The 56,817-nt window shown below is 64.6% G+C and carries 51 protein-coding genes and 1 riboswitch (2 of these 52 running past the window's edge); of the genes, 24 read left to right on the top strand and 27 right to left on the bottom strand.

Annotated features, from left to right (window positions below):
• A protein-coding gene (locus F3J17_RS25280; protein ID WP_167065500.1) for an APC family permease crosses the window boundary here: on the bottom strand, window positions 1-1,393 show its 5' portion. Its footprint begins 80 nt before the window's first position; the window shows 1,393 of its 1,473 coding nt (coding positions 1-1,393); the start codon lies at window positions 1,391-1,393; the stop codon falls past the left edge of the window.
• Between the two features lie 271 nt (window positions 1,394-1,664).
• On the opposite strand from F3J17_RS25280, the gene F3J17_RS25275 reads away from it, so the two are divergent.
• Window positions 1,665-2,903, top strand: coding sequence for an ROK family transcriptional regulator (locus F3J17_RS25275; protein WP_167065496.1), 1,239 nt, complete (start codon window positions 1,665-1,667; stop codon window positions 2,901-2,903).
• 30 nt (window positions 2,904-2,933) lie between these two features.
• Here F3J17_RS25275 and F3J17_RS25270 read toward each other — a convergent pair whose 3' ends face one another.
• A complete protein-coding gene (locus tag F3J17_RS25270; protein WP_167065494.1) occupies window positions 2,934-3,515 on the bottom strand; it encodes a cytochrome b/b6 domain-containing protein in 582 nt (193 codons plus the stop codon).
• A gap of 132 nt (window positions 3,516-3,647) precedes the next feature.
• Between F3J17_RS25270 and F3J17_RS25265 the strand changes: the two genes are divergently transcribed.
• From F3J17_RS25265 to F3J17_RS25255, 3 genes are all read left to right on the top strand, one after another.
• Window positions 3,648-3,992, top strand: a complete 345-nt coding sequence (locus F3J17_RS25265; protein ID WP_167065492.1) for a hypothetical protein — start codon at window positions 3,648-3,650, stop codon at window positions 3,990-3,992.
• A 144-nt stretch (window positions 3,993-4,136) separates the two neighbouring features.
• Window positions 4,137-5,159: an alcohol dehydrogenase gene (locus tag F3J17_RS25260; RefSeq protein WP_167065489.1), complete on the top strand. Its 1,023-nt coding sequence runs from the start codon at window positions 4,137-4,139 to the stop codon at window positions 5,157-5,159.
• A gap of 142 nt (window positions 5,160-5,301) precedes the next feature.
• Window positions 5,302-6,705, top strand: a complete 1,404-nt coding sequence (locus F3J17_RS25255) for a sensor domain-containing diguanylate cyclase (RefSeq protein ID WP_167065488.1) — start codon at window positions 5,302-5,304, stop codon at window positions 6,703-6,705.
• Between the two features lie 36 nt (window positions 6,706-6,741).
• Here F3J17_RS25255 and F3J17_RS25250 read toward each other — a convergent pair whose 3' ends face one another.
• Window positions 6,742-8,130: a uracil-xanthine permease family protein gene (locus F3J17_RS25250; RefSeq protein ID WP_167065486.1), complete on the bottom strand. Its 1,389-nt coding sequence runs from the start codon at window positions 8,128-8,130 to the stop codon at window positions 6,742-6,744.
• 119 nt (window positions 8,131-8,249) lie between these two features.
• Here F3J17_RS25250 and F3J17_RS25245 point away from each other — a divergent pair, with 119 nt between their 5' ends.
• Window positions 8,250-8,666 carry an SgcJ/EcaC family oxidoreductase gene (locus F3J17_RS25245; RefSeq protein ID WP_167065484.1) on the top strand — a complete coding sequence of 139 codons (417 nt, stop codon included), beginning with the start codon at window positions 8,250-8,252 and terminating at the stop codon, window positions 8,664-8,666.
• Between the two features lie 201 nt (window positions 8,667-8,867).
• Window positions 8,868-9,899, top strand: a complete 1,032-nt coding sequence (locus tag F3J17_RS25240) for a sensor domain-containing diguanylate cyclase (protein WP_345891248.1) — start codon at window positions 8,868-8,870, stop codon at window positions 9,897-9,899.
• 45 nt (window positions 9,900-9,944) lie between these two features.
• Here the strand turns inward: F3J17_RS25240 and F3J17_RS25235 are convergent, their stop codons facing one another.
• Window positions 9,945-11,729 carry an ABC transporter transmembrane domain-containing protein gene (locus F3J17_RS25235; RefSeq protein ID WP_167065482.1) on the bottom strand — a complete coding sequence of 595 codons (1,785 nt, stop codon included), beginning with the start codon at window positions 11,727-11,729 and terminating at the stop codon, window positions 9,945-9,947.
• A 172-nt stretch (window positions 11,730-11,901) separates the two neighbouring features.
• A riboswitch (glycine riboswitch) is annotated at window positions 11,902-11,990 on the top strand.
• 267 nt (window positions 11,991-12,257) lie between these two features.
• Between F3J17_RS25235 and F3J17_RS25230 the strand changes: the two genes are divergently transcribed.
• Window positions 12,258-12,899, top strand: a complete 642-nt coding sequence (locus F3J17_RS25230) for a trimeric intracellular cation channel family protein (protein WP_167065480.1) — start codon at window positions 12,258-12,260, stop codon at window positions 12,897-12,899.
• Window positions 12,892-13,302, top strand: a complete 411-nt coding sequence (locus tag F3J17_RS25225; RefSeq protein WP_167065478.1) for a surface-adhesin E family protein — start codon at window positions 12,892-12,894, stop codon at window positions 13,300-13,302. The genes F3J17_RS25230 and F3J17_RS25225 overlap by 8 nt, the downstream gene beginning before the upstream one ends.
• A 31-nt stretch (window positions 13,303-13,333) precedes the next feature.
• On the opposite strand, the gene F3J17_RS25220 is transcribed toward F3J17_RS25225, so the two are convergent.
• Both F3J17_RS25220 and F3J17_RS25215 read right to left on the bottom strand, forming a co-directional pair.
• Window positions 13,334-14,440: a TAXI family TRAP transporter solute-binding subunit gene (locus F3J17_RS25220; RefSeq protein WP_167065476.1), complete on the bottom strand. Its 1,107-nt coding sequence runs from the start codon at window positions 14,438-14,440 to the stop codon at window positions 13,334-13,336.
• A gap of 58 nt (window positions 14,441-14,498) precedes the next feature.
• Complete coding sequence (locus F3J17_RS25215; protein WP_167065474.1) at window positions 14,499-15,470, bottom strand: zinc ribbon domain-containing protein; 972 nt, start codon at window positions 15,468-15,470, stop codon at window positions 14,499-14,501.
• A 664-nt stretch (window positions 15,471-16,134) separates the two neighbouring features.
• Here F3J17_RS25215 and F3J17_RS25210 point away from each other — a divergent pair.
• The 14 genes from F3J17_RS25210 to F3J17_RS25145 all read left to right on the top strand — a co-directional run bounded on the left by F3J17_RS25210 (window position 16,135) and on the right by F3J17_RS25145 (window position 36,297).
• Window positions 16,135-16,593 carry a hypothetical protein gene (locus F3J17_RS25210; RefSeq protein ID WP_205194949.1) on the top strand — a complete coding sequence of 153 codons (459 nt, stop codon included), beginning with the start codon at window positions 16,135-16,137 and terminating at the stop codon, window positions 16,591-16,593.
• Between the two features lie 333 nt (window positions 16,594-16,926).
• Window positions 16,927-17,355, top strand: a complete 429-nt coding sequence (locus F3J17_RS25205) for a cellulose synthase (RefSeq protein ID WP_167065469.1) — start codon at window positions 16,927-16,929, stop codon at window positions 17,353-17,355.
• A 106-nt stretch (window positions 17,356-17,461) separates the two neighbouring features.
• The gene (gene bcsR / locus F3J17_RS25200) at window positions 17,462-18,001 is read left to right on the top strand and encodes a BcsR/BcsP family cellulose biosynthesis protein (protein ID WP_167065467.1); all 540 of its coding nucleotides are present in this window, start codon (window positions 17,462-17,464) and stop codon (window positions 17,999-18,001) included.
• Entirely contained in the window at window positions 17,998-18,966 is a 969-nt protein-coding gene (bcsQ, locus tag F3J17_RS25195) for a cellulose biosynthesis protein BcsQ (protein WP_167065465.1), read from the top strand. Before bcsR ends, bcsQ begins: the two co-directional genes overlap by 4 nt.
• Before the next feature lie 11 nt (window positions 18,967-18,977).
• Window positions 18,978-21,251, top strand: a complete 2,274-nt coding sequence (bcsA, locus tag F3J17_RS25190; RefSeq protein ID WP_240161158.1) for a UDP-forming cellulose synthase catalytic subunit — start codon at window positions 18,978-18,980, stop codon at window positions 21,249-21,251.
• Entirely contained in the window at window positions 21,248-23,611 is a 2,364-nt protein-coding gene (locus tag F3J17_RS25185) for a cellulose biosynthesis cyclic di-GMP-binding regulatory protein BcsB (protein ID WP_345891247.1), read from the top strand. Before bcsA ends, F3J17_RS25185 begins: the two co-directional genes overlap by 4 nt.
• Window positions 23,612-23,651: 40 nt before the next feature.
• Complete coding sequence (gene bcsB, locus F3J17_RS25180; RefSeq protein ID WP_167065462.1) at window positions 23,652-26,093, top strand: cellulose biosynthesis cyclic di-GMP-binding regulatory protein BcsB; 2,442 nt, start codon at window positions 23,652-23,654, stop codon at window positions 26,091-26,093.
• 20 nt (window positions 26,094-26,113) lie between these two features.
• Complete coding sequence (locus tag F3J17_RS25175) at window positions 26,114-30,163, top strand: cellulose biosynthesis protein BcsC (RefSeq protein ID WP_167065460.1); 4,050 nt, start codon at window positions 26,114-26,116, stop codon at window positions 30,161-30,163.
• 24 nt (window positions 30,164-30,187) lie between these two features.
• Entirely contained in the window at window positions 30,188-30,841 is a 654-nt protein-coding gene (locus F3J17_RS25170; protein ID WP_167065458.1) for an SGNH/GDSL hydrolase family protein, read from the top strand.
• 65 nt (window positions 30,842-30,906) lie between these two features.
• On the top strand, window positions 30,907-31,572 hold the full coding sequence (locus F3J17_RS25165; protein WP_167065455.1) for an SGNH/GDSL hydrolase family protein: 666 nt from the start codon (window positions 30,907-30,909) through the stop codon (window positions 31,570-31,572).
• Window positions 31,569-32,231: an alginate O-acetyltransferase AlgF gene (locus tag F3J17_RS25160; protein WP_167065452.1), complete on the top strand. Its 663-nt coding sequence runs from the start codon at window positions 31,569-31,571 to the stop codon at window positions 32,229-32,231. The genes F3J17_RS25165 and F3J17_RS25160 overlap by 4 nt, the downstream gene beginning before the upstream one ends.
• A gap of 129 nt (window positions 32,232-32,360) precedes the next feature.
• Complete coding sequence (locus F3J17_RS25155; protein ID WP_167065449.1) at window positions 32,361-33,770, top strand: MBOAT family protein; 1,410 nt, start codon at window positions 32,361-32,363, stop codon at window positions 33,768-33,770.
• 4 nt (window positions 33,771-33,774) lie between these two features.
• A complete protein-coding gene (locus F3J17_RS25150) occupies window positions 33,775-34,911 on the top strand; it encodes a cell division protein FtsQ (protein ID WP_167065446.1) in 1,137 nt (378 codons plus the stop codon).
• A gap of 126 nt (window positions 34,912-35,037) precedes the next feature.
• A complete protein-coding gene (locus F3J17_RS25145; protein ID WP_167065443.1) occupies window positions 35,038-36,297 on the top strand; it encodes a serine hydrolase in 1,260 nt (419 codons plus the stop codon).
• A 63-nt stretch (window positions 36,298-36,360) separates the two neighbouring features.
• Here the strand turns inward: F3J17_RS25145 and F3J17_RS25140 are convergent, their stop codons facing one another.
• The 4 genes from F3J17_RS25140 to F3J17_RS25125 all read right to left on the bottom strand — a co-directional run bounded on the left by F3J17_RS25140 (window position 36,361) and on the right by F3J17_RS25125 (window position 39,180).
• On the bottom strand, window positions 36,361-36,684 hold the full coding sequence (locus F3J17_RS25140; RefSeq protein WP_167065440.1) for a hypothetical protein: 324 nt from the start codon (window positions 36,682-36,684) through the stop codon (window positions 36,361-36,363).
• A 398-nt stretch (window positions 36,685-37,082) separates the two neighbouring features.
• A complete protein-coding gene (locus F3J17_RS25135; RefSeq protein WP_167065437.1) occupies window positions 37,083-37,577 on the bottom strand; it encodes a GNAT family N-acetyltransferase in 495 nt (164 codons plus the stop codon).
• Between the two features lie 44 nt (window positions 37,578-37,621).
• On the bottom strand, window positions 37,622-38,857 hold the full coding sequence (locus tag F3J17_RS25130; protein ID WP_240161157.1) for a hypothetical protein: 1,236 nt from the start codon (window positions 38,855-38,857) through the stop codon (window positions 37,622-37,624).
• Window positions 38,858-38,925: 68 nt separating this feature from the next.
• Window positions 38,926-39,180, bottom strand: coding sequence for a hypothetical protein (locus tag F3J17_RS25125; protein WP_167065434.1), 255 nt, complete (start codon window positions 39,178-39,180; stop codon window positions 38,926-38,928).
• Between F3J17_RS25125 and F3J17_RS25120 the strand changes: the two genes are divergently transcribed.
• Window positions 39,179-39,517, top strand: a complete 339-nt coding sequence (locus F3J17_RS25120; protein WP_167065431.1) for a hypothetical protein — start codon at window positions 39,179-39,181, stop codon at window positions 39,515-39,517. The genes F3J17_RS25125 and F3J17_RS25120 overlap by 2 nt on opposite strands.
• 58 nt (window positions 39,518-39,575) lie before the next feature.
• Here F3J17_RS25120 and F3J17_RS25115 read toward each other — a convergent pair whose 3' ends face one another.
• The 8 genes from F3J17_RS25115 to F3J17_RS25080 all read right to left on the bottom strand — a co-directional run bounded on the left by F3J17_RS25115 (window position 39,576) and on the right by F3J17_RS25080 (window position 47,156).
• A complete protein-coding gene (locus F3J17_RS25115; protein ID WP_167065428.1) occupies window positions 39,576-40,556 on the bottom strand; it encodes a fumarylacetoacetate hydrolase family protein in 981 nt (326 codons plus the stop codon).
• Window positions 40,553-41,356, bottom strand: a complete 804-nt coding sequence (locus F3J17_RS25110; protein ID WP_167065425.1) for a cyclase family protein — start codon at window positions 41,354-41,356, stop codon at window positions 40,553-40,555. The genes F3J17_RS25115 and F3J17_RS25110 overlap by 4 nt, the downstream gene beginning before the upstream one ends.
• Window positions 41,353-42,477: an MFS transporter gene (locus F3J17_RS25105; protein WP_167065633.1), complete on the bottom strand. Its 1,125-nt coding sequence runs from the start codon at window positions 42,475-42,477 to the stop codon at window positions 41,353-41,355. The genes F3J17_RS25110 and F3J17_RS25105 overlap by 4 nt, the downstream gene beginning before the upstream one ends.
• Window positions 42,478-42,571: 94 nt before the next feature.
• A complete protein-coding gene (locus F3J17_RS25100) occupies window positions 42,572-43,702 on the bottom strand; it encodes an FAD-dependent oxidoreductase (protein WP_167065422.1) in 1,131 nt (376 codons plus the stop codon).
• Entirely contained in the window at window positions 43,699-44,064 is a 366-nt protein-coding gene (locus F3J17_RS25095) for a Rieske (2Fe-2S) protein (protein ID WP_167065630.1), read from the bottom strand. The genes F3J17_RS25100 and F3J17_RS25095 overlap by 4 nt, the downstream gene beginning before the upstream one ends.
• Window positions 44,065-44,083: 19 nt before the next feature.
• The gene (locus F3J17_RS25090) at window positions 44,084-45,046 is read right to left on the bottom strand and encodes a VOC family protein (RefSeq protein ID WP_167065419.1); all 963 of its coding nucleotides are present in this window, start codon (window positions 45,044-45,046) and stop codon (window positions 44,084-44,086) included.
• A 40-nt stretch (window positions 45,047-45,086) separates the two neighbouring features.
• Window positions 45,087-46,247 (bottom strand): prolyl oligopeptidase family serine peptidase, encoded by a 1,161-nt coding sequence (locus tag F3J17_RS25085; RefSeq protein WP_167065416.1) that lies wholly within the window; start codon window positions 46,245-46,247, stop codon window positions 45,087-45,089.
• Window positions 46,248-46,283: 36 nt separating this feature from the next.
• The gene (locus F3J17_RS25080) at window positions 46,284-47,156 is read right to left on the bottom strand and encodes a transporter (RefSeq protein WP_167065413.1); all 873 of its coding nucleotides are present in this window, start codon (window positions 47,154-47,156) and stop codon (window positions 46,284-46,286) included.
• Between the two features lie 232 nt (window positions 47,157-47,388).
• Between F3J17_RS25080 and F3J17_RS25075 the strand changes: the two genes are divergently transcribed.
• Window positions 47,389-48,300: a LysR family transcriptional regulator gene (locus F3J17_RS25075; protein ID WP_167065410.1), complete on the top strand. Its 912-nt coding sequence runs from the start codon at window positions 47,389-47,391 to the stop codon at window positions 48,298-48,300.
• A gap of 4 nt (window positions 48,301-48,304) precedes the next feature.
• Here F3J17_RS25075 and F3J17_RS25070 read toward each other — a convergent pair whose 3' ends face one another.
• The 9 genes in view from F3J17_RS25070 to F3J17_RS25030 are tightly spaced (at most 59 nt apart) and all read right to left on the bottom strand, a layout consistent with a single transcriptional unit that may run on beyond the window.
• Window positions 48,305-49,057 (bottom strand): SDR family oxidoreductase, encoded by a 753-nt coding sequence (locus F3J17_RS25070; RefSeq protein WP_167065407.1) that lies wholly within the window; start codon window positions 49,055-49,057, stop codon window positions 48,305-48,307.
• A 24-nt stretch (window positions 49,058-49,081) separates the two neighbouring features.
• Window positions 49,082-50,215: an FAD-dependent oxidoreductase gene (locus F3J17_RS25065; RefSeq protein WP_167065404.1), complete on the bottom strand. Its 1,134-nt coding sequence runs from the start codon at window positions 50,213-50,215 to the stop codon at window positions 49,082-49,084.
• A gap of 56 nt (window positions 50,216-50,271) precedes the next feature.
• Window positions 50,272-51,435 carry a prolyl oligopeptidase family serine peptidase gene (locus F3J17_RS25060; protein WP_167065402.1) on the bottom strand — a complete coding sequence of 388 codons (1,164 nt, stop codon included), beginning with the start codon at window positions 51,433-51,435 and terminating at the stop codon, window positions 50,272-50,274.
• 12 nt (window positions 51,436-51,447) lie between these two features.
• Window positions 51,448-51,813 (bottom strand): Rieske (2Fe-2S) protein, encoded by a 366-nt coding sequence (locus tag F3J17_RS25055; protein WP_167065399.1) that lies wholly within the window; start codon window positions 51,811-51,813, stop codon window positions 51,448-51,450.
• On the bottom strand, window positions 51,810-52,742 hold the full coding sequence (locus F3J17_RS25050) for a VOC family protein (protein ID WP_167065397.1): 933 nt from the start codon (window positions 52,740-52,742) through the stop codon (window positions 51,810-51,812). The genes F3J17_RS25055 and F3J17_RS25050 overlap by 4 nt, the downstream gene beginning before the upstream one ends.
• Window positions 52,743-52,801: 59 nt before the next feature.
• Window positions 52,802-53,755, bottom strand: coding sequence for an NAD-dependent epimerase/dehydratase family protein (locus F3J17_RS25045; RefSeq protein ID WP_167065393.1), 954 nt, complete (start codon window positions 53,753-53,755; stop codon window positions 52,802-52,804).
• A complete protein-coding gene (locus tag F3J17_RS25040; protein ID WP_167065390.1) occupies window positions 53,752-55,617 on the bottom strand; it encodes an NAD(P)/FAD-dependent oxidoreductase in 1,866 nt (621 codons plus the stop codon). Before F3J17_RS25040 ends, F3J17_RS25045 begins: the two co-directional genes overlap by 4 nt.
• Window positions 55,614-56,645: a fumarylacetoacetate hydrolase family protein gene (locus F3J17_RS25035; protein ID WP_167065387.1), complete on the bottom strand. Its 1,032-nt coding sequence runs from the start codon at window positions 56,643-56,645 to the stop codon at window positions 55,614-55,616. Before F3J17_RS25035 ends, F3J17_RS25040 begins: the two co-directional genes overlap by 4 nt.
• A gap of 46 nt (window positions 56,646-56,691) precedes the next feature.
• Window positions 56,692-56,817 carry the final stretch of an SDR family oxidoreductase gene (locus tag F3J17_RS25030; protein WP_167065384.1) on the bottom strand. It continues 645 nt past the right edge of the window, so 126 of the gene's 771 nt are visible here — the last part of the coding sequence; its start codon lies off the right edge, out of view — the gene reads right to left on this strand; the stop codon is at window positions 56,692-56,694.

Below are 56,817 nucleotides of genomic sequence, written 5' to 3'. Positions count from 1 at the left end.
GAGCGAAACGCGCCCAGATCAGAAACGCGACGAGCCCGAGCACGATCCAGCCCGTGGACATCAGTTGCGACTGGCGGTCGGTGGCATAGAACACATAGAGCCAGCCGATCAGCGCGAGCACGCTTGGCAGCGGATAGAGCCATTGACGATAAGGACGGCGAAGCGTCGGCTGGCGGCGGCGCAGCACGGTGAGCGCGGCGATCTGCGCAACCGACTGGAGCAGCACGGCCACGGCAACCAGCATATTGATGACGGTGGTGAGATCGAAAAACGTGCCCGCCGCCGTGACCACGCCCATCACCAGCAGAGCGACGTGCGGGAAATCGTGCTTCGCGTGCAGCTTGCCGAAGGCGGCGAGAAACACGCCGTCACGCGCGGCATGGAAGGGCACGCGCGAACCACCCAGCAAACCTGCGAACACCGATGCAAACGCCGCAATCAAGATCAGCACCGTGACGACGGCCGCCGCCGCGTGGCCCCAGTTGCGCTCGACCACGAGCGAAGCCACGGAAGTGGACTTCGCCACGTCTTGCCACGGCACCGTGCCGATCACGCCGATGTTCATCGCCAGATAGAACACCATCATCGCAAGGATCGACACGATGATCGACGCGGGCATGGTGCGGCCCGGGTTCTTGAGTTCGTCGCCCATATAGGCCGTGGTGTTATAGCCCGCGTAATCGTAGATGGCGATGATCAGCCCCGCGCCCAGCCCCGTGAAGAACTTGCCGATGTTGCCCGCGTCGGGCGGCAGGGCAAGCGCCATGTGCAGATGGAAATCCGAATATGCCGCCGCCGTGGTGAGGCCCACCGCGAGAATCATGATGATCCACAGGATCGTGCTGAGCGTGCGGATCGATTCGATGCGGCGATAGAGCGCCAGCACCACCAGCGCGACCACGACGATGCCGAGCACGTGCGACTGCCACGGCGTGAGATTCGGGAAGAAGAAGCCCAGGTATTGCACGAAGCCGATGATGCCCGTGCTCATGATGAGCGGGATCGACAGCATGGCCGTCCAGACGAACAGGAAGGGCATGAGCTTGCCGGTGCGGTACTGGAACGCCTCGCGCACGTAGAGATAGGTACCGCCCGCGCCTGGCATCGCTGCGCCCAGTTCGGCCCAGACGAGGCCGTCGGCCATCGCCAGCAGCGCGCCGCAGATCCAGCCGATCACGGCCAGCGGCCCGTTCATCACCGCCACGATGGCGGGAATGGTGAGGAACGGCCCGACGCCGCAGATCTGGATCATGTTGACCGCAATGGCCGGGAACAGGCCCACCGAGCGGCGGAAATGCGGGGTGTCGGAATCGGCGGCAGGGCTCGCGGTAGTCGGCGCGTGGGCCGCGCCGGTGTTGGCGTCGGCGTTGGTCTGCCAGGTGGAATCGCCCATTGCTGTGTCTCCATGCGGCGCGCGCCGCGTTCTCGTCGATGGGAAAGGGGACTTGCCAAACATCGTTGCCGCGTCTTTTTTTGCTTCGTCGGCTTGATGGGTGAATGATAGGAAAGGTTCTTTACGAATGCAATCGAGTCAAAATCGGGGAGAACCCGAATCCGCTGGCGAACTGGCGATCCTTGCCCAGCAAGCCATGGCGTTGATAGGATCGGGCACCCCATCGAGCACCCTCGCGCGTTGATATGGCGCGCCACGCAGCGGATCACGTATGAACCAGTCTCACCGCAAGCCTTCATCGTCCGCGCCGGTCACGCGCGGCCCGGCCTTCGTGCGCCAGGACAACGAGTGGGCGATCTATCAGCACCTGCTTTCGCTGGCCCCGGCTTCCAGCCCGCAACTGGCGGAAAGCACCGGCTTGTCAAAAGTGACCGTGAACGCCGCGCTGGCGAATCTGGAGCGGCTGGGACTCGTGGAGCAGAGCGGCGTGCGCGAGGGCAGCGCGGGTCGTGCGCCCCGGCTCTATATGCCGCGAGCGCGGGCTGGTTTCGTGCTGGCGATCGACGTGGGGGCGGCGTGGGTGCGTGGCGCGCTCGCCGACCTCACGGGGTTGGTGGTGGCGCGTGTGCAGTTGGCGACGCCTGGCGATCCTTCGCGGCTCGTCGGCGAGATCGTCGCGGTGCAGCGGGCGTTGCTGGCGGAGCAGAGCATTGCCGACGACGACGTGCTGGCGACCGTGTTCGGCTCGCCGGGCGTGTTCGACGCGAAGGACGGCCGACTGCATCTCGCGCCCAATCTGCCCGACTGGGAGCGCGCGGACCTCGTGCCCGCGTTGCGCGAAGCGCTGGGCGAGGAAACGGTCTTCGAGAACGACATCAACCTTGCCGCGCTCGGCGAGCAGGCGCATGGCATCGGGCGCGGCGTGGAGAACTTTGTGTTCATGTCGATCGGCACCGGCGTGGGTCTGGGGATCGTCGCGAACGGCAAGCTGCATCGTGGGGCGCATGGGTTCGCGGGAGAGATCGCGGTTTTGCGGCCTGCGCCTGTTTTGGCCGTGCAAGGCGAGCCTGTGGCTGAGCTGGTTGCGGGTGAATCGACTTTCGAATCCTTCGCTGCGGCCAAGGGTGTGGTGGCGAATGCGCGGCGTTTAGGGCTCGATGTATCGAATGCGGAGGCCGTATTCGTCGCCGCGCAACAAGGCGATGCGCGCGCGCTGGCGTGCGTGGCGGAAGAGGCGCGTCAGCTTGCGTGGGGGCTGGCGGCGATCATCCCGATTCTCGATCCGGCGCTGGTGGTGCTGGGCGGCGGTATCGGCCATAGCGGCACGCTTTTGCTGCCCGCAATTCGCGAGCATCTGGCCGCGTGGCTGCCGATTCCTGCGCCAGAGCTGGCGATATCGACTACGGGCACCGATGCGGTGTTGCTAGGCGCGATCGTGCAGGGCGTGGAACTCGCGCGCGTCAAGGCGTTCGAGCGGATTGGGCATGAGGTGCGGGAAGTGGTGGGGTGAAGCACGCAGCCGTGGCGCGTTTACAAGCCCTCAAACCATCCGCCTAAGCACACCATTACGCGCGATCCACTGATGCTTCACCACCGCAAGCACATGCAGCAGCACCAACCCCGCCAGCACGGCGCAACTCGCGCGATGAAACACAAATAGCCGTTCAGTCAGCGCGCCTTGCTCGAACGGCGTCGGAATTTCGACCACGCCGAAAAACTCATAGCCTTTCGGCACCATCAGATAGCCGCTCGCCAGCACGGCGAAAATCGTCAGATAGAGCAGCCGATGCACGCCATGCGCAATCAAGCGCTGCATCGGCGAAACGCCGGCGAGCGGGCGCGGCGACACACGCACCGACGCCCACCAGACCCGCAGCGGAAACAGCACGATCAGCACCGTCGCGATCGACATATTCAGACGCGAAAGACACTCGCGCAGCGGGCCATCGGGCAGTTGCGCGAGCGCATAGCCCGCGACCGTGGCGTAAAGAATTGCGGCCGCGAAAATCCAGTGCAGCACACGCGTAAGGGCGTCGTAACGTACGACCGCGCGATCAACCGCGCCCACGCTTTCGACCGCATCACCCAAGCCCGGCGCCAACGCGCTCTCGACCGTTTCCATCCGCCGTCCGCCGATCAAAAATTGCAAATGATAATCAACTGCATTGACAATTTGATTACGCCCCGAATTACACGGCACGCCGCGTGCTTGACTCCAGGGCATGCCAGCCCAACGAGACGGGAGGACGCAACGATGAGCACCCACATTGATCTACCCAGCGCAGTTCCGGCTGATCCAACGGACCCTGTCCAGCGCCCGCTGGCAGACGACGCCCCGCCGATCCTGCCATCGGAGCAAAACCGCCCGTTCGGCGATGCCGTGCCTGCGCCCACCGAACCCGGCCTCGATCAACCGCTGCCGCCCAAGTCGAAGCCCACCGATCCTGAGCCCGCCCCACAACCTCACCCGGACGAGGTGCCCGAATCGCCGCCCGAAGAAATCTCGGTTCCCATTGGCGATGCCGTTCCCGCGCCGACAGAGCCTGGCCTCGACCAGCCGCTGCCCGAGAAAAACGCCCCCAGGCCCGAAACACCCTGATCGGCTGCACGCCGTCCGCCGCCTGCCGCCCATGCGCGGCGATTTTTTCCGCTGGAGTACGCTGCTAGCGCGTCACTCACCCGCGGCGTCGCATGACCGATACCGACGAACGCACGCCGCGCTTCCCCATTCAAGGAGCAGACGATGCCAACGATGCAGGCAGTGCAGGTAGCGAACGCGGGCGGACCGCTCGAACTGGTCGAGCGGGACATTCCCGAACCGGCCGCAGGCCACGTGCTGATCAAGGTGCAGGCCTGCGGTATCTGCCATAGCGATTCGCTGACGAAGGAAGGCCACTGGCCCGGTCTGCAATTTCCGCGCGTGCCGGGTCACGAAATCGCTGGTGTGATTGAGCGCACGGGCGAGGGCGTCGAAGGCTGGAGCGTTGGCCAGCGCGTCGGCGTAGGTTGGCACGGCGGCCATTGCGGCCATTGCGAGCGCTGCCGGCACGGCGACTTCGTGCTTTGCCAGAACGCGCAGATCCCCGGCATCAGCTACGACGGCGGCTACGCGCAATATATGGTCGCGCCGCAGGAGGCGCTCGCGCGCATGCCCGACGATCTCTCGGATGTCGACGCCGCGCCGCTGCTTTGCGCAGGCATCACCACCTTCAACGCGCTGCGCCACAGCGGCGCGCGGGCGGGCGATGTGGCGGCGATTCTCGGTATCGGCGGGCTGGGGCATCTGGGCGTGCAGTTCGCGCGCAAGATGGGTTTCGTGACGGTGGCGATCGCGCGCGGCCAGGACAAGGCGCCGCTCGCCAGGCAGCTGGGCGCACATCATTACATCGACAGTTCGGCGCAGAACGTCGGCGAAAGCCTGCAGGCGCTCGGCGGCGCGCGCGTGATTCTGGCCACCGTCACCAACGGCGAGGCCATGAGCGCGGCGCTCGCGGGGCTAGGCGTGAACGGCAAGCTGATCATGGTGGGCGTGGCGCAGGAGCCCGTCGAAGTGCCGGTCACGCAGTTCATCATGGGGCGGCAATCGGTGCAGGGCTGGCCATCGGGCACGGCGGCGGATTCGCAGGAAACGCTGGCATTCAGCGCGATCTCGGACGTCAAGCCGATGATCGAGGAGTACCCGCTAGAGCGCGCCGCCGAAGCTTACGATCGCATGATGAGTGGCAAGGCGCGCTTTCGCGTGGTGCTAACGCCGGGTAAGCACTAGGGCCGATAGGCGACGACGGCGCTAAAGGTCGTCGCGCGCGTCGCCGTTATAAAGGCGTTGACCACGGCGGCGCGCTCACGCCAGCCGCCGTGGCGCGTTTCATCATCGCCTTTATCGCGTCCTCGGGCCGCCCAGAAACTGCATGAGCAAGCTGATCACCTCACGGCGTCCGACCCATCTGCATCGCTGGATCGCATTGGGACTGGCCTTGGGGATCGGCGTGCTGGTGGCGCTGATCCTGCCGTTCGCTTCCGACGCGTTGCCCGCCTGCGTTCCCTTCGTGCCGATCTTCTGCACGGCGGTCGTGATCACCGAAGCGATTACCTCGCTGCTCATGTGGGTGCGTTATCGCATGGGCAAGTCGACGATCGATGCGGCGCTGTCGGCGGCCTACGCTTTCAGCAGCCTGACGTGCGCAGTCCAATTGCTGATTTTTCCGGGCGTGTTTTCGCCCACCGGTTTGCTGGGCGCGAGCAAGCAGACCGCAGTCTGGATCTGGGTGCTCTGGCACGGCGGCTTTCCCACGCTGGTGCTGCTCGGCTTCACCGCACACTGGCTGGCGCAGTCGCGCTTTATTTTTCGCCTCAAGCACGCGCGTTGGCTGATTCTGCTGGCGCTCGCCGGCAGCGTGCTTGGCTGCATCGTCGCCGTGCGTTTCAGCGACGCGCTGCCGATGCTCATCAAGGACGGCTCCTATAGCCTGCTGCGCCATAGTCCGGTTGCGTTCTACGTCGTGATCGTCTCGGTGGCGGCGCTCGCGGCGCAGCTCGCCAGCGGGCGTTTGCGCACCGTGCTCGATCTCTGGCTCACTATCGCGCTGCTGGCTTTTCTCGCCGATGTGACGCTCACGCTCGCTGGATCGGCGCGTTTTACGCTCGGCTGGTATGGGGCGCGCGTGGCGTCGGTGATCGCGTCGTCGGCCTTGCTGGCGGCGCTGCTCGTCGAAATCTCGATGCTCTATTCGCGCCTTGCGCGCATCAACGAAGATCTGGAAGAGAAGGCCAACCGCGACGCGTTGACCGGTCTCTACAACCGCGGCTGGTTCGACATGGCCTACGCGCGCGAATGTCTCGTGGCGCGCCATCAGGAGCAGCCGCTATCGGTGCTGATGGTCGATGTCGATCACTTCAAGCTGTTCAACGACGCCTATGGGCATGCCGCGGGCGACGATTGTCTGCGGCTGGTCGCCAACGCGCTGCAAGGCTGTTTGAGGCGCCAGGGCGATGCCGTGAGCCGTTATGGCGGCGAGGAGTTCGTGGTGTTGCTGCCGGGTTGCGCGACGGCGTCGGCGCTATCGATTGCCGAGGCGATGCGCAGCGCCGTGCGCAAGCTCGACCTTCCCGCGAAAAGCCCGGCGGGACGCGTGACGATTTCGCTGGGCGTGTTCACCTGCGAGGCCGGGAAATCGCATGCCGACGACCCGCTGCAATGCGCCGATGCGAATCTGTATCGCGCGAAAGCTGCGGGGCGGGACAGGGTGGTGGCCGGGCGCTCCGCGAAGGGCCGAGGCCCCGGCGGCATCGGTCAAGGCGCGCTGGCGCAATGACCGATGCATCTTTGAAGCGCGTGGGATGATCCGCGCTTAATTGCGCTCCGGCAGGAACCAGTTCATCACGAGCGCGCAGATGCCGCCCGTCGCCACGCCCGATTCCAGCACGTTCTTCAGCGCATGCGGCAGGCTCGTGAGAATCTCCGGCACCTGCGACACACCCAGGCCCAGCGCCAGCGATACCGCGATAATCAGCAGCGCACGGCGGTCAAGCCGGATACCCGAGAGAATATTGATACCCGACGCCGCCACCGCGCCGAACATCACCATTGCCGCGCCGCCCAGCACGGGCTCCGGAACGGCCTGCAGCACGCCAGCGACAGGCGGGAACAGGCCCAGCACCACCAGCATGCCGGCAATCCACACGCCCACATGACGGCTGGCGATGCCGGTCAGCTGGATCACGCCGTTGTTCTGCGCGAACACGGAACTCGGGAACGTGTTGAACACGCCTGCCAGCAGCGAATTCGCGCCGTTGACCAGCACGCCGCCCTTGATTCGTTGCATCCACAACGGACCTTCCACGGGCTGGCGCGAGATCTTGCTGGTGGCCGTGACGTCGCCGATCGCTTCGAGCGAGGTGACGAGATAGATGATCAGCATCGGCACGAACAGCGACCACGAGAAGCCGATGCCAAAGTGCAGCGGCGTCGGGATCTGGAACAGCGCGGCTTCGCGCGCGCCCGTGAAGTCAAGGCGGCCGAGCGCGGCCGCCACCAGATAGCCCACCACCAGTGCGATCACCAGCGCCGTGCTGCGTACCCAGACGATCGGCACGCGGTTGAGCAGAATGATGGTGCCCAGCACCACGCCCGAGAGCGTGAGGTTTTCGGCGCTGGCGAAATTGCCCTTGGCGATGGCGCCGTAGCCGCCGCCCATGCTGATGAGGCCCACCTTGATGAGCGTGAGGCCGATCAGCAGCACCACGATGCCCGTGACGAGCGGCGTAATCAGGCGCTTGATGAAGGGCAGAATGCGCGAGACAGCCATTTCGACGAATGAACCCGCGATTACCACGCCGAAGATCGCCGCCATGACGGTTTCCACCGGCGTGCCCTGCTTGACCATCAGGCTGCCGCCAGCGATCAGCGGGCCGACGAAGTTGAAGCTGGTGCCCTGCACGATCAACAGCCCCGCGCCGAGCGGGCCGAAGCGGCGGCATTGCAGGAAGGTAGCGATGCCCGAAATCACCAGCGACATCGACACGATCAGCGTGGTGTCGCGGCTGGAGACGCCCAGCGACTGGCAGATCAGCAGGCCGGGCGTGACGATCGGCACGAGAATGGCCAGCAGATGCTGGAGCGCGGCCACGAAGGCGATGGTGGGGGCGGGCTTGTCGTCGGGGCCGTAGACCAGGTCGCGGCCGACGGGCGTGTCGTCGATGGGGTGAGGCGCGGATTGCGAGGGCGAAGCGGGTTGCATCGGGAAAGGCCGGTTGGAAGAAAACCCGGGATTTTAACGGGTAGCATTGGGGGAACAATCGAAAAAGCGTTCGACTGGGCGCAATTCGCGCTTTATTGAGCCTTTCTGGAGACACGTAGATGAACCTGAACACCGCTACGGCGCGGATGATTCTGGCCGAAATTCAGGCGGCCTGGAACGCTGCCGCCAGCACCTGGAACCCCGATGCATTCGCCGCTCTTTACACGGAAGACGCGCTGTTCTTCGGCGGACGCCCCGATCATTGCGTGGGCGGCGCGGCGATCCACGCGTATTTCGCGTCCTATCAGGACGTGCTCGAGTCGGCCACGCTTGATCTCGTCGATCAGCATTTTCTGTGGCTCGCCGACGACTGTTTTCTCGCGCAGGGTTTCGGCGATTTCGCGTTCGTGCTGGAAGGCGGCAAGCGGACGTCTCGCGCGCGCATGCGCACGACGCTGGTGATCGCGCAGCATGCGAGTGTGTGGAAGATCAGGCAACACCACTTTTCGGTGCCGCCGGAATCGCCGCCGATCTAACGATTGTTCGAAAATATCTGGGTGCGCGTATCAAACTTTATTAGTTCGAACTCCAAATCAATAGAGTGTCGCGCGATCCCCGTTAGAGCCATTCGTCCTACAAATGCAGTAAGAAATCGGTAAAAAAGATCGGGTACGGATTTCGCTAAACTTTGCCCGCTTCGGGCCGTTAAAAAGGCATCGCACTCAACTGAAGCTATCGTGTCCTTGCTCATCGGCTCCGATCGTCCCGCCTCGCGCCCGCAGATCTTCATGACCGGCTTCCAACCCACTCACGCGGAGCCGTCAGTCGTCGAGTGGCTTTTGCATGACGATCAGGTCATGCGCGAGTGCTTCGGCCACGCTACCGGCATCCTCAAGTTCGTGACGGGCGCGGCCTACACCACCGTGACGCTGCTCGACGCCGCGCATCAGCACTTCTGCGGCGATCTGGGCACGCTGGTGGCGAACACGCCGCGCGATAGCTCGCTGAGCGAGCATGCGTTGCGCAACGGTGGCGTCTTCGTGGTCGAGGACACGCATGAGCGCGCCGATGTGCAGGGCTGCGATCTCGTGCAATATCCGCCGCATGTGCGTTTCTTCGCGGCCGTGCCGATCCGTCTGCCGGATGGCGAGCCGATCGGCGCACTCTGCGCGATGGACCCCGCACCGCGCCGTATGGACGCCAACGCGCGCGGCGTGCTTCGCCACCTGGGCGAGATGATCGAGAACGATCTGCGTCTGCGCATGGCCTCGGCTGTCGATCCGCTCACGCAACTGTTCAACCGCCGCAGCACGCTCGAAAGCGTGCACCACCGCTGGCAGGACACGCCGGATGGCGAGGGCGTGGGTTCTGTGATGGTCGATATCGACTGGTTCAAGCAATACAACGATACCTATGGCCACCCGGCTGGCGACGGTTGCCTGCGTGCGGTCGCGGAGGTGCTGCGCGAAGCCGCCGACGAGCACAACATGATTGCGGGCCGCGTGGGCGGCGAGGAATTCGCGCTTCTGCTCACCGGCGTCGAGCGCGCGGAACTGGGCTACGCGCTGGAGCGCGTGCGCTCGGGCGTGGAGCGGCTGGGTATCGAGCATCGCGGCTCGCCGCTGGGCGTGGTCACGCTGAGCATGGGCGCGACGCATACCTGGCGTAACGCGCCCACGGATCATGGCTACCGCGAAGCTTTCGGCGTGGCCGACGACGCGCTCTACGAAGCCAAGAAAGACGGCCGCAATTGCGTGCGCTTCGCCTGATTTCTCGCAGCGCGCCGTGGCGTTGAATCGCACATCAATCGCTCATCAAACGCGCGCCGGTAGTTCCCCGGACGTCATTTCGAACTGCAGCGCCGCGAGCTGCGCATAGAGCGGCGAGGTGTGCAGCAGTTCGGCGTGACGTCCTTGCGCAACGATGCGCCCATGCTCCATGACGACGATGCGATCGGCCTGCTGCACGGTGGCCAGACGATGCGCGATCACCAGCGTGGTGCGGTTGAGCGCAGCGTTGTCCAGGGCGGTCTGCACGAGCCGCTCGCTGGCCGCATCGAGTGCGCTGGTGGCTTCATCGAGCAGCAGGATCGGCGGGTTCTTCAGGATCGCGCGTGCAATCGCCAGGCGTTGACGTTGACCGCCGGACAGGCGCACGCCACGTTCGCCAAGGAAGGTATCGTAGCCTTGCGGTAGCGCCTCGATAAAGTCCGCAGCGGCGGCCATGGCGGCGGCGCGCTTCACCTGTTCGAGGCTCGCATCCGGCATGCCGTAGCGGATATTGTCGAGCACACTCCCCGAAAATATCACCGACTCCTGCAACACCACGCCGATCGACTGGCGCAACGCATGCAGCGAGGCCTGCTGCGTGGGCACGCCGTTGATCAGAATCTGCCCGGATTGAGGATCGTAAAAGCGCAGCAACAGCTGGAACAGCGTGGTCTTGCCCGCACCTGAAGGCCCAACCAGCGCGACGTGTTCGCCGGGCCGCACGTCGAGCGTGAAGCCGTCGAGCGCGGCAATGCCTGGCCGTGACGGATACGAAAAGCTCACGTTGTCGAAGCGGATGCCTTCGCCTTGTGCGGGCAGCGGCACGGTGGTTGCGGCCTCAACCACCGGCGAGCGCGCGGCCAGCAATTGCAGCAGCCTTTCGGTCGCACCGGCGGCGCGTTGCAGATCGCCCCAGACTTCGGCGACCGCGCCCACCGCGCCCGCCGTGAAGACCGCATAGAGAATGAACTGGGACAGCTGGCCCGCCGTCATGCGCCCGGCCAGCACGGCCTGCGCGCCCAGCCACAGCACAAAAACGATGGCGGCGAACACGAACACGATCACCACGGCGGTCAGGCCCGCACGCGCGCGAATCCGCGTGAGCGCCGTGTCAAACGCCGTTTCCACCGCGCCGCCGAAGCGCTTCGTCTCAAAGCCTTCCTGGGTGTACGACTGCACGGTCGGCATGGCGTTGAGCACTTCGCCCGCAAGCGCGCTCGCGTTGGCGACCTTGTCCTGGCTCGCGCGCGAAAGCTTGCGCACACGGCGGCCGAAGATGACGATCGGCGCGACCACCACCACGAGCGTAGCGATGATGTAGCCGGACAGCACCGGGCTGGTGGTGACCAGCATGGTCACGCCGCCAATCGTCAGCAGCGCGTTGCGCAAGCCCAGTGACAGACTCGTGCCGACCACCGCCTGGATCAGCGTGGTATCGGTGGTGAGGCGCGAGAGTACTTCGCCGGTTTGCGTGGTCTCGAAGAACTCGGGGCTCATGCGCATGACGTGGTCGTAGACCGCGCGCCGCAAATCCGCGGTGACGCGTTCGCCCAGCCAGGAGACCCAGTAGAAGCGCAGTGCTGTCGCCGCCGCGAGGATCAGCGAGACGATGAAAAGCGCAATGAAATAGCGGTCGATATGCGTGCGATCGCCGCTGGCGAAACCCCGGTCAATCAGATATTTGAACGCGACGGGCAAGGCCAGCGTGGCGCCCGCCGACGTGAGAAGCGCAAGAAACGCGAGCGCCCAGCGCCCGGCATAGGGGCGCAGAAAGGGCAGGAGCGCAAAGAGCGGGGCGACGCGTTGCGAGCGGGGAGCTGCATCTGGCATGAAGTGTCCTTGCCGTGGCGAAGGGAGGATTGATTCGGGAAACGGGCCGAAAATCAGGCTGCATGAAACGCAGCAACGGCGGTGATTATCGTTCACTGACCGTGCAGACAGCTTTCAGTCAGCACATGTCAGTGATTTGACATGATCGACCCATGACACCCATAATTGCGCCGATTCTTTCGTGGGAGAGAGAGGCAGACAGGCCTCCGCCGAAGGCGCAAGCTCCCGGAATCGCTCAGGCAGACGTACCACGAAAGACATTCGCCGACTGGAGAGAGGCTGCGTTTCATGCGCTATTCGCGCGCTGCATCGCGGTCCACCGAAGGGGCAGGCCCGCATGCGGGCCCGAACTCTCAGGTAAAAGGACAGAGGGAGAGGCGTACAAGGCAGGCCCAAAATCCGCCTTGTTCTTTCTCAGGTTCTTATGCGCGCTTCTTTGTTTTTTCTGCCGTTTGTTCCTCCGCTGTTTGCGGGCTTCCCGCTGCATCTGCATTCGCATGTCCAAATCGTGACGTCGAGGTGCGCAGCATGCTGAATCTCATCTATCTCGTCGCCATTACCGCCGAAGCCATGACCGGCGCGCTCGCCGCGCGTCGCCGCAATCTGGATGTTTTTGGCGTGTTAGTGATTGCCTTTGTGACGGCGCTAGGCGGGGGCACCTTGCGCGATATTTTTCTGGGACACTTTCCGGTCGCGTGGACCCTGCATCCCGGCTATCTCTACCTCGTGCTGTCCGCAGGTTTGCTGACAACGCTGATCGCGCCTTTTCTGCGTCATCTGCGTGAAATCTTTCTCGTGCTGGATGCAATGGGGCTGATGGCGTTCACGCTGATCGGCTGCAACGTGGGATTGACGATGGGCTACCCGGTCCCAGTCGTCATGATCGCGGGCATGATGACGGGCGTATTCGGCGGCGTGCTGCGGGATGTGCTGTGCAACCGCGTGCCCGTGGTGTTTCAGCGCGAGTTGTATGCGAGCGTTTCGCTGCTTGCGGGCGGGCTTTTTCTGCTGCTGCGCGCGGCGGGCGTCGATCAGGACGTGAATACCGCCGTGAGTTTCGTGCTGGGCCTGACCTTGCGTCTGGTTGCAATCTGGCGCGGCTGGCGTTTGCCCGCATTCGAGGAGGACGAGGCGCGTGGAGTCAAACCGCAAGGTGCACAGCATGAATAAGCCACTTTTCAAGGGTCTGGCCGCGACACTCGCCTACCTGTGGCTTCTCTTTCACGTGGCGCCGGCCAGCGCCGTGCAATGGCATCTGCTGTCACACGACTCAGGCGCGACGATCTATTACGACGCCGCATCCATCGCGGCCGAGCGTGGCGTCGTGAAGGTCTGGACGCGCACGGATTTCGACCCGCCCAATCTGATCGGCGATAAGAAGGAAACCGACGACCGCGCGCTCTTCGCCTTTCGCTGCCATGCGCGCGAAGTCGGCCTCGCAAGTCTGCTGGCCTACGATGCCGACGGCAACGAGATTGCACGCGCGCTCGAATCCGATATCCGTTTCGAGCAGGTCGAGCCGGTTGGCCCCGCCAAAGTGCTGATGAAAATCGCGTGCACCGCGCGCGGTTGAAGAGTGCGATGCACGCGATCCGTTGACAGCGTCACTGCTTTCCGCACAGCAAAAGCAGACGCTCCTGATCCGTACAGGGCCGACCGTTGATGGTCTGCCCGGAGGTGGCCTGCTGCGGGGCGCTGGTCCCCGCCGAGGCCTGCATCGCCGCACGATGCGCGAAACAGGCTTTCAGCCGCCGCTCGACCGGCTGATAGTATTGCCAGCCTTTGCCGAGTCCGGGCAGTTCGAGCTTGACCTGTTTCCACTTCGGGTGGCCGTGCTCCTGGAGGTTATCGAAGTTCTCGCACAAGGAATCGGCGAAGCGCTTCAGGTTGCCGACGGTATCGCGCAGGTTGTAGTCGTATGTGACGAGAAAAGCCTTGACTGTCCATGTCGGCACGTCTTCCTTCAGCCAGTTGGGATAGCTCGACGTGTGGATCGTCGCGGGAAAGTAGGTCTGTTTGGCGCGCGCCGTCTCGGGCGCGGTCGGATCGACGCGCAGAAAGCGGATCTGCTGGAGCAGGCTGGGATTCATGTCGGTGAACAGCTTCGCGGGCTGTCCGGCCACGATGATCGCCACGTCGATCTTCTTGACGATCAGCGCGGCCAGCGCGTCTTCATTACTCAAATGCTGCGCATTCTGGTCGGGAATCGGCTGGCCGAACATCAGACGGTACAGCGTGGTCGCCGATTGCGCGGTGCCGCTGCCAATCAGGCCGACGCTGATCGTCTTGTCCTTGATCTCGTTGATATTCTTCATCGGCGAATCGTTACGTACGACGAAATAAATCTCCTCGTCGTAGAGCGGCATGATGAGGCGCAATGGACGGATCGTCGTGCCGGCATCCTGGTTGCCGGAATTGGCCATATCGACATAAGCCTGATAGACGTCGGACTGCACTAGCGCGAGCTTCACCCCAGGCTCGAAACGCATGCGCTGGACGTTTTCCGCCGAGCCTTTAGAGGGCAGCACTTCGAGATCGATGCCGGCCGGTTGCGCGACCCATTTCGAGAGATCCTGGCCGATCTGGATATAGGTGCCGCGCTCCGGCCCGGTGGTGATCTTGTAATGCGCGTCTGCAGAGGCGGCGACGGCGAACGTCGAGGAAAGCAGGGCGATCAGGCCCGCCAGTGCCGCTAGAGTCGTCTTCAGCATGTCTCTCTCCCGCTGGGGATGTGATGGAAGGCTGACTTCGAAAAAAGGGGAAACCGCTTCAATGGCCCGAGCCGGACGGTGTGGCTTGCTTCCAGCCGTTTTGCAGGATCGCGCGTTGGCGCGCGTCGACGGCGTTGTCGTTGCTGGCGGCGCCCGATGCCGCCGGAGCAGCCGGAGCCGCGGCAGTCGCCGAAGCCTGCGGCGCCCATGCGGTCGACAGGATCGCGCGCTCCATCAGCGATTGCGCCTGCTGGCTGCTCGAATCGATCGCGAGCGCCTGCGATGCCTGCTGCTGCACGCAGGCCCAATCATGCTGGTTCGCGCATCGATCGGCGTTTTGCAGGGCGCTGTCGCGTTGCTGTTCGCGCGTGGCGATATCGCGCTGGATGGCCTGCGCGTCGTTATTGCCGGCGTCGCGGGCCAAAGCGGCGCTGTCCGCGGCCTTTGCGTCAGACAAATTGTTCGCGGCCAGGCTGGCGTGCGCGGCGCGCAAACTGTCGGGAACGTCCTTGTATTGGGGCGCGGGAACGGGCTTCGGGGTATCGGCCTGCGGCGCGGGAGTGCTGGTGCTGGCGCTGTCGGAAGACTTCGCGAGCGGGTGCGGCAAGTAGGGCAAAATCGATCCAACCAGCGAATGGCTGCCTTGATCGTCGCTCGCGCCATCGGATTTACGATTGCCGCCCAGCATAAGGTACGCAGCGTAGACGAGCGCAAGAAATAGCAGCACGAGCAACATTACCTTGGGGAAACTGCGCGTCTTGACCTGTCCAGGCGCGGATTCGTGCTCGATTGTAGTGTGAGGCTGGAATTCAGGCTTGATCTGCGGATGATCCCTCACGGTCATATTGGCCGGCACGGAAGGCGCACCGGACGCGAGCGACGGGTTTCTGGAGCGCACGCGCAAGGCAGCCAGTTCCAGCGGACGCTTCGCGCCGCAGTAAGGGCAGCTATCGACGTACTCCTTGAGCATCGCGCCACAGTGCTTGCATGCCGCGGGCAAATGCTGGTCACGAATAGTCTGAGCAGACATGCTGTAGCCCCACCGTGGTGGCGATGCCATTTCGGCATGCTCAGGATCGTTGTTGAAGCGATCGGCGAACAATCGCGGAACACGATCAACATGCGCAGGAAAGCCGGAAAGCGACGCGACCGGATTCATTCCCGCCGCTTGAAGAAAATATGGGAGGTTTCCCACATTGCGTCAATCGCCGTTGTTACCTACCGCACATAAGTCGCTTGCAAATGGCGGATGACGACTTGAAGCGATGACTTATCCGCCACATACGAAAGCAACTTGCAGTGCGCTTTGTTCAGAAGAAAAAGCCTGCCCCGCCGATGCAACCCTAAAGTCAGACGGGCAAAAAAACGCAATGCGTCAGCGTGGATTCGCGGTGTCGTCCGCGCAATAAAAATGCAAACGTTTGCTCCCAATATATAAACAAATGAATCGGAAATTCATATTCACGCGATATTGTAAGCAGTCCCTCATATGCTAGGATTTTCCCGCTCGCGATTTCAGATGGAACACGCGATCGACCATCCGGTGATTGCCGCTGCACCAAAGGATTGACTGGCTGCCACATCAGACGATACGGCAGCCTTTTTTGTGCGTGCGCGCCGGACGCAGATAAAACATAAATCAGATTGACCTCATGCCCGCATACGTTCGCGGGTAGAGAAGGTCACAATAAAAAATGAAAACCACCGAATTCATGTTTCGTTTCCTGGGGTGTGGAAACGAAATGGCGCGCTATAGCGTCATCGTCGTGCACGGCGTCAGTGTGACCTTCATTCGGATCGGTGCTGCAGACAGGCCGTTTTCGCTGATGGTGCCCAGGGTGCACGACGAAACCTTTGCGCACGCACGTGCGGAAGATCTCGCGCGGCTGGCAATCGCCCAGGCGATTTACGCGGAACTCTTCGAAGCGCATCCTCAGGGCGCGGTCGATCTGGAGGTTCATGGGCCGCTCTGGGATGGCGATCTCGAAACCGGGCAATGGCGGCACGGTATGGCGCAAGCCGCGCCCGAGACACCGGTCCCAACGTGGCAGCCGAGAGAAACGCGGCTTGCCCCACGCGCGCCGATTGCGACTCAGCCGACCCTTGACGCGAACGCCGAAGGGAACGCCGTTCCTTCCATCGCCACGCCTTGACAGCTTTTCGTAATGGAAAACCCGAGGAAAAGCGGTGCACGCCAATTACTCGTCTGATGAATATGACAATCCGTTACGCCGCCGATACTTTCGACGTGCCCCCTTTAAGTCGCAAACGTTTTACGTGATTAATTTGTCGCGCAGGAGTGACAGATTGTGCGGTTCCCCACAAATTTAAAAATAAAAACCGGATGAATAAAAAGTATAATCCGGCGCGCGCTACGTTTGAGATCATTGCGCAAAACGTCGGTCACTGCCCGAATGGTGCTCAGGGCCGTTTTCCCAGTTCTGCAGTAGCAATGTGCGCCGCCCGGCAGGGCGCATCGATATGCCATGAATTCCACGCCTGCACCGCAATGGCAACCGTTCCTGTCTTTCTTCTCGCAGGAACTGACGCAAAACCTGACGCCCCGGCTTCTTACGCAGCTCATGCGCGGCGCGGGCGGCCAGTTCGCCCGCCAATACGCGCTCGCGGGCGCGGGCACGGTCGTCGAGATGCAGGACGCGATGAACCGCGTCTGGAGCGAACTGGGCTGGGGTGTGGTGGAGATTCGCGAAGCTCAGGACTGGCTGGTGTTGACGCATTACCATGCGCCGCTCAAGGCGGTGTTTGGCGCAGATAGTCTTGCGTGGGCCGGAGCATTTCTCGAAGGCGCCTACGAAACATGGATGCATCAGCTGGGCGCCGATTCGCAATTGCGAATGAGCACGGCAGGCCCGGCAGATGCTTCAGGGACGATGGTTTTTCTTTTCGGCAGATAAGCGGCAAGGAAAGGGAAAGTAAAAGATCGAATCAGGAACAGCAGCTTGTGCTCTTGCGCTTCACGCGTATTGGTGGATAGCACAACGAAATCGATGGGGTTAGCGCATGAGCGGTGCTTCGGATATTGCGAAACTTTTTGCCGTAGCAGGCGGAAGTGCAGCGCAGTACCAGGAAGTCGAGAGAACGGAGCAGTTGGAAGGTGCGCGTGGGCGTTGGTCCGCGCACGCCGATACCGATACCGATCCGGATCTCGCCGCACAGGACGAGGCCGCCCCTGATGCCGCACAGCCGCTGATCTCGTGGTCGATTGCCGCCGTGACGGAAGAGCCGCCGCCAGTCGTGCCCGCCGCGCAGGAAGCGCCCGCGATTCAGGCTGCTGATGAAGCGCCGGTTGAGGTCGAGACCGAGCCCGCGCTTCAATCCTCGCTTGAGCCCGAACTGAAGCTCGAACTCAAATCCGAACTCAAGCCCGCGCTTGAACCCATCGTCGAACCCGCCGCTCAAGCCACGCCCGCGCCCAGCGCTGGCGTGCCGCAATCGGCCGCGCTCAGCAATGTGTTTGCGCGCCTGATGGAGCGCAACGAGCCTCGCGCCGATGTGCGTACCGATGCGCGCACCCACACCGCGCCGCGCGGGAAGCCATGATCGTCGTCGCTGTCGTTTCTGCCAAAGGCGGCGTGGGTAAAAGCACGATCGCCGCCAATCTCGCCGTGGCGTTGAACCGTCACGGTCGCACGGTGCTCGCCGTCGATCTCGATCCGCAGAACGCCTTGCATCTGCACCTGGGCGGCAAGCCGCAGGACATCGGCGGTCTGTCGCGGGCGAGCGTGGCCGGCGCGGCGTGGGGCGACACCTGCATGCAAGCCGTGTCGGGCGTGCGCGTGCTGCCGTTTGGTCAGATCAATGAGGCCGATCTGCCCGCCCTGGAGCGCCGCATCGCCGACGACCCCCACTGGCTCTCGACGCAACTGCGCGGTCTCGCGCTGCCCGACGACGCCGTCGTGATCCTCGACACGCCGCCGGGCGTCTCCAATACGTTGCGCCAGGTGCTGGGCGCGGCCGATCTGGTGATCTCCGTCGTACTGGCCGATGCGGCTTCGTACGCCACCTTGCCGCAAATCGAAAATCTGATCCGCCGCCACTACAGCGCACGGCCCGGCGCCGTGGAATCCGTCTACATCGTCAATCAGGTCGACGGATCGAGCCGTCTGTCGCGCGAAGCGCTGCAACGGATCGAGGGCGTACTCGGCCAGCGTGTGCTGGGCCGGGTGCGCGCCGACCGCTCGGTGAGCGAAGCGCTGGCGCATGGACAAACCGTTGTCGAATCTGCGCAGGACAGCGTGGGCCGCGTGGACCTCACGCAATGCGCCGATCACGTGTTGCAGCTTCTGCCTTCGCGTCGCCATGAGGCTGCTGCCGACTCCCTGACGCAGGCCGCCGAAGCGCAGGCCGCAACGACAATCGTGCTGGACGACGAAGACCGCCGCCCGCACGAACAAGCTGGGCAAGCCGCGAAGAAGTCGCGCAAAGTTAGCGTGTATCGGTTGATGGCCGTGCTGCTGTGTGCGGTGCTGGTGCTGCTGATCGTGCTCTGGATCAGGACGCGCTGAGGAAAACCGCTATGGCATTCATGAAACGCAAGCCGACATCGTCGCAGCAGAACCCGGCGCAACCCGCGCAAAAGCTGCCCGCAGGCACGGGACAGACCGACGACGCGGGCGACTGGGACGACACGCTGTTGAACACCGGCACCGCGCTGCTGGCGTCGGGCTGGGTGCGTCTGGCCGTGACGCTGGCGGCGGTGGCCCTGTTCGTCTCCACGCTGACCGTCCACCTGGCGTTGTCGCAGCAGTGGGTGTTCGCGATCCTCTGCATGGCGGTCGCGCTGTTGCTCAGCCGCATTCAGGGGCGCGTGCTCACGGTTTCGCTGGTGGCGCTGTCGGTGTTCATGTCGATGCGCTATCTCTACTGGCGCGTGACGCAGACGCTGGACTTCACCACGCCGCTCGACCAGGTGTTCGGCTATCTGCTGCTGGCCGCCGAAGGCTACGCTGTGCTGATGCTCTTGTGCAGCTACTTCCAGACGCTCTGGCCGCTGCATCGCCGGCCCGTGCCGCTGCCCGCCGATACCTCGGCATGGCCGACGGTCGACGTGTTCATTCCCACCTATAACGAGCCGCTCGAAGTGGTGCGCCAGTCGGTGCTGGCCGCGACGCTGCTCGACTGGCCCGCCGACAAGCTGCGCGTCTACATGCTCGACGATGGCCGTCGCCCCGAGTTCCGCCAGTTCTGCGAGCAGGCGGGCGTGGAGTATCTGACGCGCCCCGACAACAAGCACGCCAAGGCGGGCAATCTCAACGCGGCGCTCGCCAAAACGAACGGCGAATTCGTCGCCGTGTTCGACTGCGATCACGTCACCACGCGCTCGTTCCTGCAGATCTGCATGGGCTGGTTCCTGAAAGATCCGAAGATGGCGATGGTGCAGACGCCGCACGTGTTCTATTCGCCGGACCCGTTCGAGCGCAATCTCGAAACCTTCCGCAAGGTGCCCAACGAAGGCGACCTGTTCTACGGCGTCCTGCAGAACGGCAACGACCTCTGGAATGCGGCGTTTTTCTGCGGCTCCTGCGCGGTGCTGCGCCGTTCGGCGCTTGAAGAAGTGGGCGGCGTGGCGACGGAAAGCGTCACCGAAGACGCGCTGACCGCGCTCAAGATGAGCATGAAGGGCTACAACACGGCGTATCTGGCGATCCCGCAGGCCGCGGGCCTCGCCACGGAGAGTCTGGGCCGCCACGTCGGCCAGCGGATTCGCTGGGCGCGCGGCATGGCCGAGATCTTCCGCCAGTTCAATCCGCTCTTGATCAAGGGGCTGTCGGTGCCGCAGCGCCTCTGCTATCTGAGCGCGATGATGCACTTCTTCTTCGGCTTGCCGCGTCTCGTGTTCCTGATCACGCCGATGGCGTATCTGTTCTTCGGCGCGCATGTGTTCCATGCGTCGGCGTTGATGGTGCTCGCCTATGCGGTGCCTCACCTCGTGATTTCGAGCATCGGCGCGTCGCGCATCCAGGGGCGTTTCCGCCATTCGTTCTGGAGCGAAGTCTACGAAACCGTGCTGGCCTGGTACGTGGTCGTGCCCGCGCTGCAGGCGGTGTTTTTCCCCGGCAGCAAGGGCTTCAACGTGACGTCCAAGGGTGGCGTGATCCGCAAGTCCTTCCTCGACTGGGCGATGGCGCGGCCTTATATCGGCCTGCTGGTCATCAACCTGACCGGTTTCGTGGTGGGTATCGTCGGCCTGATCCGCAGCCCTGGCTGGCCTGAGGCGATGAGTATCGTGTTCAACCTGGTCTGGGTGATCTACAACGTGATGAACCTGAGCGCGGCGGCGGGCGTGGCGACCGAATCGCGCCAGCTGCGCCTCACGCCGCGCGTGCAGATCCAGCTGCCGGCCGCCGTGCGTCTCGCCGATGGCCGCCATGTCGCCTGCCAGACCAGCGACTATTCGCAAGGCGGCCTGGGCCTGGTGTTGCCTGAAGACGCGCCGATGCCGCAACGTGGCGAGCGCATCCTGGTTTCCGTATTCCGCGACGACTACGAAGGCAAATTCCCCGCCGAAGTCCAGGTCGTGCGTGGCCACAACGTCGGCGTGAGCTTCCCGGCGCTGACGATCGACCAGGAACGCGATCTCATGCGCGTGACGTTCTCGCGCGCCGATAGCTGGATCGCCTCGTGGGGCCGTTATCGTCCGGACCGGCCGCTGCGCAGTCTGTTCGAGGTGCTGGGCGTGGGCATGCGCGGCCTCAAGGATCTGTTCCGCTTTGTCCTGCTGGGCGGGCGCGAGCGTTTGAGCCGCGTCGCGGAAACGGCAGCCAGCAAGATGGGATCGAAGCAATCGTGAATCCCGTCACTCTGTCGTCTTTGTGCGCCTCGACGCGCGCGCGTCTGGCTGCGTCGCTCGGTTCGGTGCTGACCGTGCTGGCGCTTGGGGCCAACGTGGCGTTCGCCCAGGCCGCGCCTGGCGCGCCCGCCATACCCGCCGCCGCTGTTGCCGCCTCGCCGTCAAGTGCTTCGCAGGCTGTGACGGCTGACGCGACCGCGCAAGCCGCCGCAACCGATACCTACACCTATCGCATCCCGCTATCGCGGGAAAACGCCGCGCAAGGACTGACCCTGCTCGGCGAGGACGCCTATGGCGGCATGGACTTCGGCCTGCGCCAGGACGAGCACGTGGTCAGCGCGCGGCTGGTGCTGGACTATCGCTATTCGCCGAAACTGCTGCCGGGGCTCTCGCATTTGAACGTGCTGCTCAATAGCGTGGTGGGCGCAACGATTCCGTTGCCCGAACCCGCCCCGGCCACGTCGATGACAACGACAGTCGATCTGCCGGTTTCCGTGCTCACCGCGTTCAATCATCTGAACCTGGAATTGATCGCTCACAGCAAGGCGAGCGACGAGGGCAACGATCCGCAGAGTCCCGATCTGTGGCTCAAGGCCGGGCCGAACAGCGCGCTCGAATTGACCGTCGCGCCAACCACCCAGGTGAGCGACCTGTCGCGTCTGCCCGCGCCGTTCTTCGACGCGCGCGATGTGCGTCGCGTGGAGCTGCCCGTGGTGCTGTCGCGCGCGCCGGATTCCGGACGCCTGGAATCGGCGGGCATCGTGACTTCGTGGCTGGGCGCGCAGGCGGGCTATCGCGGTTCGCATTTCAGCGCAAGCCTGGGCGCGCTGCCCGCGCATGGACACGGCGTCGTGCTGGCGCTGCGCGATGAACTGCCGTCCCTCGGTCTGACGGACACCCCGGTAGACGGCCCGACCATCGCCATCGTCGCCAACCCCAACGACGCCAACGGCAAACTGCTGCTGGTGACGGGCCGCGACGAAGCGCAGATGCGCGTGGCCGCGAAGGCGCTGGTGCTTGGCGCGAAGACGCTGTCGGGCGCGCAGGTGCGTATCGACGGCCCCGTCAACGTTGCGCCGCGCAAGCCTTTCGATGCGCCGAACTGGCTGCCCAGCGACCGTCCGGTGGAACTGGGCGAACTGTTGCCCGCCGACCGCTTCACGGTGCAGGGTTTCCGCCCGGGCGCAATCGACGTGGATCTGCGCCTGCCGCCGGGCCTGTTCGGTTTCGATAGCAGCGGCGCGGTGCTCGATCTGCATTACCGCTACACGGGGCGTCCGGATTCGACGCAATCGGTGTTGCGCGTGCTGGCGGGCAACACGCCGGTCGCCACGCTCGCGCTGCGCGGCGACGCATCCGACGGTCGCGCCGTAATGCACATTCCGCCGTATCTGCTGCCGCCGCTGACCACACTGCAATTCGACTACCAGTACGAAGCGGTGAAGACGAAAGACGGCTGGCAAGACCTGCCAGGCGGGCCGCTCATGAGCGCGATCGATCCGACTTCGACGATCGATATCTCGCATCTGCCGCGCTACGCCGCGATGCCCGATCTGCGCGCCTTCAGCGATGCGGGCTTCCCGTTCACGCGCATGGCCGATCTGTCCGACAGCGCGGTGATCCTGCCCGCGCAACCGGTCGCCGACGATTACTCCGCTTACCTCACGCTGATGGCGAGCATGGGCCAGGCGACCGGTTATCCGGCGCTGGGCGTGACGGTGGCCAGTCCCGATCAGGTCGGCGCGCTGCGTCAAAAGGATCTGCTCGTGCTGGCCTCGGGCGACAACCAGCCTTTGCTCAAGCAGTGGCGCGATGCGATGCCGCGCGGCTTCTTCGGCCCCGATACCCATGCGGGCCACGGCTTCGCCGCATGGTGGGCCCGACTCACCGGCGGCCAGGCGCAGGCGCGCCACGAGGCGGAGATTGCCGCGCTCTATCGCAGCGACGACCACGACGGCATGGTGGCCGGTCTGCAGTCGCCGCTCGCGCGCGGGCGCAGCGTCGTGGTGGTGTCGGGCAATACGCCGGGCGGTCTCGACGCGGTCGTGAGCGTGCTGCAATCGCGCCGCTACCGCGTGGGCGACACCATCAACGGCAGTCTCGTGATCGCGCACGGCGGCATCCTGACCACGCTCAATACCGAGCAGAGCTATTTCATCGGCTCGCTGCCGCTGCGGCTGGCGGTGCAGTGGTTCTTCGCGAGCCACATCGTGCTGCTGCTCGTGGCGACGCTTGGCAGCGTCGTGCTTATCGGACTGCTTGGCGGCGTGCTGCTGCATCGGCGCGCGCTGAACCGACTGGACCTGGACATTCCCCAGACATCGCAACGTGAAGAAGGACGACGAGGTTCTCATGTTTAAAAGACGGCCTGACATTTCCCGGGCACGCCTCGCGCGTCGCATGACCGCGCAGCCCGTATGGCCGGCGCTGCTGCTGGGCGGTGTCCTGGTTTCGACGCCTGTGGTCCAGGCCGCGCAAACAACGGCTGGCGCAAAGCCTGCCGCCAGCGCGGCAACGATTCCGGCGAATGCCGCCGCGCCCGCGAGCGCACAGCAACCCGCGGCGGAAGCGAACGCGCCCGCATCGTCGGGACCGGTTACGACGGTGACCTACACGCTGCAACAACTGGGCGCGCAGTACGCGCTCAATCTGCGCGGCGTCGATGGCAGCAATACGCTGCCCGTAGGCGTGCGCGACGATCAGGTGGTGACCGGCGCACGGCTGAATCTGCGCTATGCGTATTCGCCCGCGCTGCTCGCCGATCTCTCGCACATCAACGTGCTGGTCAACGACCAGGTGGCGGCCTCGATCGCCGTGCCGAAGGAAACCGGCGGCCAGAGCCTGCAGCGCACCATCGCGCTGCCGCCGTATCTGTTCACGTCGAACAGCAAGTTGCGTCTGCAACTGATCGGCCACTACACGACGCAGTGCGAAGACCCGCTGCATTCGAGCCTGTGGGCCAATATCAGCAACGAAAGCACGCTGAGCATCGACACCCAGCCGCTGCCGCAGGGCAACGATCTCGCGCGCCTGCCGCAGCCGTTCTTCGACACGCACGACATCCGCCGCCTGAACCTGCCGTTCGTGTTCGCGGGCAATCCCGATGCGGCCGCGCTGGAAGCGGCGGGCACGGTGTCGTCGTGGTTCGGGTCGCTGGCCAATTATCGCGGCGCGGATTTCCCGGTGTCGCTCTCGACGGTGCCCGCGCAGGGCAACGCGATCGTGATGGTCGAAGGCGCGGACCAGGCGACGCTTGCGGGCGCGCCGCTGCAAGGCCCGACGCTCGCCATCGTCGCCAACCCGAACGACCCCAACGGCAAGCTGCTGCTCGTCATGGGCCGCGACGGCAAGGAACTCAAGCAGGCCGCCGACGCGCTGGTGTCGGGCAGCCAGACGCTGTCCGGCCCGAGCGCGCGCATCACGCATTTCGCCGATCTCGCGCCGCGCAAGCCTTACGACGCGCCGCGCTGGCTGCGCACGGATCGCCCGGTCTCGTTCGGCGAAATGGTGGACGCCAAGCAACTGGGCGTGTCGGGCTATAGCCCCGACCTCATCCGCATCAACACGCGCGTGCCGCCCGATCTGTTCGGCTGGCATGCGCCGACCGTGCCGATCGACCTGCATTACCGCTACACGCCGCAGCCGTACATGGTGAATTCGTCGCTGCTCTTCAGCGTGAGCGACCAGTTCATGAAGTCGATTCCGCTGCCGTCGCTCGAACGTCTCGAAGGCAGCGAAAAGCTGCGCGCCGACGTGCTGCCCGACAGCAGCCTGCCGCGCCAGGCGAAGCTGGAAGTGCCGCTGGAAACGCTGCTGCAGCCGAACACGCAGCTGCAGTTCCGCTACATGTACGACTACATCAAGCAGGGCGAGTGCCGCGACATCATCATCGACAACGTGCGCGGCGCGATCGATCCGGAGTCGACCATCGACCTGTCGGCGTATCCGCACTACATGGCGATGCCGAACCTGGCCGCGTTCGCGCAGGCCGGTTTCCCGTTCACGCGCATGGCCGATCTGTCTGATACGGACGTGGTGCTGGGCGCGAATGCGGGCACGCAGGAATACAGCACCTATCTGGCCGTGATGGGCCGCATGGGCGACTCCACCGGCTATGCGGCGAGCGGCGTGACCGTGCTGCGCGGCCAGCGCATCGACGCCATGCCTTCGGGCAAGGATCTGCTGGTGATCGCCTCGGGCGCGGATCAATCGTGGCTCAAGGACTGGGCGCAGTACATGCCCGCCGCCTACGACCATAGCGCCCAGTTCTCGCTCTCGGATCTGCCGGGTCGCGTGCGCGGCTGGTTCCATTCGAACCCACGTCTGGATGCCGAACCCAGCCGCATGTCGCTGGCATGGACGGGCCCGGGTGTGAGCGCCGTGCTGGCGGGTTTCGAGTCGCCCACGGAGAAGGGACGCAGCGTCGTCATGCTGGTCAGCAATCAGCCTGAAGGGCTCAAGGACGCGGTCTCGGCGCTGCTGGGCGTGCCCAACTACGACAAGCAGCCGATCCAGGGCAGTCTTGTTTCGATCCGCGGTCAGGAAGTGGATTCGCTGGTCGGCGAGCACACCTATTACGTCGGGCATCTGGGTCTGTGGCGCGGTCTGGACTGGTGGCTGGCCTCGTTCGGTCTGTCGCTGGCGTGGCTGCTCAAGGTGCTGGGCGTGATCGCGCTGGTGGCGATCGTGGCGGGCGGCTTCGGCTTCATGCGCCGCCGTCAGGCGCGCCGCGATGTGCAGGCCGAAGCGCGCCTGCGTGCCGCAGCGCAGGCCCAGCGCGAGAAAGCGCAGCAAGACGCTGAACAAAGCGCAAAGCACGACACGCAGCACGAAGAACACTAATCAGGGATCAGGGAAAGTTCATGTCAGTCAGCCGCAGCCAGGCCTGCATTCTGGGATTGTTACTCACCACGGCGAGCCACCCCGTGTGGGCGCAGGACGCCACTTCCAGAATGCTGCTGGAACAGGGCCGCTATTGGCAGGCGCATGACAAGCCCGATCTCGCGGCGCAGTCGTGGCAGAAGCTGTTGCTGACCGATCCGAAGCAGCCCGAAGGGCTCTACGGAATGGCGGCGGTGGCGATCGGCAAGAAGCAGTTTTCGGTCGCCAACGACTATCTGGCGCGGCTGCGCGCCGCCGCGCCGGACAGCCGCTTCGTGCCGCTGCTCGAACAGGATCTGCGCCTTGCAGTCGAACCCGGTAAATCCACGCTCGCCAAGGCGCGGCAGATGGCGCAGGACGCCGTCAACCAGAACGACACCAAGGCGCTGGGTGCGGCCATCGCGCAGTACAACAAGGCGCTGGGTGGCAAACCGCCGCAAGGCGCGGTGGCGCGCGAGTATTACACCTACCTGGGCTATACCGAAGGCGGCACGGATCAGGGTATTCAGGGGCTGGAGCGCCTGAACACCGAAACGCCCAACGACCCGTACACCATGCTGGCGCTGGCCCAGCATCAGGTGCGCGACGAACGCGATCGCGCGGCCGGCGTCGCGCTGCTGGAAAAGCTGGCGACGCGCCCGGACATCGGCGGCGCGGCCACGGAAGCGTGGCGCTCGGTGCTCACGTGGGTCGCGCCCACGGGAAAGAACCGCTCGTGGTTCGAGGACTACCTCAAGCTGCATCCCGATGACGACGAAATCCGCCATCAGATGCTCTCGCCGCGTCCGGCCACGGCGAACGGCAATGCGCCGCCGGTGCCGGTGATGGACCCGCGTCTGACGCGCGGCTTCGCGGCCTTCAAGGCGGGCGACGTCACCACGGCCGAACAGCAGTTCAGCGCGGTGCTGCGCGACAAACCCAACGACACGGATGCGCTGGGCGGCCTGGGTCTCGTGCGCATGCAACAGGGCGATCTCGCGCAGGCGCAGACGCTGCTGTCGCGCGCGGCCTCGCGTCCGGGCGCGGGGGCCAACTGGAGTCGCGCACTGGCATCGGCCCGTTACTGGCTGCTGGTGAACCAGGCCGAAGGCGCGCAGAGCGTGGGCGATTACAGCACCGCGCGGCGCGATCTCGATCAGGCGCTGCGCATGGATCCGGCCGAGGCGGGCGGGCGCAACGCATCGGCGCGTCTGTATGCGGTGCAGGGCGATCTGAAGCGTGCCGAAGCGGTGTATCGCGGCGTGCTCGCAGACCATCCGAACAATCGCGAAGCCGTGAGCGGCCTGGTCGATATCCTCGCCGAAACGGGCCGCGCCGACGAAGCGCAGAAGTGGGTGGACAGTATGACGCCCGAGCAGCAGGCCGGTATCGGCGGGCTCGATCGTCTGCGCGCAGCCGTCGCCGCGGGCCGTGCGGATGCTGCCGAACAGCGCGGCGATCTGGACGGCGCGAAGCGCATTCTGGAAGACGCGCAGCGCGCCGACCCCGACAATCCGTGGCTGCGTCTGGAACTGGCGCGCTACGAACTCAAGCAAGGTCACGCCGATCAGGCGCGCGAACTCGTCGACGGTCTGCTGGAATCGACGCCCGACAATCCCGACGCGCTCTACGCCAGCGCGCTGCTGGCGATGCAGATGGGCGACTGGGCGCGCGCGCAGGACACCATGGCGCGCATCCCCACGGCGGCGCGCACGCCGAATATGGTCGCGACGTCGCAACTGATCGACTTCCAGGCGGCCACGGCGCAGGCTTCGCAACTCGCGCACGACGGCAACCTGGACGATGCGCGCAATATGCTGGCGCGGCTCGAAGCGTCGGCGGGCAAGGACCCGGCGCGCGTGAGCGCGCTGGCCTCGGCCTATGTCGATGCGGGCAATCTGCCGCGCGCGATGAGCCTGATGCGCGGCCTCATGCCGAACGGCGTGAAGAGCGCGGGCCCGGATGTGCAACTGGCCTACGCGGGCCTGCTGCTCAAGACCGGCCAGAACGTGCAGGCGCAGGACGTCATGCGCGAATTGCAGAGGCAAACGCTGACCGCCGATCAACGCCGTCAGCTCGACGATCTGAGTTACCTCTACGCCGTGCGTCTGGCCGAACAGCAGCGACAGCAAGGCGATCTCGCGCAGGCCTACGACACGCTCGCGCCGGTGCTGGCCAGTCGGCCGAACGACAGCCTCGCCAACGCCGCGCTCGCGCGCATGTATGCCGCCGATGGCCAGTACGCCAAGGCGCTGGCGCTCTATCAGAAGGCGCTCTCGAACGACCCTGACAACCCGGGCCTGCAACTGGGCGTGGCGATGGCGGCGGTCCAGGCGGGCAATGGCGCGGTGGCCGACGCCGCGCTGAAACAGGCCATCGCGAAAGCGCCGAACGACCCGGACGTGCTGGCCGGCGCCGCGCGCATCTACGTGATGCAGGGCAAGACGCGCGAGGCGCAAGCGCTGCTGGAAACGGCGATTGCCGCGAAAGAAAAGCGCATGGGCGTGCAGGCGCAGGGCGTGCACGTGGCGGGCAATCCGTTTGTCCACGAGGACGAGGAACGCCGTCGGCGCTTGCAGGCAACGCGCCTGGCGGCGGCTTCGGCGAGCGATACGGCGACGACGGCAGGCGAAGGCATCGCGAACACGACGTCGAACAACGCATCCGGCGATGTGGGTATGACCTCGCTGGCGGTCGCTCCGTCCACCTCCGCTTCGACGCGCGCTTCAATGCCCGCTTCGGCGCGCTCGACTTCGCTGCCCTCGGTGGCGGGCACGCCCATCGGCTCGCAAGGTCTGCAGGAGGACTTCGCGGCCAATGCGCCTGAAGATGGCAGCACCACGCTCGACGAAATGCGCCAGCAACTCGACGATATTCGTGCCGAACGCTCGCCCGAAGTGCGCAGCGGCCTGTTCGTCTCGAGCAACAACAGCGCGGGCGGCACCTCGCAGCTCACCAACGTGCAGATGCCGACGGAAGTCATTCTGCCGGCCGGCAACGGCAAGCTGTCCGTGCGCGTGACGCCGGTGGAACTCGAAAGCGGCACGCTGGGCGTCGATTCGTACAGCAGCAGCCAGTTCGGCGGCGGCCCGGCAGCGGCGCTGGCGCAGAAGGACAACGCCGTGAGCGCGCCGGCTTCGCAGACCGCGCGCGGCGTCGGCCTGGGCTTGGGCTACGAAACGCGCAACTGGGCCGCCGATATCGGCACCACGCCGTTGGGCTTCCAGTACACCAATATCGTTGGCGGCGTGTCGTTCAAGAGCGCCATCGACGCCAAGCAGGGCAGCTGGTTCAACGCCGGGGTGTCGCGTCGCGCGGTGACGGACAGCATCACCTCATTCGCGGGTACGAGCGACGCGCGCTCGGGCCTGAGCTGGGGCGGCGTGACGGCCACCGGCCTGCACGGAGCGATTGGCGTGGACAACCAGCAATACGGCTTCTACGGCTATGGCTCGGTGAAGTATCTGGACGGCCACAACGTGCAGTCCAACGAAGGCGCGGAAGTTGGCGGCGGCACGTACTGGTATCTGGTGCGCAACACCAACAGCATGCTCACCGCGGGCATGAACCTGAGCGGCGAGTTCTATCGTCACAACGAGAACAACTTCACCTACGGCAACGGCGGCTATTTCAGTCCGCAACGCTACTACGCGTTCACGATACCGATCACCTGGGCGCAGCGTTCGGACCGCTGGACCTACAAGCTGCAAGGGTCGGCGGGTCTGCAGTATTTCCATCAGTCGGCCGCGCCGTATTTCCCGACCGACAGCGCGCTGCAGTCGGCGGCGGTCACGGCGGCATCGTCGCTGGGTCTGGGCGACGGCGCGATTCATCCGGCGCAGTCTTCGACCGGCATCGGCTATAACCTGCTGGCGACGGCCGAGTATCGCTTCAGCAATCATCTGACCGGCGGCGCGTCGGTGGGCGCGAACAATTCGTCGAGCTACCGGCAGTGGGTCGCGGGCCTGTACCTGCGCTTCAGCTTTGCGCCGCAGACGAAGTCGCTCGATATGCCGGTCATGCCTTACCAGTCGCATTACAGCGATCAGTAACACGAATTCAGGAGTAAAAGAGTCATGCTTGCTTCCGTACTTGCGGGTCTCAGCATTCTTATCGTCGGCGATAGCCATCTGAGCGAACCGGGCTATCTGATCGACACCTTGCAGGACCAACTGGTCGCCGCCGGCGCCCAGGTGCACACCTATGGTGTGTGCGGCAGCACGCCCGGTGACTGGGTGAAGTCGGTGCCGGGCACCTGTGGCGGCGCAACGCGTAGCGGCAAGGCGCCGCTCGTGGTCGATCACAACGCGAAGACGCAGCCCATCGACCAACTGATTGCCGCGAACAAGGCCAATCTGGTGATCGTCGTCGAAGGCGACACGATAGGCGGCTACGGCAAGGACGACTTCCCGAAGACCTGGGCCTGGCAGCAGGTCACGGCGCTCACGCAGGATCTCGCCGCCAGCAAGACGGCGTGCGTGTGGGTGGGCCCGGTGTGGGGCACCGAAGGCGGCAAGTACCAGAAAACCTTTGCGCGCGTGAAGCAGCTTTCGTCGTTCCTCGCTACCAATGTCGCGCCGTGCTCGTATATCGACTCGACCACGTTTTCGAAGCCGGGCGAATGGGCGACGGTGGACGGCCAGCATTTGACGACGACCGGCTACAAATACTGGGGCGGCGACATCATGAAGGCGCTGGAGAAGCTGCCGGTGGTGCAGCAGCACAAGTAACGCCGCGTTATCGCCATTTAGTTCGAATTGCTAATTAACCGGCCGCGCCGGATCTGGAGTTTCGTGTGCCTGCAGCAGCATCGGTCTTGTTGGGCCTTTCCGTGCTGGTCATTGGCGAAAGCCATCTGACCTTGAACAATCATCTGCGCGAGCCGCTCGTGCAGAGCCTGCAGGCGCAGGGCGCCGCGCACGTGCATGTGATCGGTGCGTGCGGCGCCAGCCCGGCGCGTTGGCTCAAGAGCACGCCGGTGGACTGCGGCGCCGACCAGGTCGACAAGCGCCCGGCCACGGTGCTCGGCAAGGAAGCGCATACGACGCCCATCGCCGACCTGATCCGCGCCGATAAACCCGATGTTGTGGTGGTGATCGAAGGCGACACCATGGGCTCGTACGACAAGCCCGCGTTTCCCAAGGCCTGGGCCTGGCAGGAAGTCACGGGCCTGACCAAGGCCATCGCCGATACGCACACGGCCTGCGTCTGGGTGGGACCGGGCTGGGGCAATAACAGCGGCCAGTTCGCCAAGAGCGACGACCGCGTGCGCGAGCTGAACGCGTTCCTCGCCAACAACGTCGCGCCTTGCTCGTATATCGATTCCACGAGCTTCGCCAAGCCGGGCCAGTGGCAGACGCTCGACGGCGAGCACTACACGCAGATGGGCTATGTCGCCTGGAGCAAGGGCATCGTCAACGCCATGGCGAAAGCGCCGGCGGTTCAAGGGCTGAAGAAATGAAAAACCTGTTTAGCGTCGTGTTGAGCGGCCTTGCGCTTTGCGCTTCGGGTCTTGCATCGGCGGCCGATATCCCGTTGTATCCCACGGGTCCTGCGCAGGATTCGTCGTTCGTGCGTTTCGTCGATGGCGGCACCAAACCGGTGGACGTGACATCGGCGGGATCAAAAGGGCGTCTGTCGCTCGACGCCGCCAATCCGGCCAGCCACTTTTTCCCGATCGCCGCGGGCAAGCCGGTTTCCGGCACGCTCACGAGCGGCGGCGCGCATCAGGACGTGAGCGCCACGGTGCAGCCGGGCGAGTTCGTCAGCATCGTGGCGCTGGATGGCACGCATGCCGCGACGGTGCGCGAGAAGCCGGACGATTTCAACGCGCTGAAAGCGTCGGTGGCGCTCTATAACCTCGACGCGCGTTGCGCCGCGCCCACGCTGAAAGTGTCGGGCCGCGACATCGTCCTGCTCGATGGCGTGGCGGCGGGCCAGGCGAAGCGTCGCCAGGTGAATCCGGTGACGCTCGCGGTGCAACTGGTGTGCGGTGGCCAGCCGGTGGGACAGACGCTGAGCCTGGGCACGCTCGTGGCTGGCCAGCGCTACACGGTGTTCCTCGTGCCCGCTGGCGCGCAGTCGCGCATCTTCTTCGCCAACGATGCAGTGAGCCGCTGAGCGCAGACGCGCTTCGCCTTGCCTCGATCACGCGTCGCCGCGCCTGAGCGGGTGCGGCGCGCGGCTGCCCGGCACGCCCAGACCTTTCCATCCACCGAGCTTCAACCGAGCTTCGACTGAGAACGTTGCATGGTTTTCGCGTCCCTCGAATTCCTGACGCTGTTTTTACCGGCTTTTCTCGCGCTGTACGTCGCGTCTCCGGCACGCTGGCGTAACGGCGTGCTGCTGTTTTGCAGCTGGTTTTTCTACGGCTGGTGGAGCCCGGTTTTCCTGCTGCTGTTTATCGCGCTGACGTTCTGGGGCTGGCTGGGCGGCGTGGTGATCGACCGCGCCCCCAGCGCGCGCGCGCGTGGGCGATGGCTCGCCCTGTTTATCGCCGTCAATGTGGCGACGCTGTGCTGGTACAAGTACGCGAATATCGTGGTCGATAGCCTCGACAACGTGCTGGCGCTAGGCCATGCCGGACCGCTTCCCTGGAAGCACGTGGTGCTGCCGATCGGCCTGTCCTTTATCGTGCTGCAATCGATTTCCTATCTGATCGACGTCCAGCGCGGCACGGTGCCCGCCGACCGCAGCATGATCCGCTACGGTGCCTACCAGGGCATGTTCGTCCACCTGATCGCCGGGCCGATCATCCGTTACGCCTGGGTCAAACGCGAGCTGGTGTCGCGCACGGTGGACTGGGACGGCTTCACGGCGGGCGCGCGGCGGCTCATGATCGGCATGAGCATGAAGGTGCTGGTGGCCGATACGCTGTCTCCCATCGTCGACGCGGCCTTCGCGCTGCACGCGCCGACGCTGGCGGATGCGTGGCTGGGCTGCGGTTTCTACACGCTGCAACTGTTCTTCGATTTCGCGGGCTATAGCGCGATGGCGATTGGCCTTGGCCAGATGCTGGGCTTTCGCTTTCCCGAGAACTTCAATCATCCGTATCTGGCCAGCAGCATCCAGGACTTCTGGCGGCGCTGGCATCTGTCGCTCTCCAGCTGGATTCGCGATTATCTGTACATTCCCTTCGGCGGCAACCGGCATGGCGAATTCAACACCTGCCGCAACCTGCTGCTGACGATGGGCATCGCCGGCCTCTGGCATGGCGGTGATAGCTGGAACTTCCTGCTGTGGGGCCTCGCGCACGGCGTCGCACTGATCGTGGCGCGCCTGTGGCGGCGCTTCGGCATGCCGCGCGTGCCGCTGGCGTTATCGCATGGGCTCACGCTCGTGTTCGTCATGCTCGCGTGGACGCTGTTCCGCGCGCAGGGCTTCCATGCGGCGCTCGCCATGTATGGCGGCCAGTTGGGTCTGAACGGCATCGGCCTGAGCGACACCTTGAGCGTGCTGTTGCGCCCCGTGCATGCGCTGGCGGCGGCGCTGGGCATCGTCTGCGTGCTGCTGCCGATCTGGCAGGCGCGCTGGGACAGCCTGGCCGATAGCGCGCCGCGCAGGATCTGGGAGGCGGCATGGCCGCTCGCGGGCTTTCTGCTGTCGTTTGGTTTGATCGTCGCGCGCGGCGCGGTGCCTTTCCTCTACTTCCAGTTCTGACGCCATGGAAGACCCCAAGCCGCTGCCCCAACGTCCCGCCACGCGCCCCGGCAAGATTGCCGCGGTCGCGCTGATGGCCTTTCTGTTCGCGGGGCTGGCCTGCAACCTGCGCTTCGCCGCGACCGCCGAATCGCTGTTGCCGCATGCCGTGACGCGTGCGGGCCTGCTGGACGGCACCGTATCGAAGGAACTCGCCAGCCGCATGGCCGACACGCCCATCGCCGCCGACGCCGCACGCGTACAGCGGGCGCTCGGCTGGCTGACGCTCGGCGATCTGGGGCCGCGTGTACGCCAGGGTTGCCCCGGCTGGCTATTCCTGCGCGACGAACTGAACGTCTACGCCGATGGCGAACGCCATCTCGCCACGCGCGCCGACACGGTCGCAAACGTGCAGCGCGAACTGGCGAAGCACGGCATCGCGCTGCTGGTCGCCGTGGTGCCGGACAAATCGCGCATCGAACCGCAGCATCTGTGCAGCCTCAATCGGCCCGCATCGCTTGACCCGCGTCTGGGCGACTGGACTGCGCGTCTGGCTGCGGCGCAGGTGCCGGTGCTGGATCTCAGCGCTGCGCTGCGCAGCGTGCCTGGCGATGCGTTCTTCCGCACCGACACGCACTGGACCCAGGACGGCGCGGGCGCGGCGGCGCAGGCCGTGGCGCAGCGTATTCGGGCAATGAACGTGCCGTTGGGATCGAGCCAGCCGGGTTATCGCGTCGTAAACCAGGCTGCTGCGCGTCGGCCCGGCGATCTGGTGCGGCTGGCGGGGCTGGAAGAATTGCCGCCGTCGTGGCAGCCCAAACCGGAGATCGTGACGAGCCGCGTGTATCAGCACGAAGCGCAAACCGCCGCGTCCGCCGACGATCTGTTTGGTAACACCGATCTGCCGGATATCGCCGTGATCGGCACGTCGTATTCGACGACCTCCGATTTCGTGCCGCAACTGGCGCTGGCGCTGGGAACGGGCGTAGGCAATTTTGCGCACGAGGGGGCGAAGTTTGGTGGATCAGCGCGGACGTATTTCGCAAGCCCGGCATTTGCGCAGACGCCGCCAAAACTCGTTGTCTGGGAACTGGACGAACGGGATCTGCAGTCGCCGATCGAAGCGGAGGATACGGTGGCGGTGCCCACGGCCGCGCGTTAAGGACATCGTCGCGACGCAGCCGATGCCATTCCCATCGGCTATGACTTTATGCCCGATGAGGCGTTGACGCTGCGGCCCGCGTCTTCCAATCTCCGACAATTCAACAAGATCGGAGACTCCATCGTCATGAATCGCTTTACCTCCCGCGCGCTGATCCCGGCACTGTGTGCCGCCGCGTGCGTCTTTTCGTACAGCGCGCGTGCGGACGACAGCGCCGCCACCGCCACCACCGTCGCCAAACCCGAAACCACGCTGCGCTGGAAGCTGCGCAATACGCGCATGCTGATCCCCACCGCCAACGTCGGGCGCGCTCGCGAACCGCTCGCGTTGCCCGCAGGCCGCGCGCTCGATCCGGCGTCGATCACCTTCACGATCGATGGCGCGACACTCACACTCGACGACTATCTGCGCCGCACGCAAACCGATGGCTTCATCGTCGTGCACGATGGGCGTGTGGTGCTGGAGCGCTATTTCGATGGCTTCGGGCCGCATCAGACGCACATGTGGGCGTCGATGACGAAATCGGTGACGGGGCTGCTTGCCGCGCAGTTGATCGTCGCCGGCAAGCTTGCGCCCGATGCGCCGCTCTCGACCTATGTGCCGGAACTTGCGGGCACACCGTTCGGCAACGCTACGGTCCAGCAGAATCTCGATATGGAAGTGCCGGTGCGCTATCCCTCGGCTATTCCGCCCGATCTGGGCCTGTTCGCGGCAGTGGGTTTCGTGCCGCGCCCGAATGGCGCGCCGGACAGCATCCATGGTTTTCTCAAGGTCGCGTTGCCGTCGCCCGATGCGAACCTGAAGCCTTACTGGTACTACCAGAACGGCTCTCCGGAAGCGCTTGCGTGGGCCATCCGGCGTGTGAGCGGCGAGTCGTGGAGCGAACTGGCGGCGCGAGAGATCTGGCGCAAGATCGCCGAAGACGATGCCGATATCGCCGTCGACCGCACGGGTACGGAAATGGCCAGCGGCGGTCTCAACACCACGTTGCGCGACGCTGCGCGATTCGGCGAACTGGCGCGCACGAGCGCGGCGGGAGACAGCGCGCGCTTTCCCTCGAACGCCACGCGCCTTGCGCTGCAACCGGCGACCAACGTTGCGGCCTTTGCCGCGGGCAATCTCGCGCCGGGACGGCCGGGTTATGGCTATCGCGACTACTGGTATCAGTTGAACGACGGCGACGGTTCGTTTGCGGCGGGCGGGCGCTTCGGTCAGGCCATCGTCATCGATCCGCGCGCACGGCTCACGGTCGTGAAGTTTTCATCGTCGCCGGATCAGGCCGCGCGCCCGACCAGCGCAACAGGCGGCGCAATTGGACACGCGCCGCTCGATACGGCGGATGCCTTGCATCAGGCGGTCGTGGCGATTGCGAAGGCGGTGGATTAAAGGCGCGCTTTACCAGTTGGCGGCCCATTCGCCGCCAACTGGATTGCGGCGTCCGGGTGGCGATCAGGTATTGGAGCCCGTCACATTCAGGCCGCCGGCGCCGCTGAAGGTGAGGGTGTCGTTGGTGTTCAGGACGTTGTCCCAGGGGCTGCCGCGCGACGTCACGACTTGCGAGCCATTGGAAAAAGCCCCATCCGATCCCGAGGAAACGACCAGGCCGTTCAGATACGGATTCTGCGGATTACCGTACTCGACCGTCTGCCGTCCCCCCGGCGGCAAGGTAACAGCTACGATCGGTCCGGACTGGTTCGGCTCGGAACCGACACGGGAAACCAGTTCGACTGAAAGCGCAAGACCACTCTGATTGACGAGCTTCTTGAAAGCCATGATTCGCTATCCTTATTAAAGATAATGCGCGTTGGACTGCCGAAGGTCTGCACATGCCCCTCCACGAGCGCGCGGCAGTTCGCGCTCACGGCGGGAAGAAAGCGGGTGCTGCGATAGTCTTGCGGGGAAAAAAGGGCGCAGCAAATCGCTACGCGGTGCGGAAGTCCCCGGTCGGCCTGCTAGTCCTGCGAATCTCGCGTGAAGCGCCACGCGTTTTCTTGTGAAGAAAATATAGGCGAAACTGCGCGCCCTTCAGCCTGATAAAACGCCTGCCTACCCAGGTTGATAGGGGCTGCGCCACGCAGCAACGGCGATAAGCATCATTCGTTGCCAGAGGGAGAAGCGATAGCCGCTTCTTCGCCAGGCATTGCGTCGATATTCAATCCCTGGATCGGACATCAATCCACGGCGCGCTCGTACAGCGACCAGAGGTAGCCGTCCTGTTTGACGCCGACGCGAACAAAGCCCAGCGCTTCGTAGTAAGCGCATAAGCGCGTATTTTGCACGGCGCAGTCGAGCCGCACGAAACGCCGGTTCACACCTCGCACGGTATCCGCGCACCAGTCCAGCATGAAACTGCCCAGTCCTGCGCCGTTAAAACCCTTGCGCACGCATAGCCCATGCACGTAACCGGCGACGGGTTCCTGAAGCCCCCAGTGTGCGTCGTCGTCGAAATCGAGGGAGAACGCTCCCGCAAGGATGCGATGGCATTCGACGACGTACACCGGTCTCTTCGCAACATGGTTGTGGACCCAACCTTCGGAAAATCCGTCGCCTTCCTTGCCCCAGGCATGGTCGCCGTATGTCACTTTTTTCGCGTGAGCGTCGTTGCGAATCTGCGTGATCGCCGGGACGTCGTCCAGCGTGGCTCTACGGATGCTTTTTGTCGTCATGGTGGACTCGCGCGACAGCCTTCGGGCGTAGGGGCTTACGATTGTCAATGCGCCATCAGATTCGCACCCTTGCAGGTGGGGTCGGCCTTGTCGCTTAGCGAAAGCATCGTAAAGCCATTGCTTTCCTGATGGATCAGGCCATAGCGCGCGTCTGCGTGCTTCGACTTTTGCGCCTGAAGATCGATTTCCACCTGATAGCGATCTTTGCCGCTGCCGCTGGCGCATGCGCGTACCGGTCCGTATTTGAGCAACAAACCGTTTTCGCCCTTCAAACTCGCCACCAGCGTCTGGCGTGCCTTTAGCAAGTCGTCTGCCGCGTTCGGGTCGCTCCAGTTGCGTGCGTGCGCATCGTTCGACGTCAGCCATTCGTCGACGAAATCGCGGCCGTTCAAGGCGATCGGCTGAATGCGCTCGACGGTGTCGCCACTCACACGATAGCGGTAGACGACCTTGCGCTCGATGAGATCGGCATCAAGCGGTGCAATTGTCGTGCGCAGTTCGACGCCGTCGGGACGCGTCTTGAGCGTCAGGCCTTCGTCGTCCTGGTCGAAGTCAGCGGCGAAACCGTGGCCAAGATGGAGCAACTTGCGCTGCGGCTGACCATCGCCTGCGGGGGCGAACACATCAAGGCCGAAACTGCGCCAGCGCGACCAGCACCACGAACTGCTGTGCGCCACCGCGATCTGGCCGGCTGGCAGAACGCGGTACTGGAACGTACCGCCAAAGGCGCCGGAAATCTGGGCGTAGTCGTCGCTTTGCCAGCGCAGCACGCGTCGCCAGGCAGCGCCGTCCCATGCGTACGCCACGAGCAGGTTGTCGTCGCCGCATGGAATACCGTAGCCCACGCGCACGAAAACGAGGGGTTTGGGATCGGTGTTGCGTGTGACGTCGACATCGAGCCAATGTCCGAAGCCTGGATTGTCGTCGGGCTCAGGTCGCGTTTTCGGCGCGCCGAGCGACGCTTGCAGCGCGCGCTGCAAGGCGGCGGGATCGGCGTGGGCGTCGCTGCATGCGAAGCGCGCGTCGATGGCGCTCACGAGCGCATCCTTGAAGTCGCGTGTCGCCGTGCGCTGCTGCGGCGACAGGTTCTCGTCGGCGTCCGGGCCCGTGCTGGCGGGCGCGTGCTGAAGCCGATGCTGCGCCTCGATCGCCGAATGCCCCGCGATTTCCGCATCGACGCAACTGCTGGCGGCCCATGCGAACGTGGGCGCGGCGAGCAGCGCGCCCCACAGCGAAAGTTTGCCGATCCCCGAAACTGCCCGATGCAATGCTGGATTCATGTCGATGCGAAGCGAGTGGGCGGGCATGATGCGGCCCGGTTTTAATGGGTTCAAAAAGGGGCGCCATTTTATGACAACGCGCCGCAGGAGGCTTCCTGCGTGCCGTCTGAGGCATTGAGCCGATCTGCCCGCCTGAATTCCGGGTTTTCCCTGATGCCTTTATAATTGGCCCGCGCTTCGGGGAGCGCCGCCTGTTTAACTCCCGTTTGTGTCCCGTTTTTCTGTCGTTTGTCTGTCGTTTCTCCTTCGTTTCCCGTATTGGCCGTGGGCTTTTGTAAACGTGCCCGCGCGCGCCCCTTTTGATCTGAAGATCTGAATTCCATGAAGAAAAAACGCTGGATTGCGCTGCTGCTCCTGGTACTTTCGGCAGCCGCCGTGGCTCACTTTTTACGCCCTCGCTTTACGCCTGCCGAGCGCGATCAATACACCGCGCTGCTGTGCCACGTCGTTGCCAATGGCAGCCATGACCCGCGCAAGGACATGCAGGACTTGATCGAGAATGGCAATGCGGACTATGCCCTGCAACATCTGGAGTACAACGCCGCCGCAGCGAATGACGCGCTCAAGCGGTTCGCGAAGCTCGATAGCGCCCAGCAGCATTCCGCCGCTCAAAATGCCGACGATTGCCAGCGTCTGCTCGGATTGAACGTGCAGCAATAAAAGAAGGAGGCGCTAAAAAGCGCCTCCTGGACCCGCGATTCGAACGGATCAAACGGGCTCAGCGCATGCGTTGAACCGTCTGGTCGATCACGCCAAAAGGCGTTTCGGCCTCATCCGTTCGCGCCACCATGCGCACGCGGTCGCCGAATTGCATGAACGACGTCACCGGCGAACCGTGCTCGAGTATTTCGATGACCCGTCGCTCGGCAATACACGCCGATCCCACCGCGCGATCCGCGTTCGAAACCGTCCCCGAACCCAGGATCGTGCCAGGCGTCAGGCGGCGCGTTTTCGCGGCGTGGGCAATCAGCGTGCCGAAATCGAAATTCATTTCGCTGCCGCTGGGATGCCCGAAAGGCTCGCCGTTCCATTCCACGTCGAGCCGGAGATTCACGCGGCCATCGCGCCAGTCATGGCCCAATTCGTCGGGCGTGAGCGCAACCGGCGCGAAACTGGTCGACGGCTTGGCCTGCAAGAAGCCAAAGCCCGTTTTCATTTCGCGCGGCCCCAGCGCACGCAGACTCCAGTCGTTCAATTGCACGATCAGGCGTACATGCCTGATCGCTTCGCGCGCATCGACGCCCATCGGCACCGCGCCCGTGATCACGCCGAATTCGCCTTCGAAGTCGATGCCGTGCGCTTCGTCCGGCAGCAGCACATCGTCAGTTGCGCCGAGAAAATCGTCACTCGCGCCTTGATACATGACGGGAATCGTGTCGAAGTCCGGGATCGGCTCGGTGTTGAAGGCGCGCTCCATCAACCGTCCGTGATTGAGGAACGCCGAAGCGTCGAGCCATTGCGGGCTGCGCGGCAACGGCGCGGCGCAGTCGCACGGATCGAAATCGAACGCGCGATCGGCAAGACCGGCGTTCAGGGCTTCGTAGCGCGCAGCGAGTTGCGGCGCGATGGCGTCCCAACGTTCGAGCGCATCGAGCAGCGTGGGCGCGATATCGTGTGCGGACACTGCGCGCGTCAGATCGCGCGCCACGATCAGGAGTTCGCCGTCACGGCCGGTGCTGCGGCGAGTGGCGAATTTCATGCGGCGACCTCATCGACGATAGCGACCGCACGCGTCCAGCCCGCCGACGCCTTGCGAATCTTGTGCGGAAAGCAGCTGATCGTGAAGCCGTGCGGCGGCAGCGCTTCGAGGTTGTGCAGCTTCTCCAGATGGCAATAGCCGATCTCGCGGCCCGCCTTGTGGCCTTCCCAGATCAGCGAGGTATCGCCGGTTTGCGCGACGTGCTTCGCCGTGTGGGAGAAAGGCGCGTCCCAGCTCCAGGCGTCGGTGCCGGTGAGACGCACGCCGCGTTCGAGCAGATAGAGCGTCGCCTCGCGGCCCATACCGCAGCCCGCGCCCACATAGTCGTTATGCCCGTAGCGCGAGCCTGCGCGCGTGTTCACGACCACGATATCGAGCGGTTCCAGCGTGTGGCCGATACGCGCGAGTTCCGCTTCCACATCGGCGGCGGTGGCGACATAACCATCGGGAAAATGGCGGAAATCGAGCTTCACGCCGGACTGGAAGCACCATTCGAGCGGCACTTCGTCGATGGTGATCGACGGCCGCGGCTCGCCGAAGCGCGCATCCATCGTCGAATGGAAATGCCAGGGCGCGTCCAGATGCGTGCCGCTGTGCGTGGTGAGCGTGACCCACTCGGCGGCGGCGGCTTCGCCGTCGGGATAGTCCTCGGCGCGCGTGCCCGGCAGCATTGCCATGAATTCCGGCAGCGTGTCGGCGTGCGTTTGATAGGTGATCTTCGGCGCGAGCGGCGGCGGATCGGAGAGCACGTCGTTCTCCAGATAGATCGAAAGGTCGATAAAGCGGCGCACGGGTTTCATGAGGCGTGTCCAGTAGTGTCGATTGAACGGGGAAGGCGTGCGAAGCAGCCGCAGGCGAGCGCGCCCACGACGAGCGCCGCGCAGCCCAGGCTGCCATAGCCGAAGTGTTTGACGAGCACGCCGCCGAGCAGCGGTCCGGCGGCGGCGCCCGCCATCACCATCGCGGGCGTGGCGGCGGCTGCGCGGCCGCTGGCGTCCAGGCGGGCAAGCAGGCCGAACGCGTAGGTGTGGCAGAAAATCATCACGGCGGGGAATACGGCGGTTGCGGCGGCATAGGGCGTGAAGCCGCTGCCCAAAGTGATGGTGAGCGCCAGCGCGGCCTGCGCGAGCGGTCCGACGAGCACGACGGCGCGCGCATTCAGGCGACGCTGCGTGAGGACGGCGAGCGGTGCGGGCAGTAGATTGACGAGGCCAAGCGCGATCAGCACCGACGTCACCGCCGTCAGGCCGAAGCCGCGCTCCACGCCGATGCGCGCGACAAAGCTCGCGAGCATCGCCTGCGTGAGCGCCATACAGATCACGCCCGCAATCGCACACCACACGGGAGCGGCGAGCGGCGGCCTGGCACGGGTAGAAGTCTGAACCGCGCCCCTCGACGCCACCAAGGGAAAAGCGAGCGCACTGCTCAAGGCGGCGACAGCCATCACAGCCGCGACAATCGTGAAGAAGGCGCGCGCGCCGTAGGCGGCCACGGCATGCGGCGTCGCGCCGAGAAACGCAATCGAAAACGCGCCGAGCGCGAGGCCCGCGAACGCAAACAACCGATGCGGATTCGCGCTGCGCCCGATCGTGCCATGCGTGATGCTCAGGCTGCAGCCTACGGCCAGACCCGCGAGCAGATGCAGCACCGCCATCGCCGCATAGCTGTCGGACGCGCCCGCCGCGTAGAACGCAATCGCCGCCAGCGCGAAGCCCGCCGTCACGAAAGCCCGGGCGGGGATGCGCGCCGACAGCCGCAACAGCAACGGTGAGCACACTGCGCTGCTCGCCACCACGCCCGCGAGGAACAAGGTGGGCAGCGCGCCCGCATGCTGGGGATCGAGATGCAGGCCGCCGATCAGCGTGGCGACCCAGACCGGCAGCGCCACGAGATCGACCATGCCCGCGCAATGCGCGATCATCAGCGCGGCGAACGCGGCGCGCCGGTAAGTGGCTGGCGTGTTTGTCGATGCGATCCAGGCAGACGCGGCGGAGTTGTCCATGGGCGGCCTCCGCTCAGATCGCGCGCGCGAGATAGTGATGCGTCTCGTGCATGATGCGCGCGTGTTCAGCGCGGTCGCCGTTGGCGATCTCGATCTCGCCCAGCCGCCCGGAATTTTCGACCACGATACGGCAGCGCTCGAAACGACGCGCCTCGAAGGCCGCGAGTGCATCGGCGGGCGTGGCGTGGCGCGCGAGTTCTTCCGCGAGCACGATGCCATCCTCGATGCCGATGCCCGCACCCGAGGCCATATGCGGCGTGGTGGCGTGCACGGCGTCGCCGACCAGCACGACGCGTCCGCGCGACCAGGGGCGCTGCATCAGCAGGCTTTCGAGCGGCCGGTAGATCACGCTCGACTGCCCGCCGATCTGCTCGCGCACGCTTTGCAGAACCGGCGCGCCGAAGCCCGCCAGCAGATCGCGCAGCATGCCGGGTGCGGCGGCGTTATCCACGAAGGCGCGCGTGGGACGGTCTTCGGTGAGGAACAGATACATCTCGTCGCGGGAAACCGGGTTGAGGCCCGCCTTGACCTTGTGGCCGAGCCACATCGACGCGCAGACGATCTCCTGCGGGCGCGGCAGCACCGCGCGCCACACGCCCTGGCCGGTATAGCGCGGCGCGGGCGCATCCGCGAAGAGGGCGGCGCGCACTTTCGAGTAGAGGCCGTCCGCGCCCACCACAAGGTCGTAGCGCGCTGCGCTGCCATCGGTGAGCGTGACGTTCACATGATCGTCCTGCGCATCGAGCCGCTCGAAACTGCAGCCCAGCTTGACGTTCACGCCCGCCGCACGGGTGGCCTGCGCGAGGATGTCGGCGAGCACGGGGCGCATGATCGCGCCGCCGCCGGGCACGTCGTCGCCCGCAACGCGCGGCGTTGGCAAGGTGCCGAGCGGCGTGCCATCCGGCGCGAAGAGATTGACGCCGTCGCCCGCAAAGCCGCGTTCGAGGAAGGCGTCGAGTACGCCCACGGTGCGCAGGGCGCGCAAGGTCGGCCCGCCGATGCTGATGCCCGCGCCATACGAGCGCCAGCCCGCATCGATTTCGACGAGATCGACGTCGAAGCCGCGTTTGGCGCATTCGATGGCCGTGGCCATGCCGGAAAATCCACCGCCCACGATAAGCACGCGGCGCACTGGCTGGTTCATGTTGATGTCTCCTGGTCTTGCTGTTGTGGGGTGGGGTCGTGCACGAACACGCGGCCGTCTTTGTCGATATGCAGCGGGACCGGCGTGAGACGCTGGCCCAGGCACGGGCCCTTGATGCACACGCCGCTCTCGATATCGAACAACGCGCCGTGCGCATGACAGACTATGTGCCTGCCGCCCGCATCGAGCCAGGCGTCCTTGCGCCAGGCCATCGGCGTATCGCCGTAATGCGGGCAGGCGTCGCGCCAGGCGCGCACGCCGCTCGCGTGATGCACGACGAAGAGCGTCGCCTGGCCCGCGCCGTGCGGATCGAAGCCGCGTGAGCAGGGCTGCGGCAGCGCGTCGAGGTCGGTCAGATAGATCACGGGCCTGGCGACTGGATTACCGGGCCGCAGGCGGCGGGCCGCCCGGCGCCCACTTTTCGCGATGCTGCAGCAGGAAAAGCTGCGATGCGTCGGCGCCCATCGGCGCAGCGCGGGCGGTCCATTCGTCGTCGTGCAGGTCCATATCGGCGTCGTATTCGACGTGGCAGCCCAGCGGGCTGTTGAAGTACCAGAACCAGTTCGAGCCAAAGCGATGGCGCCCCGGGCCCCAGAACGACTGGTAGCCCTTTTCGACGAAGCGCGTACCGGCCTGCACGACTTCGCTCGGGCCGCCCATATGGAAGGTGAAATGCTCGCAGCCCTTCATGAACGGCGGCGTTTCGATCATGAACAGCGTGTGGTGATCGAGGGTGCCGGCGGGGCGCAGGAACGGCCCGACGCCCGTGAAGCGGTCCGTGCAGCGAAAGCCCAGACGCTCGACGTAGAAGGCTTCGGCGCGCGCGGCGTCGGGTACGAAGTAGACGACATGCGAAAGCGTGCGCGGCGTGAGCGCGGCGGCATCGTTCGCGGCGACCACATTGGGCGCGCGCTGGGCGGGCGCGCCGGGCGCGTTGATGGTTTCGGCGGGCAGCGAAAGCGGGCGGCGCACACTCACCTGGAAACCGAGTGTGAAGCCCATGTCGTCGGTGCTTTCCAGCGAGCCGTCGGCGAGGGTGCGGACTTCGCGGTCCTTGCGCAGTTCGGCGGCGATCTGGTCGAGCGTCGCTGTATCCGCTACGCCGTAAATCGTTTTACGCAGCAGGCTGGCGGTGCCGAGCGAGGGCGGCAGGCGCGCGTCGTCGGCGCGGCGGATCTCGATGGCGGTGCCGTCGAGCGCCTCGAAACGGCCGCCCGCGCTTGCGCCGTCCGCGTCGGGGACGGCGGGCGCGACCGGCAGCAGGCCGTAATCGACGAGGTACTGGCTGCACGCGGCGACGTCGTCCACGCCGAACACGAGACAGTCGGGGCCGATGATGTTCATGCCTTGGATTTCCTTGAAACTTGTGATTTAAAAAATGGGCTTAAAGGCGGGTATTGCCGCCAAGCGTTTCAGCAACCCAGTCGGCGATGTAATGACCGGCGTTGATCGAGTTGTCGAAGCTCGCGTGCTGCGCGCCGCCTTCGCGATCCGTGAAAATCTTCAGTTCGCGTTTCGGGCTGTTGATGAGTTGGTCGTAAGTGCGATGCGCCCAGGCGAGCGGAATCTGCGTGTCCTTTTCGCCGTGCGTAACGAGGAAGGGCACGCGGATGCGATCGAGCACGCCGTCCAGATGAACGTTTTCGGCGATCCGCATGAAGTCGTCGATATCCTTCGCACCCCAGACCCAGCACACGTGTTTCCAGTAATGCGGCACCGGGAAATCGCCTTCGCGTTGCAGGCGTTTTTTCTGCACGTCGCGCCAGTCGTGATTCGCGCCCCATACCACGCCGCAGGCAAAACGCGGCTCGAAGGCCACGGCGCGCGGGCAGTAATAGCCGCCCAGCGACACGCCTTCCATGCCGATGCGCTTCGCGTCCACGTCGTCGCGCGTTTCGAGCCAGTCGACGATGCGGCTCGCCCAGCGCTCGCTATCGTGGATCGCGGTGAGACCGTGCAGGCGCAGCGCTTCGCCCGTGCCCGGCTGATCGACGATCAGCGAAGACACGCCGCGCTCGGCCAGCCACGCGGGCAGGCCGACGAAGTACTTCATCTCCTTGGTGGAGTCGAGTCCGTTGACCTGTACGAGCAGCGGCGCACGCGCGGGCGCGTTTTTGGCGCGTACATAGAGGCCCGAGAGATGCGTGTCGCCGTAGGGAATCTCGACGCGCTCGCAGTTGTCTCCAGCCAGCGCGATGCCTTTGGCGAACAGGTCAAGCTCGCGCCGGTAGAGTTCCTTGCGACCCGGCGAATCGTGCGCGAGCATGCGTTCGCTCGTCAGCAGATAGATGCTGGCGCGCTTGTATTTCTCGCCAGCGGACAGCAGGCGGCCGCGTGCTTCGTCTTCCTCGGCCAGTTCGCAGAGCTGGTCGGCCATCTTGACCCACGCTTCGCGAAAGGCGCGTGTGCCTTCAGCGTCGGGCTGCTTCGCGGCCTCCTGGAGCGGCGCGCACATCGCCTCGATTTCGCCCATGCGCGCGCCCATTTCGATCGCGAGGTCGATCGAGAGATTCCAGACGTAATTGGTTGGGAAATAACGGAACATGTTTTCGACTTTCCTTGCTGACGATTTAAAGCCTTTTTAAAACAGCGGGATTGCGACGTTGAGCCAGACGTTATTGCTCTTCGACGTATTGGCTGCGTAGAGGCCTTGCTGGTAATTCAGATTGACCTTGACCGGCCCCGCGTCGTAGACGATCGAGGGACCGAAGCCAAAGCTGCGCGCGCGATAGCCCGAGGCCACGGTCGCGCCGTTCTGCGTGTCGTTGCTGTACTGATTGAGGTAAGAGCCCACCACGCCGAGCTTCCAGTGGCCCAGGTGCCAGCCCGCTTCGAATTCGCCGAGATACGCATCGCCCGAGCTGTAATTCGTGGTCGAGTTGCGCTGGTTCAGCAGCAAGCGGTTCGAGATGCCGATATCGATGCCGCCGGGCTGGTCGTAGCGCGCCGCGAACACCGGTTGCAGCGACGTATAGCCCACGGCCACGCTGGCCTTGGTGGCGCTGTACGAGCCGGTTTCGAGCGCGAGGTCCAGGCCGGTTGCGAAGGACAGTTCACGCGTGGGCCGCCAGTCGATGATGAGCGGCGAGACCGTGATATTCGACAGGCCGTTTTGCGACGAATGCTGTCCTGCCACCGTCGTATGCAGCGACACCACCGGAATCACGAGCTGCGAATAAAAGCGCGCGCCGTAGAACTCGAACGGATACGAGGCAAGCAGACGCGTTACTTCCGTAGCCACCGACGAATGGAACGGCACCGGCAGCTTCGAGCCGTCATTGCCGTAAAGCCCATTCGAAAAGCTGTAGTTGAACTGCTGCAACACGAACAGCCCCGGAAACGGCGGCATTGACGCGATGTTGTCGCCGGTGGCGCTCGCGGGATAAGGCGAGACGCCACCTTCGAATGCCTGTGCGTGCTGCGAAATCGTGATGAGTGAAACAAGCGTTGCCATTGCGCACGCGTTGCCGAAGCGCCTTAAATTACCCTGCATGGTGTCTCCTGAACGATTCTTCGAACCGTCTCTTGTGATGTTTTTGTTGTGGGTGCGGCTAGGTTAAGATGCAGCGAACTATGTGAAAAATGGATTCGATCCATTCGGTAAATCGATTTGCTGAATACCAAGGGTGAACCCTGGGCGAATCGAAACGGCGAATCCACAAAAGAAAGCATCGGAGACGGAACGCATGCGTTTCAACAAGCTGGATCTCAACCTGCTCGTGGCGTTGGACGCGCTGCTCAGCGAGCGCAGCATCAGCCGCGCGGCGGAGCGCGTGCATCTGAGCCAGTCGGCCATGAGCAATGCGCTCGCGCGTCTGCGCGAATATTTCGACGATGAATTGCTGGTGCAGGTGGGTCGCAAGATGGAGCCAACGCCGCGCGCGGAATCGCTCACCGATGCAGTGCGCGACGTGCTGGTGCGTGTGGAGGCGACCATCTCGACGCAACCGGCCTTCGTGCCAGCCGAATCGACGCGCGAATTCCGGCTGCTGGTCTCCGACTACACGATGACGACCCTGATGCCGCACGTGCTCGCGCGCGTCTACGCGGCGGCGCCGAATATCCGCATTCATTTGCGTCCGCAGGTGGCGCACCCCGAGCGTGCGCTCGAACGCGCCGATGCCGATCTGTTGATCATTCCGCACGAGTACTGCTCGACCGAACATCCGGCGGAAACCTTGCTCGAAGAACAGTTTTGCTGCGTGCTATGGAAGGACTCTGCGCTGGCGGACGTGCCGCTCACGCGCGAAGCGTATCTGGGCGCGGGCCATGTCGTGGTGCTGCCGGGGATGGGGCAACCGGCGCTGGAGGACTGGTTCGTGCAGCGCCTGGGCGTGTCGCGCCGCGTGGAGGTGACGACGTATAGTTTTGCGGCTTCGACGCAACTGGTGGTGGGCACGCAGCGCATTGCGACGGTGCATCGGCGCCTGGCCACGCAGGCGCTGCGTCATGAACCGATCGTGATGCGCGACGTGCCGCTGCATATGCCCGTCATGCATCAAACGATACAGTGGCACAAGCATCGCACGACCGATGCCGGTCTTGCGTGGTTGCGCGAGCAACTACTTGAAGCGGTTGCGGAGATGGATCAGATTTGATCGATCAGAAGCCGAATCCGCCGCCGTCCACGTTCATCACCTGTCCGGTGTAAAAGCGTGCATCGTCGGAAACAAGGAAGGCCAGTGCGCCGGTGAGATCGCCGGGTTCTTCGGTGCGCGGAATGAACTGGCGCGTGCGTACCGCGTCGAACGCCTCGGGCGGCAAATTGGCCGCGCTGCCGGGATGACGCGTCAAACCCGGCGAAATGGCGTTGACGGTGACGCCATGCGCGCCCAGTTCGGACGCGAGCGCGCGCGTAAGCCCAATCACCGCCATCTTGCTGCTCGCATAGGCGCTCATGCCGGGAGGCGGTCCCCACACGGTGCTGGACGCCAGATTGACGATGCGGCCCCAGCCGCGCTCGATCATGCCCACGGAGAAGGCCTGCGCCAGCAGAAAGGGCGCATCCACGTTGACGGTCATGATCTGCCGCCACAGTTGCGCGGTGATTGCGGCAAGCGGCGCCATCGGCATGAAGGCGGCGTTGTTGACCAGCACGTCGACGCGTCCGGTTTCCTCGATCACGCGCGCGGCGAACCGCGCGACATCTTCAGGCTCGCCCAGATCACAGGGCAGGGCGATGGCGCGCCCGCCTTCGGCGTTGATTCGTGCGCTCAGCGCATCGCAGGGCGCGCGGTCGGTGAGCACGAGGGTGTGTCCGGCGGCGGCCAGACGCCAGGCAAACGCTTCGCCCAGGCCGCCCGCTGCGCCGGTGACGACCGCCACGCGGCCGTTATTCGCGGAGAAATCGCTCATGGTGAATTCCTTTAAAGCTTGCTTTCAGATCGGATCGCGCAAAGCTTGCAGCGCCGTGAACATGACGCGCGTGTGCTCGTCGCGTGAACCGCCCGTTTGTTCGATCTCGCCCAGCCGCCCCGACGAAGACACGACCAGCCGCGCACGATCGTAGTGACGGCCCGCATACGCCAGCAGCGCGCCTTCCAGCGAATGACGGCGCGCCAGTTCGGCGGCCAGCACAATCGCGCCTTCCACCGCGATGCCCGCGCCCGACGCCAGATGCGGCGTGGTGGCGTGCACCGCATCGCCCAGCAGCACGACGCGCCCGCGATGCCACGGACCGTCGATGATATGCCCCATGAGCGGCCGGTACAAAACGCGGTGATCTTCGAGTGTGCCGTCCCGCAGTCCTTCGCGCAGCGCGGCGAGCGGGCCGTCGAATTCTTCCAGCAGTTCGGCAAGCAGTTGCGGCCACTTGTCGGGCGTGATGAAGTCCATGCCCTCGCGCTTGTCGAGCACGAACAGATAGCACTGGGTCGCGCTGATCGGGTTCATGCCCGCCTTGGTGGTCTTGCCCATGTAGATCGTCGAGTTCTCGCGCTCGCGCGGCACCACGGCGCGCCACGATCCCTGGCCCGTGAAGCGCGGCCCCGCGAAATCAGGCTTCACATGGCGACGCACCGCAGAGTTGACGCCGTCCGCGCCGATCACCAGATCGTAGCGCGCGCAACCACCGTCGGTGAAGACGACGTCCACGCCATCCGTGTCCTGGGTGAGCGTTTCGAAGCTCGCGCCCAGACGCACGTTGGCGCCCGCGTCGCGCGTGGCCTGCGCAAGAATCGACGCCAACGCGCTACGCATGATGCCAGCCGCGCCCGGCAGATCATCCGCGCCGTGGGCGGGCGCTATCGGCACGGTGGCCGTGAGCTGACCGCCCGCGTCGCAGATATCGACAGCGCGCCACGATCCGCCCACGCGCAGCACCTCGTCGACCACGCCGACTTCGCGCAGCGCACGCAGCGTGGGGCCGCTGATAGTAATGCCCGCGCCATCGGGCGCCCACTGGGGATTGAGTTCGACGAGATCGACGGCTATGCCTTGCCGGCGCAGCATGATCGCCGCGCACATGCCGCCGATGCCGCCACCGACGATCAGGACCTTGTTGACGAGTGCCATGGTGTCTCTCTGTTGTAATCGTTGCGTTCTGACTTGTTGTATGCGAGCGCCGCGCGTCAGGCGAGCGTGCCGCCGAGCTGTTGTGCGAGCCAGTCCGCGATGCGGTTGCCGGCGTTGAGCGGGTTGTCCAGCGAGCTATGCTCCACGCCGCCTTCGCGCGCCGTGAAAATGAACAGGTCTTTCTTCGGACTATTGATCAGTTGTTCAAAGGTTTCGTGTGCGTACTTGAGCGGAATCTGGCGGTCGTTTTCGCCGTGTGTGACCAGAAACGGCACGCGAATGCGGTCGAGCGCGCCGTTCAGGTGCATAAGCTCAGCCTTGGCGAAGAAGTCGTCCTGATCCTTCGCGCCGAACACCCATTGCACGTGCTTCCAGTAATGCGGAACCGGGTTTTCGCCTTCGCGCTTGAGGCGCGCCTGTTGCACCGCACGCCAGTCGTGATTTGCGCCCCACACAGCGCCACAAGCGAAGCGCGGTTCGAACGCCACCGCTCGCGGGCAGTAGTAGCCGCCCAGCGACACACCCAGCGCACCAATACGCTTTGCATCCACTTCCTCATGGCGTTCGAGCCAATCGACGATGGGCGCAGCCCAGGCCTCGGTGTTGTGCACCGCATGGAGTTCCTGCAGACGCAGCGCCTCGCCGGTGCCGGGCTGGTCCACGAACAGCGCCGAAAGCCCACGCCGCGCGAACATCGTGCCCATCACGCTCTTTTGCAACATTTCCTTGGTCGAATCGAGGCCGTTCATGACGACCACGATGGGCGCGCGCCGGCCCGGTTGCAGTCCTTCGGCGCGAACATAAAGCGCGGCGAGGTGCGTCTCGCCATACGGGATTTCGACTCGCACGCAATTCTCTCGGCCCAGTTTGCGGCCAAGTTCGAATTGCTCCAGCGAGCGCCGGTAAATGGCGAGCCGCGCTTCGAAGCCATGCGCCTGCATGCGTTCGGCGATGCCGTAATAGAGGCCCGCGCGCGCGTACTTTTCGCCAGCGGAGAGTGTGTGGCCTTGCGCGACATCTTCGTCGGCGAGTGCGCTGAGTTGATCCGCGCCCGCTTTCCACGCTTCATAGAACGCGACCGTGCCGGGATCGTCGCCAGCCCGCGCCGCATCGCGCAGCGGCGCGCACATGGCATCGACCTCGCCGATATTGCCGCCGTGCGTCAGCGCGATCATCGTCGAGAGGCTCCACACGTAATTGGTGGGGAAGTACTGGAACATGGTGCTAGTCCTTTAAATGTCGAAGACCGAGGGCAGATCGGCGGGAATCCACACTTCGCCGTTCACGACCCGCGCGGGTACTTTTACAAGCGATTGGCCGGTGCACGGGCCTGCGAAACACAGCCCCGTGCGGATGTCGAAATGCGCCGAATGCGCGTAGCAGACGATGTGCTTGCCGTCGCCGGACAGAAAGCGGTCCTGGCGATACTCCATGGGCCGATGCTCGTGCGGACAGTCGTTGAGCCAGATAAAAACTTCATCGCCCTGGCGCACGACGCACAGACGGTCGTCCAGCCCTTCGCGCAGCAGACCGCGCGCGCCGCCTTCGGGAACATCATCAAGTCGGCACAACAGGCGCTCGTCCGCTGGCGCTTTCATTCGCCGGGCGCCCATTTGTTGCGGGCGTCGAACAGGAAGATCTGCGAGTTGTCGGAGCCGGGATCGACGGCGCGCGGTGTCCAGGTGTCGTCGTGAATGTCCATATCGGCGTCGAATTCGATGGTCGCGCCGAACGGGCTGTTGAAATACCAGAAGAAATTGCTGCCCAGAATATGGCGGCCCGGACCCCAGAAACTCTTGTAGCCCTTCTTCACGAAGTTCCAGCCGTGCTGCAGCACTTCGGCGGGCGAGCCGAGGTGGAAGGTGAAGTGATTGCAGCCGATCATGTGATCGTTCTGGCTCTCGATCATGAAGAGCGTGTGATGGTCGCTGGTGCCCGCCGGACGCATGAACGGCCCTAGATGATTGAAGCGGTCCGTCACGATGAAACCCAACCGCGCATAGAAGGCTTCGGCTTTCTTTACGTCGTCGACGAAGTACACAACGTGCGAGAGTGTGCGCGGTTTGATGATTTCGTCCGGGTCTGCGGCGCAGTCATTGGGCGCGCGGCCTGGCGTCTGGCCGGGCACGTTGAAGCCCAGATAGCGCGCTTCGTAGGGGCGGCGCTTCGTGACGACGAACGCTACGCCGAAGCCCGCATCATCGATGCAATGCACGGTGCCGTCTGCGTCTACGCTGACTTCACGCTCCGCTTCCAGATGCGCGCGGATCGTGGCGAGGGTATCCGCATTGTCCACGCCGTAGACCGTTTCGCGCAGGCTTGGCGTGGCCGCTTTGGGCGGCAGCGGCGGCAGGCCAGGATGGTCGGCGGGGCGCATGACCAGCGCCGTGCCGTCGAGCGCCGTGAAAACGCCGCCGTGCACGGGATCGTATTCGGCTTCGTCCAGGCCGTAGTCGAGGAGGTACTGGCGCGCACCTTCCATGTCGTCGATACCGAAGACGAGATATTCGAGTCCAACGATCTGCATAATAAGGAATCCTTTTTGTTTGCAACGTACCGCTAGCAGCGCGGTACGTTGCAGAGTGTCTATTGCGCCATCGCGCGCACGATCAGCTGCTCGACGCTACCGTCATGGCGCAGGCCGAGTTGTTCGGCTTCAGGCGTGAGCAAGGGCGGATAGGTGGCGAACAGGCGCTCGACGAACGGATCGGGCGCGTAGGTCACCAGCGTCTTGCGCTCCTGCCCGAAGCGCTCGGCGAGTGCATCGACCACTTCGGCAACGGACAGGCGCAGCACCGGCATCTGATAGCTGCGCCGCGCATTGAAGCGCTCTGCGTCGACGCTGGCCGCGTGCAGCAGGTTGTCGATGCAGGCGCCCACCGAAATCCACCACGCCACGCCCTCGGGCGAGACCGGCACCGTGAGCGGTTCGTTGGTGGCGAGCTTCCAGAACAACTGGCTCATGAACGCCGACATCAAACCCGCGCCGTCGCCCGGCCGCGCCACGACGCCCGGCAGGCGCAGCGAGCAGCCCTGCACCCAGCCCAGGCGCGTGGCGTCAGCGACCAGCGCTTCGCCCATCAGCTTGTGCGCGCCATAGCTCAACGCGGGCGCGGGCAGCGTGCGCTCGTCGACGACATCGGGCAGTTTTTCGCCGTAGACGGCCACCGTGCTGGCGAACACGAAGCGCGGCGCGCGCCCGTCCTGATTCACGCCGCGCAGGTCTTCCAGCAGGCCCAACGTGGCGTCCAGGTTGATCGCTCGGCCCAGCGCATAGTCGCGTTCCGCCGCGCCGCCCGGAATGCTGGCGAGATGGAACACGGCGTCCACGGGCGAGGCATAGGCTTGCGCGCGCACGTTCGTATCGGCGATGCTGCCTGCGATCTGCACCACGCGCGGGTCGGCATGCGCGGCGTCGAATGCGATATCGAGCAGCGTGAGCTTCGAGACCTCGCGACCGTTTAGACCTTCGGCGAGCAGGCGTTTGACGAGCGCGCGGCCCACGAAGCCTTGCGCGCCCGTGACGACGATATGGCTCATTGCGCGCCTCCCTTGCGGAACGGCAGCGTGGCGAGGAACGCCAGACGCGAAGCGCCGAGCATCTTCAGGCCCGCGCGCGCCGATGAAGCATCCAGCCGCGCCTCCATCGGCATGGTGCCGAAGCTCTTGCCCTTGATAACGAGTTCGTCGCCCACGCGCTCCAGCGACTCCACGTGCATCAGTTCTTCATCAGCGGGACCGCGCAGGACCATGCCCGCTTTCTTCGCTGCGTGTCCGTTAGCCGTAGCCGGCACGCCGCTGTCCTGGCGCGCGCCCTTGGCCACGCTGCTGAAATCCATGCCCAGTTGCTCGAACATCTTGATCGCGGTGGCGCGGCCCGCGCCGTACACGCCGCCGCCCGGATGCTGAAACGGCCCCGCCAGATACAGACGATCGACGCCAGGCACAGTGAATTGCCCCAGGTCCGGCGTGGGGCGATGGCCCGCGCTCTGGTAGAAGTAGGGCGCCACGCCATGCAGGTCGCCGCGCATCATGCTGTTCGGGCTCGAGCGTTCGAGATCGACCGGGCTTACGATGCTGCGCGCGACGATGTTATCGCTCGTGAGGTTCGAGACGAACTTGCGGTAATGCGCCAGCGACAGATCGCCGATCTCTTCCTTGAACTCGTCCCAGTGACGATCCGACCAGCGCTTGTCCTTCACGCTATACGGCGCGAACGTGATGCCATGGAACATGCCCTTGCCCGCAGGCACGCGCGTCCTGTCGCCGATGCTTTCATCGCCGCCCGCGCACAGGCGGCGCTCGGTGATGAGGCCGCGCTTGAGGTCGTCGAAATCGGCAAGCATCTCGTCCAGGCTATCCATCGCCATGAATTCGAGCATGGTGGCGTAGCCCACTTCCTCGCCCGCGTAATAGCGCGCGTTTTCCTTGAGGTCGTAGTGGCTCACCATGATCGAGAAGGGCGCGAGCGTGGCGCGTTCGGCGCGCTTGAGCACCGGCTCGGGCACGCCTTCCACAAAGCGGCGGATCACATGCGGATGCAGCGCGCCAATCACGGCGTCCTTCGCCATGATTGTTTCGCCGCTCGACAACTGCACGCCGCTCGCGCGCCCGGCGCTGGTGAGGATCTTCGCGACTTCGGCATTGCAGCGCACTTCGCCGCCGTACGATTCGATGCAGCGCACCAGCGATTCCGTGAGCTTGCCGCTGCCGCCAATAGGCTGCGAAACGCCATACGTATGGATGATGCCGGGCATCAGCAGCACGCCCATGCCGGTGCCGAGTTCGTTGGGCGCCTGCAGGTTTTCGCTTACGAGACGCAGCAGGTGAATCTTGATCTTGTCGCTCTCGTACAGTTGATTGACGAGGTCGAGGCAGTCACGATTCATATAGTCGAGCATCAACCGGCCTTCGTCGCTGCGGTCGAGCATCGCAACGAGCTCGCCCAGCGGAGGCGGCGGCGAATACAGGCCCGGCATGAACATCTGCAGGACCTGCTGGCTCATTTTCACGAACGCGCGGTAGGTGTCGGCGTCTTTCTGCGAGACCTTCGCGAAGCATTCGCAGGTCTTGTCGAGATCCTTGTAGGTGAAGAGGACCGACTGATCCGGGAAGATCGTCGCGTGAGGCACGGGCGAGTAGTGATACTTCAGGCCGTGGTCCGAGAGCAGTCCTAGCTCGTCCTGGCGCAGCATCGGATTGCCCTGAATCATGATGTGCACGCTCGAATGCTCGTCGTGCCAATAGCCCGGCGTATTCAGTTCGCGCGTGCTCACGCCGCCGCCGGGATAGCTCTTGCGCTCCAGCACCAGCACTTTCTTGCCCGCCTTCGCGAGATAGGCGGCGGCCACGAGACCATTGTGTCCCGCGCCCATCGCGACGATGTCGTATTGCGCGCTCATGCGTTGACTCCCGATTCCGCGTGTTGTTGCTCTTGATTCGCTTGCACGTACTCCGCCTGCACGAAGCGATGATCGATCGCACCGAAAACCGATTGCCCGTCACGGCCCTTCATTTCAAAGCGCAAACGCTCGCCAAAGCGCAGCCAGGGTGTGCGTGATTCGCCATGCTCCAGCTTTTCAATTGCGCGCTGTTCCGCAAGGCAGGCGGAACCGGTCGCCCGATAATCGACATTCGAGAACGTGCCGGAACCCAGCAACATGCCCGCACGCAGATTGCGGTTGTAGGTGATGTAAGCGATCAGATCGTGAAAGCCAAAGCTCATTTCGCGGCCATTCGGTGCGCCGAAGCGCTCGCCGTTGCGCGAGACTTCCATATCGAGTTGCACGCGGCCATCCTGCCAGGCGTCGCCGAGTTCGTCGGGCGTGACAGCCACGGGTGCGAAGGCCGTGGCGGGTTTGGCGAGCACGAAGCCAAAGCCCATGCCGAGCTCGCGGAACAGGTGCTTGCGCATGCTGACGTCGTTGAACAGCACGATCAGGCGCACATGCGAAAGGGCGTCGGCGGCGTGCGTGCCCATCGGCACATCGCCCAGGATCACGCCTACTTCGCCTTCGAAGTCGCAGTTGTCGGCTTCGTCAGGGAAGGGGTAATCGGCGTGCGGGCCGACAAAGTCGTCGGCCTGACGCTGGATCAGCACGGGGATCGACGGGTCCGATTGCTTCTCGGGGTGATAGGCCTGCGTCATGATGCGGCCGTGATTGAGAAACGCCGATGCGTCGATGAACTGATGCGTGCGCGGCAGCGGCGCGGTGCAGGCATGAGCATCGAAATCGAATGCGTCAGCCGCATTGCCAGCGTTGAGCGCGACATAGCGCGCCTGCAAGGCGGGTTCTGCTTGGGCCCAATCGTCGAGCGCGGCGCGCAGCGTCGGCGCGATATCCGTGGCGCGCACCGCGCGGCGCAGATCACGCGAGACGACGATCAATGCGCCATCGGGATGACCGGTGTTGAGCGAGGCGAGTTTCATGGTGCTTGTCTCCTTCGATATCCTGTCTAATTTGATCGATCAGCGCTTAGCGCAAGGGTCGGCCGCCATCGACCGGCAGCACGCAGCCCGTGCTGAAGCGCAGATCGCGCGCGGCGACCAGTACGGCCTGTGCGATCTCCTGCGGGTCGGCCAGGCGCTCCAGCGGCGTGCG

Origin of the sequence: Burkholderia sp. Ax-1719 (genome assembly GCF_011753055.1) — a bacterium.
Lineage (GTDB): Bacteria > Pseudomonadota > Gammaproteobacteria > Burkholderiales > Burkholderiaceae > Paraburkholderia.
Note: the sequence above shows the minus strand (reverse complement) of the source record. Positions and strands in the feature narration are given on the sequence as shown.

Coding starts and splice junctions, on each gene's coding strand:
- F3J17_RS25260 (WP_167065489.1), top strand. CDS start 4,137: ATGCCAACGATGCAGGCAGTGCAGGTAGCGAACGCGGGCGGACCGCTC.
- F3J17_RS25070 (WP_167065407.1), bottom strand. CDS start 49,057: ATGAGCGATTTCTCCGCGAATAACGGCCGCGTGGCGGTCGTCACCGGC.
- F3J17_RS25230 (WP_167065480.1), top strand. CDS start 12,258: ATGCTGAATCTCATCTATCTCGTCGCCATTACCGCCGAAGCCATGACC.
- bcsR (WP_167065467.1), top strand. CDS start 17,462: ATGAGCGGTGCTTCGGATATTGCGAAACTTTTTGCCGTAGCAGGCGGA.
- F3J17_RS25275 (WP_167065496.1), top strand. CDS start 1,665: ATGAACCAGTCTCACCGCAAGCCTTCATCGTCCGCGCCGGTCACGCGC.
- F3J17_RS25085 (WP_167065416.1), bottom strand. CDS start 46,247: ATGTTCCGTTATTTCCCAACCAATTACGTCTGGAATCTCTCGATCGAC.
- F3J17_RS25055 (WP_167065399.1), bottom strand. CDS start 51,813: ATGAAAGCGCCAGCGGACGAGCGCCTGTTGTGCCGACTTGATGATGTT.
- F3J17_RS25075 (WP_167065410.1), top strand. CDS start 47,389: ATGCGTTTCAACAAGCTGGATCTCAACCTGCTCGTGGCGTTGGACGCG.
- F3J17_RS25140 (WP_167065440.1), bottom strand. CDS start 36,684: ATGGCTTTCAAGAAGCTCGTCAATCAGAGTGGTCTTGCGCTTTCAGTC.
- F3J17_RS25150 (WP_167065446.1), top strand. CDS start 33,775: ATGGAAGACCCCAAGCCGCTGCCCCAACGTCCCGCCACGCGCCCCGGC.
- F3J17_RS25210 (WP_205194949.1), top strand. CDS start 16,135: ATGAAAACCACCGAATTCATGTTTCGTTTCCTGGGGTGTGGAAACGAA.
- F3J17_RS25145 (WP_167065443.1), top strand. CDS start 35,038: ATGAATCGCTTTACCTCCCGCGCGCTGATCCCGGCACTGTGTGCCGCC.
- F3J17_RS25225 (WP_167065478.1), top strand. CDS start 12,892: ATGAATAAGCCACTTTTCAAGGGTCTGGCCGCGACACTCGCCTACCTG.
- F3J17_RS25135 (WP_167065437.1), bottom strand. CDS start 37,577: ATGACGACAAAAAGCATCCGTAGAGCCACGCTGGACGACGTCCCGGCG.
- F3J17_RS25220 (WP_167065476.1), bottom strand. CDS start 14,440: ATGCTGAAGACGACTCTAGCGGCACTGGCGGGCCTGATCGCCCTGCTT.
- F3J17_RS25050 (WP_167065397.1), bottom strand. CDS start 52,742: ATGCAGATCGTTGGACTCGAATATCTCGTCTTCGGTATCGACGACATG.
- F3J17_RS25235 (WP_167065482.1), bottom strand. CDS start 11,729: ATGCCAGATGCAGCTCCCCGCTCGCAACGCGTCGCCCCGCTCTTTGCG.
- bcsB (WP_167065462.1), top strand. CDS start 23,652: ATGACCGCGCAGCCCGTATGGCCGGCGCTGCTGCTGGGCGGTGTCCTG.
- F3J17_RS25125 (WP_167065434.1), bottom strand. CDS start 39,180: ATGGAATTCAGATCTTCAGATCAAAAGGGGCGCGCGCGGGCACGTTTA.
- F3J17_RS25115 (WP_167065428.1), bottom strand. CDS start 40,556: ATGAAATTCGCCACTCGCCGCAGCACCGGCCGTGACGGCGAACTCCTG.
- bcsA (WP_240161158.1), top strand. CDS start 18,978: ATGGCATTCATGAAACGCAAGCCGACATCGTCGCAGCAGAACCCGGCG.
- F3J17_RS25215 (WP_167065474.1), bottom strand. CDS start 15,470: ATGTCTGCTCAGACTATTCGTGACCAGCATTTGCCCGCGGCATGCAAG.
- F3J17_RS25035 (WP_167065387.1), bottom strand. CDS start 56,645: ATGAAACTCGCCTCGCTCAACACCGGTCATCCCGATGGCGCATTGATC.
- F3J17_RS25120 (WP_167065431.1), top strand. CDS start 39,179: ATGAAGAAAAAACGCTGGATTGCGCTGCTGCTCCTGGTACTTTCGGCA.
- F3J17_RS25130 (WP_240161157.1), bottom strand. CDS start 38,857: ATGAATCCAGCATTGCATCGGGCAGTTTCGGGGATCGGCAAACTTTCG.
- F3J17_RS25090 (WP_167065419.1), bottom strand. CDS start 45,046: ATGAACATCATCGGCCCCGACTGTCTCGTGTTCGGCGTGGACGACGTC.
- F3J17_RS25155 (WP_167065449.1), top strand. CDS start 32,361: ATGGTTTTCGCGTCCCTCGAATTCCTGACGCTGTTTTTACCGGCTTTT.
- F3J17_RS25105 (WP_167065633.1), bottom strand. CDS start 42,477: ATGATCGCGCATTGCGCGGGCATGGTCGATCTCGTGGCGCTGCCGGTC.
- F3J17_RS25205 (WP_167065469.1), top strand. CDS start 16,927: ATGAATTCCACGCCTGCACCGCAATGGCAACCGTTCCTGTCTTTCTTC.
- F3J17_RS25245 (WP_167065484.1), top strand. CDS start 8,250: ATGAACCTGAACACCGCTACGGCGCGGATGATTCTGGCCGAAATTCAG.
- F3J17_RS25080 (WP_167065413.1), bottom strand. CDS start 47,156: ATGGCAACGCTTGTTTCACTCATCACGATTTCGCAGCACGCACAGGCA.
- F3J17_RS25255 (WP_167065488.1), top strand. CDS start 5,302: ATGAGCAAGCTGATCACCTCACGGCGTCCGACCCATCTGCATCGCTGG.
- F3J17_RS25250 (WP_167065486.1), bottom strand. CDS start 8,130: ATGCAACCCGCTTCGCCCTCGCAATCCGCGCCTCACCCCATCGACGAC.
- F3J17_RS25270 (WP_167065494.1), bottom strand. CDS start 3,515: ATGGAAACGGTCGAGAGCGCGTTGGCGCCGGGCTTGGGTGATGCGGTC.
- F3J17_RS25060 (WP_167065402.1), bottom strand. CDS start 51,435: ATGTTCCAGTACTTCCCCACCAATTACGTGTGGAGCCTCTCGACGATG.
- F3J17_RS25110 (WP_167065425.1), bottom strand. CDS start 41,356: ATGAAACCCGTGCGCCGCTTTATCGACCTTTCGATCTATCTGGAGAAC.
- F3J17_RS25265 (WP_167065492.1), top strand. CDS start 3,648: ATGAGCACCCACATTGATCTACCCAGCGCAGTTCCGGCTGATCCAACG.
- F3J17_RS25170 (WP_167065458.1), top strand. CDS start 30,188: ATGCTTGCTTCCGTACTTGCGGGTCTCAGCATTCTTATCGTCGGCGAT.
- F3J17_RS25160 (WP_167065452.1), top strand. CDS start 31,569: ATGAAAAACCTGTTTAGCGTCGTGTTGAGCGGCCTTGCGCTTTGCGCT.
- bcsQ (WP_167065465.1), top strand. CDS start 17,998: ATGATCGTCGTCGCTGTCGTTTCTGCCAAAGGCGGCGTGGGTAAAAGC.
- F3J17_RS25100 (WP_167065422.1), bottom strand. CDS start 43,702: ATGAACCAGCCAGTGCGCCGCGTGCTTATCGTGGGCGGTGGATTTTCC.
- F3J17_RS25175 (WP_167065460.1), top strand. CDS start 26,114: ATGTCAGTCAGCCGCAGCCAGGCCTGCATTCTGGGATTGTTACTCACC.
- F3J17_RS25040 (WP_167065390.1), bottom strand. CDS start 55,617: ATGAGCGCGCAATACGACATCGTCGCGATGGGCGCGGGACACAATGGT.
- F3J17_RS25045 (WP_167065393.1), bottom strand. CDS start 53,755: ATGAGCCATATCGTCGTCACGGGCGCGCAAGGCTTCGTGGGCCGCGCG.
- F3J17_RS25065 (WP_167065404.1), bottom strand. CDS start 50,215: ATGGCACTCGTCAACAAGGTCCTGATCGTCGGTGGCGGCATCGGCGGC.